Source organism: Bradyrhizobium sp. UFLA05-112 (assembly GCF_053572325.1).
This window is the reverse complement of record NZ_JBANBK010000038.1, coordinates 1-56,641: the sequence shown is the minus strand read 5'-3', so window position 1 is coordinate 56,641 and position 56,641 is coordinate 1. Positions and strand designations below refer to the sequence as shown.

Genomic DNA, 56,641 nt, shown 5'->3' with positions numbered 1-56,641 from the left:
CGTCGACCGGGTCGCCGTCCTCGTCATGGCCCAGGACGAACGGCCCAAGGCGGAACGTCACCAGGTCGCGTTCGGGCTGATCGTTCGCCTTGGTGACCTTCGCCACCTTGACCGGGCCATCGCCGCTGATCTGGATCATCACATCGACGTCACCCAGGTGCGCGTTCGATCCACGCGCACCGCGCGTTTGGTCCTTGCCGGTGTGGCCGACAAGTGCGATGTGGACGTCGAGTTTTTCCTGCACACTGCGCAGATTGGCGGCAACGATGTTCTGGTCCCTGGCCTTGTCCTCGTCGCCGCCGCCGATCGCGATGGCCTTGTTGTAGGTATCGATTACCACCATGCCGAACGGGCAATTGAATCTGCTTTCGGCCGCCCGCACGGTCGCGACGATGGTGTCGATACAATACGGACGCATCAGGTCGATCACCGTGCCGGCGACGGCGATGGGAAGGCCCTTCACACCGTCGCGTTGCCGGTATACGGCGAGACGCCGCTTGTGCAGATCGGCGCGCTCCAGCGCGATGATGAGAACACCGCCCATCTCCCTAGCGCGGTGCCCGAAGCAATCCTTGCCTTGCGCACAATGCACCGCAAGGTCATCGACCAGCGACGACTTGCCGCTGCCGGGTGGCCCGATCCAGGACGATATTTCGCCGCGCGCGATCAGACCTTTGAAAATAGAGCGCCTGGTCGCAACGACGTCGATGTCGTCGAATGTGGTGAAGGGGAGCGATTTGACCGCTTTAGACGATTGATAGGCCGCGTTGTTAGTCATGGCGCCGTAGACCCTTCCAATGAGCGAAGGGGCCGCGCACCGCGCGCAAAGCTAAGCGAACTTGAGAAGCGCCGAGAGAGTTGTTAAATTGCTGTTGCGCGATTGTTGATCGTCACTCGCTCAACATTCTCTCTGCGTTCTCGGCCGCCCGCGTTTGTCCCGCGTGGCGGCCGTCTAGTTGCCGGTCGGCATGCTTGCCGTCCTTTAGTTTGATCGGCGATCTCCTTTTGAGTTGCCGGAATTCCGGCAACTCGGTTGGTTTCCGTCACCGCGAAGTGCGATCCGCGATGTAGCCACGGAGAACGCGCACACGACAGAGTGGCTTGCCATCGATGTATTCCCATCGCAGCGGGTGATCGGGGTCCTGCCGCCAGAACCGCACCGTCGCGATCGACCGGCGCAACACCGACGCCACCTCCTCGGAGGTCAAGAACGCGCTGTCGGGCAGTGCGTCGAGATCGAACGCGGGCGGCGGCGGCGTGCCGGATTTTTGGATGCGCGGCTTCTTGTTCGGGACGCGCGGTTTGCGCGCGGCGCGCACAGCCGCCATCGTCGGATCGTGCATCGTTGATCCCTTTCACAAAGCGTTGGGGCGGGTAGGCTTTTGCAATCTGGATGATTTGCGCGCGCGAACCAATCGCGAATTTTTGACTGGTCCTGAGACGCCAGCGCATGTCATCGCATGGCAACGATCATGATGACAGGCGTGTCTAATCACGAATTCGCGCAAGAAATTTCCATTAATTTCTAGAGGCCTAACGGCAATGTGCGTCTCCACAAGCGACCGTTAGCAATCCGCGTCGCGCCGCAAGGGGCGGCGAAATCATCCTTCCGCATGCAGCGCCGCCAGCCGCGCCAACAGTTCGATCTTGCGTGCGTTCTGCGGATTGACGGCGCGCTGATGCTTCAAGACAGCCTCGGTGCTCTTGCCCTCGATCACGGCTGCGATGTAGGCGTGCGCGGCCTCAAAGGCCATCTTGCGGATCGCCCAGGCCTCATCCTTGTTGTAAACCTGATCGATACCGCGCGGCTTCTGCCCGATGCAAAGCCGCTGGATATCGTTGTCGTAACCGCATTTGGACATCACGGTTCTGAGCGTGCGACGGAGATCGTGCATCGTCCATTTGGCAGTACCTGACTCTTTGACGAGGCGATCGACCAACTTGGTGAAGCCGCTGATCGGCGTGCCGCGCTGACCGGGAAAAACCAAATCGGCCGTGGCGCGCTGAAAGCGCTTGGCATCGTCCAAGACCTGATCAACCAGCGCGGTGTGCGGAATGTCGTGATGCAGGCCCATCTTGGTCCAGTTCTCGTCGAAGGTCAGGCGATCGGCCATGACGTGCTTCTTCCATTCAACGAAGGTGGGCTCCGAGCGGCGCGGCCCGCCGAGCAGGCAGAGGCGGACCAAGAGACCGAACGCGCCGAGCCGGCCGGCGGCGTCCCAGACCTGCTTGATCTCGTCGTCGGGCAGAGCGCGCTGCTTGGACTTGCGGCCGAGCCGTTGCGCGCGGGTCTGTTTGGGCTGCCGGAAGCCCGCAAGCACGTTGTGATCGACATGGCCCTGCCCCTGTGCCCACACCAAGAACGTGTTGGCGTGCTTGCGGAGGTCGGCGGCTGCGCCCGGCTTGCCGGCATCGGTCAGCTTGCCCATCGCGCTCGTGATGTCGAGCCGCGTCAGTTCGCGCAGATCGGTCAATTTGTGGGCCGGCAGCAGATTGCGTCGAAGGGCGCTCAGGGCCGTTGCGGTGTTCACCACCCCACGCGCTTTCAGGCTGGCCTCATAGGCACCATCCCCTGCGATCAGCGCGCCCAAGGTCGCCGCATTGGCCTTGGCGGCGGCAGCTTGCTTTTCCTCGCGCCTCATCACAACCAGGTCGGTGCGCATCGCGTGCTTGCCCGCGAGAATTTTCGCCTGTCTCCTCGCCTCGGCCAGCGTGATTTTGCCAACTGCGATGATGGTTGTGCGGAACGTGCCCTTATGGCCGGGACGGGTGTGCTCCAGCACGTAGGTTTTGGCCCCGCTGGCGCGCACGCGCACCGCAAAGCCGCCCTGCTTAGAATCGCGGAGGTAGGCCTGCGCCTTGCCCTCCGGGCAGGTTGCCTTCTCGATGATGGCGTCGGTGAGTTCGACCCTCTCGGGCTTGCCGGTCACGTCCTTGTCCCGTTTGGCTAGGTTGGTGCCCAGAGGAAAAATGGTGCCTGGCACTGATCAGGCACCAACCACGGGCACTATCGACGGTCGTTGACCGTCATTGCCAATTTGGGCAAAAATTACTTGAAATACAAGGGCTTTTCTGGATTTTGACTCGCGACAGTCATTGATCGTCAAAAGCGTCAAACCTTCCTTCACACGGGAGAGGTCCAAGGTTCGATCCCTTGTGCGCCCACCATTAGCGAATTAATCCCCTAAACGTGTGCCCCCGGCCAATGGCCGCGTGCGAACTCTGCGGGCCATCATCTACATACATACCGTTATTCTTGTGACGTCTTTGTCAGAGCAAGTTGATTTTGGTCATTCGATCATCCGAGGAAGCATCGGTACCGCGGCAAGCAGCCGCTTCGTGTAATCATTCTGTGGCCTGGCATAAATGGCTTCCGCCGCGCCTTCCTCTACGATCCGCCCACGGTGCATGATCGCCACGCGATCGCAAAGATGCCGGACAATCGACAGATCGTGGCTGATGAAGATGAGGGACAGATCGAGCTCGGATCGCAGGCGGATGAGCAGATTGATGATCTGCGCCTGGATGGAGACATCGAGCGAGGCGACCGGTTCGTCGCAAACGACGATGTCTGGCTGCATCGCAAGCGCTCGCGCAATGGCGATGCGCTGCCGTTGACCGCCGGAAAACTGGTGAGGAAAGCGGTTGGCATAAGCCGGATCGAGGCCCACAGCCGCGAGCCATTGCCTGACGTAGTCTGCGGCCTCGCCGCGGCTGATCAGGCGGTGCGCCAGCGGTCCTTCGGACAGGGTTTCTCCGATACGCATGCGGCCATTCAGCGAGGCGAAAGGATCCTGAAAGATGGTCTGTACGCGCGTGGTGATCTTGCGTGGCATCGTGCCGGAGCTCATCACCGGCTGACCGGCGAGCCGCACGCTACCTGATGTCGGTGCCATGATGCCGGCTGCCATCCGCCCGAGCGTGGATTTTCCCGATCCCGATTCGCCCACAAGGCCGAGAACTTCCCCCCTGTTCAAGACGATGTCGACACCATCGACGGCATTAGGCGTCGATGGTGGATTCGAGCCGGCGAGCCGAAACTGCAGTCTTGCGAACAGGTTTGCCGGCTTTGCGAATGTCTTGATCGCATCGCTTATGACGAGATAGGGACTGCCGAGCGCGAGGACTTCGCCGGAGGCCACCTTTCGCGCCGGCGGCGCTGCATCGGGAACGCCGGCGCGGCGCGTCAGCAGCTGACCGGGGCTGGCCCTCGAGGGCAAAGCATTCAGCAGGGTCTTGGTATAGTCGTGCTGTGGCTTGGTCAGGACAGCAAGTGCGGGTCCGCTTTCGACGATATGGCCTGACCGCATCACCGCGACGCGATCAGCGATGGAGGCGACAGTTGCGAGATCATGGCTGATCCATATCAGCGCCGTGCCCAGATCGGAGACCTGCGCCTTCATCTCGCTCAGGATTTCAGCCTGAATCGAAACATCGAGTGCCGTCGTGGGTTCGTCGCAGATGACGAGCTTCGGCCGATGCAGAAGCGCGATCGCGATCGCGACCCGCTGCCGCATGCCGCCGGAAAACTGGTGGGGAAAGAAATCGACCTTTTGCTCGGGTTGCCTGATGCGCATCCGGGCCAAGGCGACGATCGCCCTTTCGCGGGCTTCCTTTGGGCCGATCCGTTCATGGGCTTCCAGCCCGAGCCTGATCTGCGTGCCGATGCTCAACACCGGATTGAGCGCCACCATGGGATCCTGGAAGACCATGGAAATGGTCTTGCCCCGGATTCTCCGCAGCTCTTCCTGCGGCAGGCCGATCAATTCGCGACCTTCGAGCTTGATCGACCCTTCCACGATGCGGCCAGGTTCATCGATCAGCCCAATGATCGAAAAGCCGGTCGCCGACTTGCCGGAACCGGATTCCCCGACAATGCCAAGCACTTCGCCCGGCGAGACCGAGAAGGACACGCCGTCCACCGCCCTCACCTCGCCCCGGTTACCCCGAAACCAGGTCTTCAGATTGCTGACGTCAAGCAGCGGGCGCCTCGTCTCGTCGAATGGCGGGGCGATCATCGGCGGAGCCTCGGATTGAGCTGGTCGCGGATCTGATCGCCGACCAGATTGAGCGACACGATGAACAGGATCAGCGCCAGACCGGGGTAGATCGAGATCCAGTAGCGTCCGGAAAGCAGATATTGGAAGCCGTTGGCGATCAACATGCCAAGCGACGGCTCCGACGGCGGAAGACCGACACCGAGGAAGGAGAGCGTTGCTTCGAGAGAGATGGCGCTGGCAATCTGCACTGTCGCCACGACGATCAGCGGCGGCAGCGAATTCGGCAATATATGTTTGAAAACGACGCGCCAAGGCGATAGCGGGATCGAAAGCGCAGCCTCGATATAGTCCTTCTGCCGTTCCGCGACGGCCGTGCCATGGGCGGTACGGGCGAAATAAGCATATTGCGCAAAGATCAGAGCCAGGATCAGTTGGTAGCGTCCCTGGCCGAGCAGCGCGGCGATCACGAAAGCGAGCAGGATTGCCGGAAAGGAAAGCTGCAAATCGACAAGCCGCATCACGACGCTCTCCACTCTCCCGCCGACATAGGCCGCCGTGCAGCCAACCAGCGCACCGAGCGCAAAGGCAACAGCGCCGGCGATCACACCCATTTGCAGCGAAATGCGAAGGCCGTAGATGATTGCCGACAGAAGATCGCGACCTTGCGAATCCGTACCGAGCCAATGCGTATAACCGGCGCTTCCGACATAGCCTGGCGCCCGCCGCGCATCGCGCAGCACCAGATGGGCGAGATCATAGGGATCCTGCGGTGTCACCAACGGGGCGACGACAGCCAGGACGACGATCAAGACGACGACGATTGCTGCGCCGGCGGCGAGCTTGTTTTTCCTGAAGTCGTCGAGAAAGCGGGAAAAAGGAGTGTTGCTCATCATGCCCGCCCTTTCCGAAGACGCGGATCGAGCAAGGCATAAGTGAGATCGACCACAAGATTGATGAAGATGAACAGCAGGGCAATCAACATGAGATAGGCAACCATGACAGGCCGGTCGAGCGAGGTGATGCTGTCGATGATGAGCTTACCGAGCCCGGGCCAAGAGAAGATCGTTTCGGTCACTACGGCGAAAGCGAGAGTGGAGCCGAGCTCTAGACCGAAGACCGTGACAAGTGGAATGGAGATCAGCCTCAGAACGTGGCGGCGCAGGATGATGAATTCCGAAATGCCGGCGGCACGCGCGAATTTCACCGTATCGCTCAGCATCAGTTCGCGCGTGCCCGCGCGGGCAAGACGGATCATCAGCGAGAACTTGACAAGTGCCAGATTGAGAGCAGGCAGGACAAGATGCGAAAGGCCGTCGGTGGTCAGGAAACTGAACTCTGCGCCAAACAGGCTGACGGTCTCGCCGCGGCCGCCGGCCGGCATGCAGCCACACTGGACCGCGAAGAGCATGATCAACATCAGGCCGAACCAGAATGTCGGAACGGAGAAGCCGAGGATCGACAAGGCCATGATCGCGCGCGAGACAAAACTATGCGGCCGATAGCCCGCATACATGCCGATCGGCACTCCGGCGAGGCTGGCAAACAGCACGGCGGCCAAGGTCAGTTCCAGGGTCGCAGGCAGACGCGAGAGGATGAGCTCGCTGACCGGCATGTTGTAAACGAAGGACCGGCCGAAATCGCTATGGGCCAGGCGGCCGAGAAAACGCAGATATTGCTGCCACAGCGGCTGATCGAGACCGTATTGGGCGATGACGGCGGCGCGGATGTCCTGCGTCGCATCAGGCGAGATCAACACATCCACCGGATTGCCCACGGCATAGACGCCGCAGAAAACCAGCGCCGACATGGCAACGACCACGATACAGGCCTGCTAGGCTCTTTGGAGGATGAAGCCAAACATATCTGTCCATTCTTCGGCTTTCGCCTACATCCGGCGATCCGGACGCTTCGTTCGCTCAGTGCCAATCGCTTTCCAACAAATCTCTCGTCTCGGCGACCGCAACCGACCAGATTGCATGCATGTCCTCATCCGCTCGCTGATAGAGGCCATGGAAATTGCCGTCGCCCAGCAATTCGCGCTTTTTCGCCGCGCCGACACGCGCAAGAGCGGCAAAATCGATCTGCGCCTTGGCCGATTGCGGCTGAGCGGGATCGTTGGTGCGCGTCCAGGGAAAGTTTTCCATCCAGGAGGCATGCGATGCCGCGGGATCGAGCTCCATCACCTTGGCCCAGGTGCGCGGCGCGCGCCACCAGTCATGGAATTTGACCGAAGCGTCGGGATGGAGGTTCAGCCATTCAGAAATGACCGTAGCGGCCGGCGCATTGCCGCCATGGCCGTTGACCACAAGGATGCGGCGAAAGCCCGACCGATAAAGACTGTCCAGGAGATCACGGATGACGCCGAGATAGGTCGAAAGCGAGAGGCTGAGCGTACCGGGAAAGGCTTCGAAGGAGGATGCCAGACCATAAGCCAGCACCGGAAAGACCGGAATGCCGAGACCGGCTGCTGCATCGACCGCGACTTTTTCGGCAAGAACCATGTCCGTGGCGAGACTGAGATAGGCATGTTGCTCGACGCTGCCGATCGGAAGGATGCAGCGATCGTCTTTTTTGACCTGCTGCTCGAGCTGCAGCCAATTCATGTCCTGAACCCTCAAACAGTCCTCCTGTTCTAAAGCTGCCTCAATCAGCGCAACGATTTTGCGCGATACCGTCGAGGCATAGCATTCTCATGCTCGGATCGACCGCTTCAACTTCTGAAAACGTTCCAAAAGGGACAAAAAAAAGGAGTTGACGGCTAAATAATCCATAGTCAAGTTCCATACGGGACTAATTGAATTATGCCGTGAAAGACCCTAGGCGAGACTTCGGTGTCGGATTTTGCTTTGGAAGAGCTATTGCGAGAAGGGGGAAAGCGCGCCGCGGGCGATCAGCCGGTGGAAGATCTGGTGGCGATCAAGCTATGGCAAAATCCGTGCTGGCTGTCGTTTCGCATCAACTTCCTGGCTCTCCAGTTCAATGAGCCGATCTACCGGCTCCTGGAGAGGGAGCATGGCGTGAGCCGGCCGGAAGTGGTGGTCATCTACGCGCTCGGCCTCTCTGACGGTCTGACGGCAAGCGCGATTTGCAGCTCCTCCGGCTTTCCCAAGAATACGATCAGCCGCGCGATCCAGCGCCTGATCGATAAGAACATCGTTCGCCGTGAAGTCGATCCGGCGGACTTAAGAAGCTTCGTCCTTTACATCACCGACGAAGGCAAAAGCATCGTCGATCAAGCCATGCAGCCTATGATCGAAAGGGAAAGAGTCATGATGTCGGGACTCACCCCGGCGGAACGGCTCATGCTTTCCGAGCTGCTGGCGAAGGTTGTCGTGGATTCCCCCAATTGGCCCCCAATCCTTACCGAGGAGCATGAAGAGTGAGGTTGTTTCAAAGTGCACGCATCGTTGCGCTTGCACCGATATTGCTGAGCACAGTTTCCGGTCTTGCCACGGCAGCCGACCTGACGATCGGTGTGCGCGCCGGGCCGCTGTCCATCGACCCCGACTTCACCTCGGCCGGCACCCATGCCGAGGCGATGAAACACATCTATGACACGCTGATAAAATCGGGCAACAAACTCGAACTGCAGCCGGGACTTGCGACGAACTGGACGCCGATCGACGATGCGACCTGGGAGTTCAAGCTGCGTGAGGGCGTCAAGTTTCACGATGGCTCCGATTTCACCGCAGACGACGTCAAGTTCTCGATCGAACGCATTCCGCATGTCGCGGGTCCCAATCCGACAACGATCTATGTCCGCCGTGTAAAGAGCGTCGAAGTCGTCGATGCCCATACGGTCCGCGTCAAGACTGAAGGCCCGGCACCGACCTTGCCCAATGATTTCGTTCGCCTGTTCATCGTCTCGCATGTCGCTGCCAAGGATTATTCCGACACGCCGGAAAAGGCGGCGGAGGGTTTTAATTCCGGCAAGGCGGCCATCGGCACCGGGCCTTACAAATTCGTATCTTGGACCCCCAAGGAGCAATTAGTGCTGCAGCGCTTCGACGGCTACTGGGGCGTAAAGGAACCTTGGGACAAGGTCGTTCGCAAGGAGATCCCCAACGATGCCGCTCGCGTCGCGCAGCTCAAGGCCGGCCAGGTCGATTTGATCGCCCGCATTCCGGCCTCCGACGTGCCGACACTGGAAACCGATTCGAAGCTGAGAATCGTACGGGAAAACAGCGTCTATTCCTTCAATGTCTCGTTCGACTTCCGCGACAAGCCGCCGCAGATCAAGGCAAAGGACGGCTCCGCCCTTGCGAAGAATCCCTTCCAGGATCCGCGCGTCCGCGAAGCCTTCGATCTGGCGATCGATCGCGAGACGATCGCCGACGTTGCGATGGAAGGCATGGGCACGCCGCAGTCTCAATTGGTGACGCCGAACATCTTCGGCTATAACACCAATCTCAAGACCACGGTCGCCGACCCGAAGCGGGCAAAGAAGCTTCTCGCCGAAGCCGGCTATCCCGATGGTTTCAAGGTCGTTCTCACCTTTACCAACGACCGCCTGCCGGGCGACAAGGAGGCAGGCACCGCCATCGCCCAGATGCTGACCGCCATCGGCATCGACGTGCAGGTGAATGCACAGCCGGGCGCGGTGTTCTTCCCGGCGAATACCCGCGGCGACTATTCGCTGACGATGTCGGGTTGGGGAACGCTGACAGGCGAATCCAACTATACTCTGTCCTCGCTCGTGCATTCGAATGCGCCGGACAAGAAGCTCGGCGCGTACAACGTCCGCAACTATGCCAATCCTCAGCTCGACGCACTGATTGAAAGCGCGAGCGTCGAAATGAACGGCGAAAAGCGCAGGAAAGATCTGGAAGATGCAAATGCGTTGGTCGCGAGCGATCGGCCGAACCTTGCCATAGCTTCGGTCGTTTCGGCTTGGGGCATGAAGAAGGGGTTGAACATCACGCCGCGCTCGGACGAAGATACGCTCGCCACGGATATTCGGCCTGCCGAATGAGCACTCAGAACAAAGGCTGGGTTCAGGCCCAGCTTTCCCGACACATGGCGACCATGCTGATCCGTGGCCGACATCGGCCTCTGGTTTAAGGCACCTTCATGCTTCCCCTCTCCAAAGCGGCGTAGTCGGCAGCCCCGAAGACCAACAGGTGTCGATCGATTGGGGGGCTCAAATGCAGGACGCCGAATAAATTATGATTATATGAGATAACAATGTTTGCTCTGACCTAATCAAGCGATTACGGTCCTCATCCCTTTTTTAGTAATGAGTTCGGGGCCTGCCCATGACTGGTTTCCAAGCCAAGCTGGAACGCTTTGAAAGCCTTGCTGACGAATGCGACTTGATTGCCAAGCGAGCGGATGGAGGCAAGCGCGAGCTATACATTCGGATGGGCGAGCACTATCGCGGCCTGGCAAATGATATGCGCGCCCTCATTGCGTCGTTCGACGTCGCCGCCTGATCGCCGCGCCCCGGGCACGACGGCGCGCCGTCACCCAATCCGCAGACTTTCCGCAGACATTTTGCCCGAGCGCCCAGCCTTCAGCTCGTAGCTGATGCGCGCGCCCTCGGCCAAGCCCGTATAGCCGGCTTTCTCGACGGCGCTGATGTGGACGAACACATCTGAGCTACCGTCATCAGGTTGAATGAAGCCATAGCCCTTGGTCGCGTTGAACCACTTCACTTTACCCATTGCCAATGTCGTATTCTCCGAATCACCAAAGTATCTCTCAAAGGCTAGCCTAACCGCGGACGCCTGACTGTTCGCTTCCCGACGCAGGAGCGGCACCGACGCTCGGCCGAGAGCGGCCTACCCACCACTCTGGCCGTAGGAACGTTCCGGCCCGCCGCGAGTCACCTACAGGCGCAATCGATCCTGTCTTGCCTTGCGGGTCGACCAATGGACAGAGCGGCCACTTACGCCATCTCGGCCCTCCTCTTGGGAGGCGGTATCTGGATCTTTGTCGCGGGCCTGTCCTCCACCTCACCCACCCTGTGGACTGTCGTCGCGCTAGACCATATCTTGATTGGTCTCATAAGCGCCGTCGGCCCCAGCTAAGGATTTTAGTGAGGCTCAAGGATGCTCGACAAAGCGCTGCAGCTTCAGCTCCCTCATTGGCTGATGATCGCCGGCATGTTCCTGGTGATCATCGGGACGCTCGGTATGCTCTTTGCGCGTCGACGGGAGCCGTCTGCCGAGCGGTCAGTCGATACCGATAACTAGCCTTCCCGGCATCCGGTTGCGCTCACCCTCATGACTGCTGGGGAAAATCTGCACTAGGTCAGCCTTTCTGCATTTTCCGAATCGGCAACCCGTGCTCGCTCTCTCCTCGTAGTTTCAAATTATGGGGTGCGCACGCGTGAGCCATTTCGTCTCGATGCTTCTGCTTGCCATCGCCCTCACCCTGACCTTGTGTTACGGGGTGGCAGCTTGGCGCCTTTCGGCCAGCAGGGATGCCGACATAACTGCAACGATCCCACATCAGGAATACGGCTGGAGGTTGAGGCCGAGCAACTGAACGCCCTTGCCTCGCCGGTTTCGCAAAAATACGGGCCGAGCCGTGCCTGTGGAGCGCTTCCACGCGCGCCGTTAGGCGATCGACAGAATCTCGACCTCCTGATTGCCTGCACCTACGACGTCTCCGACCGCCTTCCCGATCAGCGATTTCGCGACCGGAGCTACGAAGGAGATCGACCCAGCCTTCGGATCGGCTTCATCTTCACCTACGATGCGATAGGTCTGCACGCGACCGTCGGCCCGGCTGAACGTCACCGTGCTGCCAAAGGCGACCTTCTCGGTCGACGCCGGATTGGGGATCAGCTGGGCCGTGCGCAGCCTTTCGGCGAGATAGCGAACGTCACGCAACGGGACGGCCGACTGCCGGCGCTTCTCGTTGACATCCTCGATGCGCTGCGCGGCCTCGTAGGCCTCGCGCGCTTGCCGAAGCTGCAGTTCCAAGGCCTGCAATCCTGATTGGGTTACCAGGTTGGGATGCGGCGAAATCGGGCGATCCGGCAACAACGTCTCGGACGCGGTTTCGGCACTCTCTTCTTTGGTAAAGGCGACGCTCACTCCAGGACCTCGTCGATTGTTGAGAGGCAGCGCAACGTGGTCACATCGCGCCGCCCGCGACCACGCGCTACTTCTTATCGAACGGAATGTATTGCTGATACTGCTTCGGCACCGAGCTGCGATAGCGCGAGGGAACCGTGCCGCTGTCGATCGAATGGTCGATCTCCTGCTGCCGTGTCATCTGCTTCTTCTTGGCCGGCTTCTTCTCGGTGGTCTTCTTCGAATCCGTTGATGGGGTCGTGGCGGTCGCGGGCGTCGTTGTCGCCGGCGCGGTGATCTGGGTGGTCGCGGCCGGCTCTGTCGTGGTTGCAGCAGGCGCAGGGGTCGTGGCTTGAGGCGGCGGCGTGGTTGCCGCAGGCGGCGTGGTGGTGCCGTCGGTGCCCTGGGCCAGCGCCATCGGCGTCTGCAACATGAGCGCGAATGCGGCACTCGCGGCGAGCAAATATGACCTTTGCATCAGAACCTCCAAAGTTCCTGATCAGAACGACGAAAGCTAATCCCGCGCGATGGACCTGTGCAAGTCATCGAGCACGGGCCATAAGGCGGGCGCCGCATGTGGTCGAGGTTGACCGAGCCCGCGGCCCAATCGATTCAACTAAGACCAATCGACTTTAGTGCGGCACACCGAGCCCGGTCTCTTTCAACCGTTCCGTGAACCAGACGGTCTGCGTCCGGTCGAGCACGCCGCCGGCATAGATTTCCGCGGTCGTTACGTTCGCCCTGGCAAGCACGAGGAGAACGCCGATCTGGTAGGCGAACCAGATATGGGGATCGGTGAGCGCCTTCAGCTTCTGCTGGTCGTGCTCGATCGCGGTGTGATTGCTCGCATTGCGAATTTCGATGGCGAGCAGGTTGTTCGGGATCTCGCGTTGATGCACGACGACATCGGGATAGATCGATTTTCCCAAATGGTCGTCGGTCGAGATGATCGTGCCGCGCGGCAGGTGCAGCGTGCGCTCGCCGAGGCGGTCGTAGTTGCAATCGACCGCCCATCCGGAGAACTGCTTCTCCAGATAAACGGCGAAGCGGTGGGTGACCGCGCGCTCGCCGACATCCTTCTCGAATAGGAAGTCTTCGTGGGCGTAGAGATCGCGGATCGCCGCGATCACCTTGTTCAGCTCGGTCTTCATCGTGCCGCCCGCCCCTAAGCTCTCATCTCGCCGCGTTACAAGCCCTTCATGGTGAGGAGCGCCGAACGCCTGTTCCCGACGATGCTTCGCATTGCCGAGCGAACCATGAAGGTCCGGATCTCATCCGCGGCCATCCTTCGAGACGCCCGCTTATCGCGGGCTCCCCAGGATGAGGGGAGAGTACCGATGGTACAGCAGAAGCAATCGGAGCTACCTCACATCACGACTTCGATCAGTCGCGGCCCCGGCTCGGCGACGGCTTCCGCAAGCGCCTTGTTGAGTTCGTCGGCGTTGGTCACGGCACGGCCCGGCACGCCCATGCCCTTCGCCAGCGCCACGAAATCGAGGGTCGGGCGATCGAGCCTGAGCATGTCGGTCGCGCGCTGGCCTGGCTCGCCGGCGCCGACGCCGTCGAACTCGCCGCGCAGGATCTGGTAGATGCGGTTGGCGAACACGATGGTGACGATGTTGAGCCCTTCACGGGCCTGCGTCCACAGCGACTGAATCGTGTACATCGCGCTGCCGTCGCCGACCATGCACATGACCTTGCGATCAGGACACGCAATCGCAGCACCGATCGAAAGCGGCGTCGAGAAGCCGATCGAGCCGCCCATGTTCTGGATCCAGTCATGCGGTGCCGCCGCCGCGGTCGGCGGGAAGAAGCCGCGCCCCGTGGTCAGGGATTCATCGATCAGGATCGCATTCTCGGGGATCGCATAGGCGATCGCCTGGGCGATGGTGGTGAAATTGAGCGCACCGCTCGGCTTGACCAGTTCCTGGAGTTTTTGCGGCTTGACGTCGTGCGAGGAGGCATGCAGCGCGCCGGCCAGGGCTTCCAGCGCCGCGACCGAGTTCTCGCCCCACTCGGTCATGCGATGGACCTCGCAGCCCTCGGGCTTGAGCAGGCTCGGCTTGTTCGGGTAGGCAAAGAAGGCGACGGGATCGTTGGCCTCGACCAGGATGATGTGACGGAAATCCTTCAGCAGGGGCAGCGCCTGGTCGATCACATAGGGAATGCGGTCGATCGAGAAGCGGCCGCGGCCGCGCGCCATGCGCGGGCGGAAGGTCGGGCCCATCACCTGACACCCGGTCTTTCCGGCAATGCGCTGCGCCAGCGCCAGCCCCTGCTCGCTCAGCGCGCTGCCGACCATCAGCAGAAGCGTGCGGCTGCCGTCATTGCGGAGGATTTTCGCAGCAAGCTCGACGGCCTGCGGCGAATAGGACGGGCGCTGCTTCTCCGCCGGCACCTCGGCGATCCCATCGGCCTCGTTCCAGGCGGTGTCGGCGGGCAGGATCAGCGTCGCGATCTGCCCCGGTGCGCTCTTGGCGGCGGCGATTGCCGCAGCGCCATCGGCAGCGACCGACTTGGCATCCGGCGAGGTCCGCACCCAGGACGACATCGGCCGCGCCAGGCCCTCGATGTCGGAGGTGAGCGGCGCGTTGTAGCCGATATGGTAGCCGGCGTGCTGGCCGACGATGTTGACGATGCCGGAATGGGCCTTCTTGGCGTTGTGCAAGTTCGCAAGACCGTTGGCGAGGCCGGGGCCGAGATGCAGCAGCGTCGAGGCGGGCGTGCCCTTCATGCGGTAGTAGCCGTCGGCCGCACCCGTCACCACGCCCTCGAACAGGCCGAGCACGCAGCGCATGCCGGGAACACGATCGAGCGCCGCGACAAAGTGCATCTCGGACGTTCCGGGATTGGTAAAGCAGATGTCGACCCCGCCCTTGACCAGCGTCCGTACCAGACTTTCCGCACCGTTCATCGTTTCAGCTCCCGCGGCTTTCTTGCTTTGGATCCGTATCGATCAACCATTGTTCGCCGTTTTCGTCAAAGCAATAGCAGACATTGCTGCCCTGCCGGGCGCGACGACGGGGCTTCTTGGCTAATACGGCTTTGCGATCCTGCGAAGTTTCCGCATTTGGCAATCGTTAAGGATTGCACGTGCTCACGCTGCCGTGGCTTGCGAAACGCCGGCAAATATGGCCTGTGGTCGTCCATTGAATCGATTTTTACTGGGGGAACGAATGAACCGGTTTTTTGCCGCACCGATCGCCGCCATTGCGGTCCTGACCATCGGCGCCAGCGGCGCCTCTGCAGCGGGGATGTTCGACTTCACCGGCACCGCCTCCACCGGCTATCTCGGCGGCGGGGCGAGCCCGATCCCGCGCAGCACCGTCATGTATCCCACCAACTACGCCCCCGGCACGATCGTGATAAACACCGGCGAGCGGCGGCTCTACCTCGTGTTGTCGAACGGCCAGGCACTGCGCTACGGCATCGGCGTCGGCCGCGACGGCTTCCGCTGGGGCGGCGTGCATCGCATCTCCGCCAAGAAGGAGTGGCCGGACTGGACGCCGCCGGCACAGATGATCGCCCGCCGGCCGGACCTGCCGCGCCACATGCGTGGCGGTATCGAGAACCCGCTCGGCGCGCGTGCGATGTATTTGGGCTCGACGCTCTACCGCATCCACGGCTCCAACGAGCCGGAGACGATCGGACAGGCAGTCTCCTCCGGCTGCTTCCGCATGACCAATGACGACGTGACCGACCTCTATGGCCGCGTCTCGGTCGGTACCACCGTGGTGGTGCTAAACAACTAGGGTCACTTCAAGGGTGGGCAAAGGTGCGAAGCGCCGTGCCCACCACTTTCTGCAACCGCCATTACGGTTGCCAAAGCGGTGGGCACGCTTGCGCCTTCGCTCGACGAGCTACGGCGGACAAGTCGCTTTGCCCGCCCTCTGTGTGCCCGTCCTACGCAGTTGGAACCGGGAGCCGCGACCGCTGCGCTCTTGTGTGCGAGGTGCGAATGCGGCAGCGTTGCATGACGATGAACGCTTGTCGCCCCCCTTCAGCCTTCTGTCGCACCGCCCTTCTCGCGCTGGCGGTTTTGACCTGTGCCGGCGAGGTCTGCACCAATGCTACCGCCGGCGACCTGCCGGCGATCGCCTCGCGCCAGCGCAGCGAGAGGAAGAGCTTCACCGACGGCGAGATCGTCGACGGCTTCCTCAAGACCGCGTTCGGCGCCGAATATCACCTCGCTGGCCGCGTCGACCGCATCCGCAAATTCGACGCGCCGGTGCGCGTCTTCGCCGAGACTGACGGTCGCGCCGACCGCAAGGCGCAACTCGCCAAGGTCGTCGCCGATGTTGCGCGGCGCGTGCAGCATCTGGACATCGCCATGACCGACGATGCCGAAGCCGCCAATGTCCGCGTCAAATTGGTGCGCGACCGCGACCTCTATCGCACCATCTCGACGTTCTATGGTGCGGAGAAGGCGCGCGAGATCCGCTCCTCGCTCGATCCGCAATGCCTCTCCGGCTTCCGCAAGAACGAGAAGTTCGAGATCGAGCATTCCGACGTCATCCTGACGGTCGACAATGGCGACTTCGTCTTCCTCGACTGCGCCTATGAGGAGCTCTTGCAATCGCTCGGGCCGATCAACGACACCGCGAGCGTGCCCTGGACCATGTTCAACGACAATGTGTCGATGGGCTATTTCGACGTCTATGATCAGTACATCCTCAATCTGCTCTACGATCCACGCATCAAGGCAGGCATGACGGTGCTGGAGGTCCGCAGCGTTCTGCCCGAGGTGCTCGCCGACGTGCGGGCGTGGGTGAAGCAGGTCAATAATCTGGCGGAGTGAAGCGGCGTCGGCGCGCGATCCCCATCATCGGTCGGACCACGGTCTGATCGAGATGCAACGCCTCGATATTGACGAGAAAAGGATGTCGGATGAGTGAGAGCAGCTGGCAAGCGCACAACAAGCCGGCTTTGCGGGTGTCACACGCAGGGTTCTCGAACGCCTTGCATTGCCGGGTGATCAGCGGGAGCTCCTCGTGGTCGAGGTGACCTATCCGCCCGGCGGCGTCGCGCCGCTTCACCGGCATCCGGTCGGCGGCGTGGTCTTCATCGTCGAAGGCGTTGCCGAATCGGCCTATGGCGACGATGAGCCGCGACAATATCGAGCCGGCGAGACCTTGCAGGATCGCTCCGACAGTCCCCACACCCTGTTTCGCAATTGTGACCCGGAGCGCCCGCTCCGGTTTCTGACCATCTACGCTCTCGAACCCGGGCGCTCCTACACAACGGATCCCTGAGACCGTTGAAACCGCAGCTCACCAAGGCGCAGCGTCAGCCGCGCCATGCGGCCTTGATCGCAACGACATCGATCTTCTTTCATACCCGTTGTCGCTTCAAAAAGCGCTCTTGGTTTCGGCACCGCCGGCCGCCAGTGCCTCGGTCAGCATGCGCGGCGTGTTTAGCCAGGAGATGCCCGAGCTGAGCAGAACACAAGCCGCGCTCCTCGCGCGCTGTCCCTATTTTACCCGTGTCGCCCAAGCGTCACATGCGCGTCAGCCAATCCCGATACTCGGTGCCTCCTCCCGAAAAAACCCGCGCAGGTTGCGCAATGAGGATGGGGCGTTCACATGAAACTGAAGACCTTTCTCTTCTCGGTATCCGCGATGTCGCTCGCCGCATCGCTGGGCGTTGTGGCGCCGGCACGCGCCGGACAGGACAATGATCGCGATCACGATGGGAACCGTCATGGGCGCAAGTCGCCGCAGGTGGTGTTGATCTCGCTCGACGGCGCCAAGCCCGACTTCATCCAGAAATTCATCGAGGAGGGCGTGCTGCCGCGCGACGGCGGGCTGGCGCGGCTCAGCCGCCACGGCGCGGTGGCGATGCAGAACGTGACGGCCTCGCCGTCGCTCACCGCGGTGTCGCACATCGCGATCGCGACCGGCTCGACAGCCGTGCACAACGACATCCCGTCGAATACCTTCGAGGCGGTCGTCGCGCCGATCTCGTCGAGCCTGAGCGGCTTTGCGGCGCCGATCGGCGGCTATCAGGAGAGCCCGCTCGGGCCTTCGCCCCAGCCGACCGCATTGCCGCTGTGGGTGCAACTGCGCCAGCAGGGCAAGAAGGTCGCCACCGCGACGTGGCCGGGCGGCGACGGCGCCGACATCTCGATCAACAACACGGTGGTGCAGCCGGCGAGCCCCATCCGCGTCACCAACTACACCGTGCCGTTCGGGGCGTTCGGCGGCATCGGGGCCCAGGGCTTCTCGCTGTCCAAGGGCGATTTCGCGCCCGACCCGACCGTCGCCACCGCGCTTCAGGCGGCCGGCCAGTTCTCGTACAGCCCGGTGCTGGCGACGTCAGCGCCGATCGAGACTTTTTCGCGCGCTTCGGCGGCGACCGCGACCTGCACCAGCGCGGCGACGCTCGACGTCAAATATGCGATCCGGGCGGCCGCGATCGACACCAGCAATGACGGCAAGGTGAACTACGACACCCTGGTGTTCTTCGACGCAACGCGCGGCATCACGTCGGGACCGTTCCACGCACCGTCGACCGGACCGGCCTATGCCAAGCTCGGCGGCGAGAACGCGCCGTTCTTCTTCGAAGGCAGCGGAGCCAAGGTCGGCGCCGCCTACTTCGTCTCGCAGCTCGCGCCCGATCTCTCGATCGTGCGCTTCGCACGCTACGGCGCCAACTACATCCCGCGCAACACGCCGGTTCTGAACGACGTCGACGACATCAACAACAATATCGGCTTCTGGCGTCCGCAGGCCGACTTCCGCATTCCGGAGCGGCTGAGCCCTGGCTTTACCAACTTCCCCGACGTCGAGATCGAAGCGATGTTCGAGGACATGGTGAAGACCTTCGTTCGCTACCAGGCCGATATCGGCGAGCGTGCGATCCTGAACCATCCCGACGCCGATCTGGTGATGCTCTATATCGAGCAACCCGACGGCTCCGAGCATCAGTTCCTGCTCATCGACCCCCGCCAGGGCACCAACCCCAAGGACCCGAACTCGATCGGCGCCAACCAGGATCCGGCCAAGGTCGCGCGTTACGCCTCATATATTCGGTTCGCCTATCAGACGGCCGACAAGGCGGTGAAGAGAATCGCTGAGACGGCGGGCCGCGACAGCAACGTCATCGTGGTGTCGGACCACGGTTTCGCGCCGTTCCACACCTCGGTAAGCATGCTCAATATCCTGCGCAATGCCGGCATCGACACCAGCAAGGTGGGGATCCGCACCTCGGGCCCGGCGGCCAACATCTATGTCAACCTCCAGCAGCGCGAGTCGGGCGGCACCGTTGATCCCGCGACCTACAACGCGCTGGTCGCGCAGATCACCGATGCGGTGAAGAGCGCGGTCGATCCCAACCCGCGATTCAACTACTCGCTTGCGGACGGGCGGATCTTCACGGTGGTGGAGTCGCGGCCGCTGCAATGCGAGGCAGCGACCGGGCAGTGCACCAGCAAGACCATCGGCCAGGATTTCGGTGATGTGTTCGCGCTGATGGCCCCGGGCTACAACTTCGACGGCATCCAGAGCCCCGGCGTCGCGCGCCTCGGCGATGCGCCGTTCAATTCGGCCACGACCACGCTGTCGATGCCGAATTTCTACGGCGCCCATGGCCATGATCCCGAGCTGCCGGTGATGAGCGCAACCTTCATTGCCGCCGGCCCGCAGATCCGCAGCGAGCCAATCCGGCGCATGCACAATGTCGACGTGGCGCCGACCATCATGCAGATCCTGGGCGTGAAGCCGCATCACGTCGACGGCGAGGTGCTGCGCGAAATCCTGCGCTGACAAGCCGGCGCCATCCTTCAGAACAATTCCTGTGGGCGCCGACCGGCGCCCATGGGAGCGTTGTGGAGCTCGGCAATCGTAAGGCTCTCTCCCGCTGGTGCTCTCGCGCCGGCCTTTGATTCAAATCAAGAGCGGTTCGCGCGATCGGATTCTATGTCCTGAGACCCACGAGTCACGGGAGGTCGACCATGCGGTTTTCGGTCCTGGCACTGGTTGCACTGGGCTTGACGCCGGTTTCGGCTCTCGCGGCCGACTGCCGGGTCACCGGCTCGCCATCCAGCTTCGGCGGCGACATGACGGCCTACTTCGCCGTCAGGTCGGGCGAAACGTGCAAATTCCCGATCAGGATACCGGGTATGATGAAGAGCTCGGGCATTTCGCAGAAGCCTGAGCGCGGAGCGCTGAGGCAGCTCAACGTCACGACCTTCACTTACACGGCGCCGCGTGGTTACAAGGGCAGCGACACGTTTGCCATCTACGGTTCGGGAGAGGGTCCGTACGGCTCAGGGAGATCGATCATTACCGTGAACGCAACGATCCAGTAGGCAGGCCATGCTATCCCAGGAGCCCACCGTAATTTGAAAGTCGTCACATCATGCGCATGCTTCATTTGCTGATCCTGGCGGGCGCGACGATGCAGGCGGCCGCACCAGCCGCGGCGCAACGTTACGATCCGCGCTACCCGGTGTGCCTGCAGTCATGGCATGTGCGCGGCCTCACCATCATCGACTGCAGCTATGTTTCGATAGAGCAGTGCCGCGCGACGGCCTCGGGACTTGCGGCCATGTGCCTGGAGAATCCGTATTGACAGGGACTGCCGGTGAGTGGTTCGCGGCGGCAAGACCGTGGCCACTAACTAAAGCGCGATGAGGTTAGGATGAATCGTCATCGCGCTTTAGGTTGTTGTTTGAGCATGATCTTTTCGGAAAACCGCTCCACACTTTTCCGGATCATGCTGTAGGCCCCTATGACCGGCCCATACGAAGAGTAGCGCTACCGCGCTCCGCCCTCGCCGACGAGATGCTCGCGGAAAAACCGCACGACGCTGGGGTTGAACTCGCGGTGGAAGGCGGCCCTGTCGAAGTCCGCCGATGCGCGGGACGGCGGCTGCGAGCTCCGCCGAGCAGGGAGCGAGGAACGCGTAGTGGCCGGCGGGCACGACGTGGATTTCGGGCGAACCGGGAAGCTGGCTGGCGGTAAGCGCGGTGAACTTCGCGTCAACGCCGTTGCCGCCGAACTCCGAGCGCCAAATCTGCAGCGGAATCTGGATGCCGCTCAAAGCTGCACGGTTGAAAGCCCAATTCGATGCGGTGTCGGCGAGCAGGGCAGCCTTGATGCGCGGATCGTGGGGCGGACTCGGCGGCACATCGCCGCTGCGCGCGCTCGCAATTCTCGGTCCTGTCATCCTCCTTGCAGACGATGGTCAGCCTGCGGAAGTCCACGTTGCCTCCGACCAGCACGAGGCCGGTGAAGGCGCCGAGCGAAAAGCCGAAGAAGCCGACCCGTGCGGGATCGATGGCTACCTTGTCCTTCCAGTCGTGCAGCATGAAATCGACAAGATGGATCATATCGACCGGACGCGCCGCCCAGACGGAGATCTTGTCCCGCTGCGAGGAGTCGTTGGCGTTGTCGCCGGGATGATTGATGGCTGCGACGACGAAGCCGGCATCGGCCAGCGCCTCCGCCGTGTCATGATGTGCGCCGAACCACGCACCGCGCCCGTGGGAGAACACGACCAGCGGCAGCCCGGTCCCCGCGATCGGACAATCCTTCGCGCCCTTCAAGCCGAATTCGGCCGGCACCGAAAGTTTGCCGAGCGCCAAGACTTTGGGCTCGCTCGCGCAGGGGTACCAGATGCCGCCCTGCAGCGCCGGATCTGATTCGAGAAGCTGGATGCCTGCAGCGCTTGCAGGAGCGACGAGACCACACAGGATCAAGGCACAAGCGATCGACGTCTTGAGTCCCACGGAAGCCCCCTGTCATTTCCGCGGCGGAGCTGATCAGCGAACGGCGACGGAATTGTGTCGGGAGTGTCGCACACGCTATGCGATAGCTCCAACCGCGAGGCCGGGTACTAGCCCCAACGTCGTCCTGGCGAAGGCCAGGACCCATAGCCTCCAGCAGTAGGCGCGCTCACAAATCCGGATGTGGCAAAACTCACCCTTGCCCCGACGCACGCAACGGGTTGTAATTGCAGGGGCAAATACCGCAGCGCAGAATTCAAACAAGAACGCGCGCGGCTGCAAGGGAGAGCCGGTCATGCATGGGACCATCGAGAGCACAGTCACGCGCGAGAGCCTGCATGAGCGCGCCGCATCGCTGCCGCTGGAGCAGCTCGATCCCGGCCATCCCGAACTGTTCAGGACCGATGCGTTCTGGCCCTATTTCGATCGCCTGCGCCGCGAAGATCCCGTGCACTATTGCAGGGACTCGATGTTTGGCCCGTACTGGTCGGTGACGAGGTACAACGACATCATGGAGATCGAGACCAACCATTCGGTGTTCTCCTCGGCAGCTTCCCTCGGTGGCATCACCATCCGCGACATCGATCCCGATTTGCGCCGCGAGAGTTTCATTGCCATGGACCCGCCGCGTCATGCGGCCCAGCGCAAGACCGTGGCGCCGATGTTCACGCCGACGCATCTGGACGAGCTCGCGCTCAACATCCGCAAACGCTCGGCCGAATGCCTGGACAATCTCCCACGCGGAGAGGAATTCGACTGGGTCGACCGCGTCTCGATCGAGCTCACCACGCAGATGCTCGCGGTGCTGTTCGACTTCCCCTGGGAAGACCGCCGCAAGTTGACGCGCTGGTCGGATGTCGCGACCACCATTCCCGGCTCCGGCGGCCTCGTCGCCACCGAGGACCAGCGGCAGGCCGAGCTGTTGGATTGCGCGACCTACTTTTCGCGGCTGTGGAAGGAGCGCATCGCGCAGCCGCCCAGGAGCGACCTGCTCTCGATGCTGGCGCATGGCGCGGCGACGCGCGACATGGACGCGAGGAACTTTCTGGGCAACCTGATCCTGTTGATCGTCGGCGGCAACGACACCACCCGCAACACCATGTCCGGCTCGATCTACGCGCTCAGCCAGCATCCGGAGCAGTATCGGAAGCTGCGGGAGAATCCCGCGCTGCTCGACAGCTTCGTGCCCGAAGTCATCCGCTGGCAGACGCCGCTCGCCCATATGCGGCGCACCGCGCTCGCCGATTTCGAATTCCGCGGGAGAGAAATCAAGAAGGGTGACAAGGTCGTGATGTGGTACGTCTCGGGCAACCGCGACGAGGAGGCGATCGAAAAACCCTACGAATTCATCATTGACCGCGCCCGGCCGCGCACGCATCTCTCCTTCGGCTTCGGCATCCACCGCTGCGTGGGTCTCAGGCTTGCAGAGCTGCAATTGAAGATCATCTGGGAAGAGATTTTGAAGCGCTTCGATCATATCGACGTGGTCGGCGAACCCAAGCGGGTGTATTCGAGTTTCGTGAAGGGTTACGAGACGCTGCCGGTCAGGATTGCGGCGTGATTCGCGAGAACTGGAGCCACCAGCCATGAACGTCCAAACTCCGGTCAGGACCGACAGGGCCGAACGCATGCGCCGGGCGCGCGAGGAGGCCTATGCGACGCCATTGAAGGATTACCATCCGGGCGCGCCGCGGCTGTTCCAGGACGACACCTTATGGCCATGGTTCGAGCGGCTGCGCGAGCAAGAGCCGGTGCATTACTGCACCAACGCGCCGATCGAGCCGTACTGGTCGGTGGTCAAATACAACGACATCATGCATGTCGACACCAATCACGGCATCTTCTCCTCCGACTCGACGCTCGGCGGCATCTCGATCCGCGACGTGCCGACCGGTTATGACTGGCCAAGCTTCATCGCGATGGACCAGCCCACGCACTCGGCGCAGCGCAAGACGGTGTCGCCGATGTTCACGCCGACGCATCTGGACGAACTCGCCAAGCTGATCCGCCAGCGCTCGCAGTCCGTGCTGGACAATCTGCCGCGCAACGAGACCTTCAATTTCGTCGAGCGCGTCTCGATCGAGCTGACGACACAGATGTTGGCGACACTGTTCGACTTCCCCTGGGAGGAGCGGCGCAAGCTGACGCGCTGGTCGGACGTCTCCACCGCACTGCCCAAGAGCGGCATCGTCGCCTCCGCCGAAGAGCGGCGGAAGGAAATGGACGAGTGCTACGCCTACATGTCGAAGCTGTGGAACGAGCGCGTCAATTCCGCGCCGCGCAACGACCTGTTGTCGCTGATGGCGCATAACGACGCCACGCGCTACATGGACCCCGACAACCTCATGGGCAACATCATCCTGCTCATCGTTGGCGGCAACGATACCACCCGCAACACCATGACCGGCTCGGTGCTGGCGCTGAACGAGAACCCCGAGCAATACGACAAGCTCCGCGCCAATCCGGCGCTGATCGATTCAATGGTGCCGGAGGTGATCCGCTGGCAGACCCCGCTCGCGCACATGCGACGCACGGCGCTGCGGGATACCGAGATCGGCGGCAAGGAGATCAAGAAGGGCGACCGCGTCGTGATGTGGTACGTTTCCGGCAATCGCGACGAGGAGATGTTCGAGAAGCCGAACGACTTCATCATCGACCGGCCGCGGCCGCGCACACATCTGTCCTTCGGCTTCGGCATCCACCGCTGCGTCGGCATGCGGCTCGCGGAGCTTCAGCTCAGGATCGTCTGGGAGGAGATGCTGAAGCGTTTTGACCGTATCGAGGTGGTCGGCGAGCCCCGGCGGATCTATTCCAGCTTCATCAAGGGCTACGAGACGTTGCCGGTAAGGATTCCGGGGTAGCGTGCGCGGGGAATGGCAAGCCCTTACCTGAATCTTCGCTGTCATGCCCCGCGAAAGCGGGGATCCAGTAGGCCGCGGCTTCTCCGTATTCGTCACCGCCCCTGGAATACTGGATCGCACGCCTTCGCGGGCGATGACAGCGAAGGATGAGGCGACAAGCGAGTCGCCCCTAACGCGCGGCAGGCGCGCCGCTGCACCAGCTATAAAATTTCGGCATGACAGGTCGCGCCAGATGCGAAGGCAAGACGGCGCGCGGCTGTTCTAGGAAATGAGCGCATCTAACTCAATTTGATGTCCCAGACGCCGTCCTTGCGGCAGGCGGCCACTTCCTCGCGCAGGAGCGCGGTGACGGCAACGGTCGCCGTCGACACCGGCCGATCGATCGGAGAGGCAACAATGAGCTCGCGCGTCATTGGCTTGGAGACGGCGGCTGTTTCCAGCCGACCGTCGGCGACCTCACCGTATACCGACGAGGGCGGCAACAGGGCGAAGCCGAGGCCCTCCTCGACGAGGCTCGTGAGCACGCGGAACGAATCCGCTTCGAGCTGGACGTTGAGCTTGATCTTGCGCTGGGCCGCCGCATGCTCGATCAGCGCGCGGAGCCCGTGCGAATGACTGGGCAGCACCAGCCGCTGCCTGAGCAGCCAGCCGATCTCGACGCTCTTCTTGCGGGCGAGCCCGCAGCCGCGCGGGCCCACCGCGACGATGTTGTCGCGACCGAGGCTCTGCACGGTGAGGTGCAGATCGGCGGAACGACCGTAGAGGATCGCAAGATCCATCTCGCCGCGATGCAGCCATTCGACGAGATGGCCGCTATAGCTCTCGACGATGCGCAGTGTGACGCCCGGATAGGTTTCGACGCAGCGGCGGGCGAAGCGCGCCGACAAGACGCAGCTCACGGTGGGAACCAGGCCGAGCACCACATGACCGGATGGCGGACCCTGGGCCGACTGGATGTCGTCGCGGATCTGGTCGATCTGGCGGACGATGCCGGAGGTGCGCGCGAGCAGCAGACGGCCGGCTTCCGTCAGCACCATGCCGCGGCCGTTGCGTGTGAACAGCTCCGTGCGCAGCTCGTGCTCCAGCAGCTTGATCTGGCGGCTCAGCGCCGGCTGGGCGACCCGCAGCGTATCGGACGCCTTGGAGAGGCTGCCAAGTTCGGCCACGCAACTGAAGGTCCTGAGCTGACGGAAATCCATGCTTGCCAAGCTTTGAACGCTACTCCATACGCTATAGCAAATGAGCATAGGGGGTTGGCGTCGTTTTCACAACGCCGGACGCTTGGCTGGCGTTATCTTCTGCAACGCGATCGACTGGAAACGCCATGAGCCAACAAAAACACGACGACCACCACACCGAAGACTATGCCGACATCCGCGACGCGGTGGCGAAACTCTGCGCACAGTTTCCCGGCGAATACTGGCGCAAGCTCGATCGCGAGATGACTTATCCAAAGGCTTTTGTCGATGCGCTCACAGAGGCCGGCTATCTCTCGGTGCTGATCCCCGAGGAATATGGCGGCGCCGGGCTTAAGTTGTCGGCGGCGGCAGCGATCCTCGAAGAGATCCAGCGCGCCGGCTGCAACGGCGGCGGCTGCCACGCCCAGATGTACACCATGGGCACGGTGCTCCGGCATGGCAGCGACGCGCAGAAGGCAAAATATCTGCCGAAGGTCGCGACCGGCGAATTGCGCCTGCAAGCCTTTGGGGTCACCGAGCCGACCAGCGGCACCGACACGTCTTCACTCAAGACCTTTGCACGTCGCGAGGGCGATCATTACGTCGTCAACGGCCAGAAAATCTGGACCAGCCGCGCCGAGCATTCCGACCTGATGATCTTGCTGGCGCGCACCACGCCGAAGGAGAAAGCCAAGAAGCGCACAGACGGCCTCTCGGTCTTCATCGTCGACATGCGCGAGGCCAGGGGCAAGGGCCTGGAGATCCGCCCGATCCGCACCATGATGAACCACGCCACCACCGAAGTGTTCTTTACGGACATGAAGGTGCCGGCGGAAAACCTGATCGGCGAGGAAGGCAAGGGCTTTCGCTATATCCTTTCCGGCATGAATGCCGAGCGCATCCTGATCGCGGCGGAATGCGTCGGCGATGCGAAGTGGTTCATCGCAAAGGCCTCGAACTACGCCAAGGAGCGCACCGTGTTTGGACGGCCGATCGGCCAGAACCAGGGCATCCAGTTTCCGATTGCAAAAGCCTACGCTTCTATGCGCGCGGCGGAGCTGATGGTGAAGGAAGCGACCCGCAAATACGAGGCCGGGCTCGACTGCGGCGCGGAGGCCAACATGGCAAAAATGCTGGCGGCGGATGCGTCCTGGGAAGCGGCGAACGCCTGCATCCAGACCCATGGCGGCTTCGGCTTCGCCGAGGAGTACGACGTCGAGCGAAAATTCCGCGAGACGCGGCTCTACCAGGTCGCGCCGATCTCGACCAACCTGGTGTTGTCCTTCATCGCCGAGCACGTGCTCGGCATGCCCCGCTCGTACTGAGGTCGCGCCATGGGAGCACTTGACGGGATCAGGGTGATTGCGGTCGAGCAGGCGGTCGCCGCGCCCTTCTGCTCATCGCGCCTGGCGGACGCCGGCGCCGAAGTGATCAAGATCGAGCGTCCCGAAGGCGATTTCGCGCGTGGCTATGACGCGGCAGCCAAGGGCCAGAGCAGCTATTTCGTCTGGCTCAACCGCGGCAAGCAATCGGCGGTGGTTGATCTGTCGACCAAGGAAGGCCGCGCCGAGCTTGAAACGCTGATCGCGAGCGCGGACGTGCTTATTCAAAACCTCAAGCCCGGCTCGATGGACAAGCTCGGCTTTTCGCGCGAGCGATTGCTGCGCGACTATCCGAAGCTGATCTCCTGCACAATCACCGGCTACGGCGACGCGGGACCCTATGCGCATCGCAAGGCCTATGATCTCCTGATCCAGGCCGAAAGCGGGCTTGCTTCGATCACCGGCAATCCCGACGGCGCCTCGCGTGTCGGCATCTCGATCGTCGATGTCGCGACCGGCGCGACCGCGCATGCCGCGATCCTGGAAGCGCTGATCGCGCGGGGACGCACGGGCGTGGGCGCCGACATCCGCATCTCCATGTTCGACGTGATGGCGGACTGGCTGACCGTGCCGCTACTCAATTCGGAAGCCGGCAATCCGCCCAAGCGAATGGGCCTGCGCCATCCCTCGATCGCGCCCTATGGCGTGTTCACCTCCAAGGACGGCAAGGACATCCTGATTTCGATCCAGAGCGAGCGCGAATGGAAGACGCTGTGCGCGGAGGTGCTGGACCAGCCCGCGCTGCCGAGCGATCCGCGCGTCGCCAATATGGTCGAGCGCGTGCGCCACCGCGACTTCACCGACAAGACCGTGGCCGATAGCTTTGGCAGGATGACACGCGATGAGCTGCTCAAGCGGCTGTCGGATGCCGACATCGCCTTTGCAGAGGTCAACACCATGGCTGATCTCACCACCCATCCGCATCTGCGTCGCATCGAGGTGGATACGCCGAACGGCCGCGTCAGCTATCCCGCGCCAGCGCCGATCATCGTCGGCGAGACGCGCAGCTACGGCGCCGTGCCCGGCATCGGCGAGCGGCCCGGCCAGAAGAAGAAGTAGCGAGAGAGATGACATGACCGAGAAGCTCGACATCGATCATTTGCGGCAATGGATCGGCCGTACCCAGGAGGCGACCGACACCGTCACCGCGCAACTCGTCAAGGGCCTGCGCGCGACGCTGTTCCAGGAGATTGGCGAGCCCAAAAAGGGCGACGCGGCGCCGTTCACCGTGCATTGGTGCCTGGCGCAGCCGGTATCCCCGATGTCGATGCTCGGCCCCGACGGTCACCCCACCCGTGGCGGGTTCCTGCCGCCGGTGCCGCTGCCGCGACGGATGTGGGCTGGTGGCGAGATCGAATTCATCGATGCGCTTCGCGTTGGCGATGAATCGACTCGGATCTCGCGCATTGCCGACGTCGTGGTGAAGACCGGCTCGACCGGAACGCTGTGTTTCGTCGCGGTCGAGCACACCATCACCTCGCCGCGCGGCGTCGCCATTCGCGAGCGGCAGGACATCGTCTACCGCGAGACGACGAGCGGCCAACCCGCAACCGCAAAGGGCCCGCCTCCGCCGCCGAAGGCGCAGCATCGCGAGACACATGTCTCCGATGCCGTGCTGCTGTTCCGCTACTCTGCGTTGACCTTCAACGGCCATCGCATCCACTATGATCGCGACTACGTCACCAAGGTCGAGGGTTATCCGGGCCTGATCTTCCATGGGCCGCTCCAGGCGGCGCTGATTACCGAGATGGCGGCGAAGCTCCGCGGCGGCAAGGCGCCGAAGAAATTCAGCTACCGCGGCGTGCAGCCGCTGTTCGACGGCACGGAATTTTCGGTGAACGCAAATGAGACCGACGCCGGTCTGGAGCTGTGGACGGCGAACGCCGAGGGTCAGCCGACGATGAAGGGGACGGCGGCGTGGTGATACGCTTCTGCTGCATCTCCATTGCGGGCGCAGCAGCGATGTAGGAACCTAAACCCTCACCCCGAGGAGCGCGCCCTTCGCGCGCGTCTCGAGGGCGAGGCCGAGAGCCGGGCCTTCATCCTTCGAGACGCGCGTTCCGCGCTCCTCAGGATGAGGGACTAAGAAGGGACGGAAACAATGTCAAAGAACGGAAAAACCGGCAGCACATCCGTCTCCGTCAAGCAGGCGACGCTCGATCTCTTCCGTGGCTTCGGCATCAAGAAAGTGTTCGGCAATCCCGGCTCGACCGAGCTGCCGTTCCTGAGCGACTGGCCCGACGACATCGACTATGTGCTGGCGCTTCAGGAAGCTTCCGCCGTCGGCATGGCCGATGGTTATGCCCAGGCCACGCGCAACGCCGGCTTCGTCAATCTGCATTCCGCCGCCGGCGTCGGCAATGCGCTCGGCAACATCTACACCGCGCATCGCAACCAGACGCCGCTCGTCATCACCGCGGGCCAGCAGGCGCGCTCGATCCTGCCGTTGCAGGCGTTCCTGTACGCCGAGCGAGCGTCCGAATTCCCTCGGCCTTACGTGAAATACAGCGTCGAACCGGCGCGCGCGGAAGATGTGCCCGCCGCGATCGCGCGCGCCTATCACACCGCGATGCAGCCTCCTTGCGGTCCGACCTTCGTCTCGATCCCGATCGACGACTGGACCCACGCGACGACGCCGGTCGAGGCGCGCAAGGTCAGTCGCGAGCTCGGGCCCGAGCCTGAGGCGATGAAGGCCCTGGTCGCGGCGCTCAATGCGAGCAAGCATCCTGCCCTCGTCGTCGGCCCCGGCGTCGACCGCGCCGGCGCTGTTGACCTCGTGGTGCGCGTCGCCGAGAAGGCGAAGGCGACCGTCTGGGTCAGCCCGTTCTCGGCGCGCTGCTCCTTCCCGGAGCGCCATCCACAATTCGCGGGCTTCCTGCATGCCTCGCCCGGCCAGCTCTCGGATGCGCTGCGCACGCACGATCTCGTCGTCGTGATCGGCGCGCCCGTGTTCACCTTCCATGTCGAAGGGCACGCCTCGATCTTCGACGGGGGCACGACCATTTTCCAGATCACCGAGGATCCGGATGCCGCCGCGGTGACGCCGGTCGGCACCAGCATCGTCGCGACCATGAAGCCGGCGCTGAACGCGCTGCTCGACATGCTGCCGGAGAGCAAACGCGCGACGCCAAAGGGCCGCACGCTGCCGCCGGCCCCACAAGCCGCCGATCCGCTTCCGGTCGAGTTCCTGCTGCATTCGCTGTCCGAGGCGATGCCGGAGGGCACTTCGCTCGTGGAGGAAGTGCCCTCGCACCGGCCGGCGATGCAGAAGTTCATGCCGATGCGTGGCCAGGACAGTTTTTACACGATGTCGAGCGGCGGCCTCGGCTACTCACTGCCCGCCTCCGTCGGCATGGCTTTGGGCAAACCGAACAGCCGCACGGTGTGCCTGATCGGCGACGGCTCGGCGATGTATTCGATCCAGGCGCTATGGACCGCCGCGCAGCGCAAGTTGCCGCTCACCGTCGTCGTCATCAACAATTCCGGCTACGGCGCGATGCGCTCCTTCAGCCAGGTCATGCAGGTGCGCAACGTACCGGGGCTGGAATTGCCCGGCATCGATTTCGTCAAGCTCGCCGAAGGGATGGGCTGCGACGCGGTGCGGGTGACGAAGTCGGCCGAGCTCGGTGAAGCGCTGAAGCGGGGGATGAGCGCCGAGGGCGCGAGCCTCGTCGAGGTCGTCGTGGATTCCGCGGTGCCGCTGCTGTATGCGCAGAAGAATTAGCCAGGGACGGAGTCTCGCCCTGCACACTCCGCCGTCATCGCCCGGCTTGACCGGGCGATCCAGTACTCCGAGACAGTCGTGATTGAATCGAGAGGCTGCGGCGTACTGGATGCCCCGGTCCAGTCTATACATCAAGCCGGGGCATGACAGAGCGAATGTGGCGACCGCACCCCCTACTTCCCGAACTCCTCCCGCATCTTGGCCTGGATCTTCGCCATGCCGCCGATCCAGCGGTCGTAGTTCTCGGTCTTCTTGCGCATGTAGCCGAGCACCTGCGCGTGGGGCAGGATCAGGAACGTCTCCTGCGCGATGCCGGCGAGCGCGTCTTTCGCGACCTGCTCGGGCGAGAGGTCGCCGTCGCCACTTTGCGGGCCTTTTGGGATCGAGCGCAGCATGTTGGTGTCGACGCCCTGCGGACAGAGGATCGAGACGCGGATGTTATGCGCCTTGTGCGAGATCGCGAGGTTTTCGGCAAAGCCGACCGCGGCATGCTTCGTCGTCGAATAAGCCGGGCTCCCGACCTGCGAGAGCAGGCCCGCGGCCGAGATCGTGTTGAGGAAATAGCCGCCGCCGCGAGCTTTCATGCGCGGGACAAGGTGCCGCGCCGCGTAGACGTGGGCCATGACGTGGATCGCCCAGCTCCGCTGCCAGGGCTCATCTGACGATCCGCCGGCGTTCACTGACAAGGGATCGAAGCCGCCGCCGATGCCGGCATTGGAGCAGAACAGCTCGATCGGGCCGAACTGCCGCTCCGTTTCCTCGATGACGTGGGCGATGTCCTTTTCCTGGGCCACGTCGCATTTGAAGGCGGCGCCGTTCACGGTCGCCGCCACCGCTCGCGCGCCGGCGGCCTCCATATCCGCGACCACGACCTTGGCCGCGCCTGCCTGATGAAACACCTCGCACAGCGCCTTGCCGATGCCATTGGCGCCGCCGGTGACGACCACGATCTTGCCGGCCACCTGCATGCGACGTCTCCTCTTATGCCGCTTATACCGCTTCTGTTCGCGCTCAGCTCAGGACGAGATTGAGCACCGCGGTATAATGGCACGCCGCGCCGGCCAAGACAAAGCCGTGCCAGATCGCGTTTTGGAAACGCAGGCGCCGCCAGGCGTGGAAGATCACCCCGAAGGAATAGAGCGCGCCGCCCGCGACCACGAACCACAGCGCCACGGTCGGCAACGCCTTGACCACGGCGTCGTAGAGCATCAGGCCGCTCCAGCCCATGGCGAGGTAAATGCCGACAGCGACCCGGTCGAACCGGCCGGGCCAGCCGAGCTTGAGCACGATGCCGAGGATCGCCACGCACCAGACACCGACGAGCAGCGCCAGCGCGAACGTGCTGTCCTTCAGTTCCAGGATGAACGGCGTGTAGGTCGCGGCGATGAGGAGATAGATCGCGGAGTGGTCGAACCGTCGCAAGATCCATTTGGCTGGCGACACTGGCCAGAGATTATAGGTCGCCGACAGCACCAGCATCGAGAGCAGGCCGGCGACGTAGATCGAGACCCCGACGATGTCGACCGTGCTGGCATTGACCGCCGCCAGCACCACCAGAACGATCGCAGCGACGATGCCCGTCAGCACGCCGATGGCATGAATGACGCCGTCGGCGATCAGCTCGGCGCGGTCATAGTCCCAGCCGATGACATCGGCCGCAGCATGGACCGAGGTGGACGCAAGTTGTTTCAATCTGAAAACGGTCATGGCAGTCCGAAGGCGACGCTGTGGCACTTTTATGTGGGTCTTTCGTGGTCGGCGAGGCGTTCAAAGGCTGGTTCACCCGAAAACGCGGTGGAAGTATGAAGCTTGATTTTCCTCAAGCAGTTGCCACTTTTGTGACTAGTCCAATTTGCCTATTCCGCCGGCACGAGAGCCCTCGCCTCCCCCATGGCATTCAGCTTCCAGGATATGGTCGAAGAGGCGCGCCTGTCGGCCCGGGCGCTTCTCGACTATGGCGAGCATTTCTTCAACCCCACCGTCCGGCTCGGCGTCACCGGCCTGTCGCGGGCGGGTAAAACCGTGTTCATCACCGCGCTGATCCATGGGCTGACGAGCGGCGGCCGCTTTCCGGTGTTCGAGGCCTTTGCCTCCGGCCGCATCGCACGAGCAAAACTCGCGCCGCAGCCCGACGATGCCGTGCCGCGCTTCGACTACGAAAGCCATCTGCGCGCGCTGACCGAGGACCGGCGCTGGCCGAACTCCACCGTCGACATCTCAGAGCTCCGCCTCGTCATCGACTACCAGCGCCAGAACGGCGCGGACCGTAACCTGACGCTTGATATCGTCGACTATCCCGGCGAATGGCTGCTCGACCTGCCGCTGCTGCAAAAGAGCTACGAGCGATGGTCGGCGGAGAGCCTGGCACTGTCGCGCGCGGCCCCGCGGGCGCATCTGGCGGCCGACTGGCACGCGCATCTGGCTAGCCTCAAGCCCGAGGCGGCCGAGGACGAGCAGGCGACGCTGACCTCGGCAAGGCTGTTCACCGAATACTTGCGTGCCTGCCGCGACGAGCGCTTTGCCATGAGCCTGTTGCCGCCCGGCCGCTTCCTGATGCCGGGCAGTCTCGCGGGCTCGCCGGCACTGACCTTTGCGCCGCTCGATGTGCCCACCGAGGGACAAGCGCCGGAAGGATCACTCTGGGCGATGATGGTGCGCCGCTACGAGGCTTACAAGGACGTCGTGGTGCGCCCCTTCTTTCGCGACCACTTTGCCCGGCTCGACCGCCAGATCGTGCTGGCCGATGCACTTGCGGCGTTCAACTCCGGACCCGATGCGCTGCATGACCTCGAAGCGGCGCTGGCCGGCATTCTGGATTGCTTCCGGATCGGACGCAGTACCTTCATCTCCAGCCTGTTCCGCCCGCGCATCGACCGCATCCTATTTGCGGCGACCAAGGCCGATCATCTGCATCATTCCAGTCACGACCGCCTCGAGGCCGTGTTGCGGCGCGCGGTCGCGCGGGCAGTCGCGCGTGCCGAAAGCACCGGCGCCGAGATCGACGTGGTGGCGCTCGCCGCCGTACGCGCGACGCGCGAGGCGCAGGTCGCACGCGGCCGCGACAGATTGCCGTCCATCCTCGGCACGCCCGCTGCCGGCGAAAGCGCCGGCGGCGAGTTTTTTGACGGCGATACAGAGGTCGCGACCTTTCCGGGCGATCTGCCACTCGATCCGGAAGCTCTGTTCAACGGCGCCGAGTCCTTTCGTGGGCTTTCGACTGCCGCTGCCGAGACGAGCGACTTCCGCTTCCTGCGCTTCCGTCCGCGAAAGCTCGAGCGCGAAGGGGCTGAGGGGCCGGCGCTGCCTCACATCCGCCTTGACCGTGCCTTGCAGTTCCTGATCGGAGACAGGTTGGAATGAACGAGCGACACCAGCAACGGCGGCCCGCGACGTTCCGGCTGGATGACCCCGACGTCGTCGTGACTGAAGCCGATGAATCCGGAAGGCTCACGCGCGCTGCGATCCAGATCACGCCCGAGCCCGATCCTCTGGCGCTGCCCGTACCGGTCGAGACACCGGTCGTGGTGCGGCGCGGCTTCCCCTGGGGCACGCTGTTCTGGTCAGGCCTTGCCGGGCTGACGCTGCTCGGTGTCGGACTTGGCGTCGTTCATCTGATCGAGGACCTGTTTGCGCGCAGCGAGAGCCTCGGCATCGTCGGTCTCGCTCTCGCCTTCGTCACCACGCTCGCACTCGCGGTCGTGATCGGACGCGAGGCGTTTGGACTTGCCCGGCTCGCGACCATCGAAAAACTGCATCAGCGCGCGACAAGCGTACTCGCCAGCGACAACCGCGCCGAGAGCCGCGTCATCGTGCAGGATCTCCTGCGCATCGCGCATCAAAACCCGCAGCTCGCACGCGCCCGCGCGACGCTGCAAAACCACACTGGTGAGATCATCGACGGCGCCGACATGATCCGCCTCGCCGAGCGCGAGCTGATGACGCCGCTGGATGCGGAAGCGCGGCGGCTGGTGTCATCGGCCGCGCAGCGGGTTTCGATCGTCACCGCGGTGAGCCCCCGCGCGCTGATCGACGTGCTGTTCGTGTTCGTGGCTTCGCTCCGCCTGATCCGCCAACTGGCGCGGCTCTATGGCGGCCGCCCCGGCGCCCTCGGCATGATCCGGCTGCTTCGCCACGTCATCGCCCATCTCGCCATCACCGGCGGCATGGCCGCGAGCGACAGTCTGGTGCAACAGATGCTCGGCCACGGGATCGCGGCAAAGCTGTCGCAGCGACTCGGCGAAGGCGTGCTCAACGGATTATTGACGGCGCGGCTCGGCCTTGCCGCCATCGACGTCACACGCCCGCTGCCGTTCGCAGCGTTGCCGCAACCGAAGCTCTCGGATCTTGCAACCGATCTGCTGCGGAAGAAAGAAGACGAGGAGTAGCTATTCTCCCCTTCCGCGCGAGCGGAGAGAGGGAGAAAAGGGCCAGCACACGCCACTGGAACAGCGGCGCGTCCTTTGGTGGAGAGAGCTCAGGCGTCCAGCCGGTGAGCTTTTCCAGTGCGTAGGTATCCATCACGAGGCCGCGCCAGCGGCGGTCGACCTGTTCGAGCGGCTCGCGCGTGACGGGCAATGAATTCCATAGCGGCAGATGATTATCGGGCTCGCGTCCGACATAGAGGCCGGCCTGTCCGCGGATCCGGTCGATGCCGGGATCGGCGAAATCCTGGAAGCGGCCGCGCTCGTTGATCTCGATGACGGGCACGCGGCCGCGGAACAGCCAGCGCAGCATGGCGTAGGTGCGGTAGTCCGTCGTCGCGATCCAGGTCGCGCCGGTCTTGTCGAGTTGCGCCTGGGCGCGGGCCGCGACCTCGTCATAGCCGGCTTCGGCGCCGATCGGATCGATCTTGCCGAGGAAATTCCAGGGCGCGATCATGTAGTAGAGAAACACGGCGACGACGAAGGCGATGCCGGTCGTGATGGCTGCGTTGGCCCAGAAGGTCGCCGACCTCGTCATCCGCTCGGACCAGCCCTCGCGCGGCAACGTCACGAGGTTGATGGACACGGCGGCGAACCCGACCGGCCACATGAACATCGGCCAGGTGTCACCGACCCGCAAGGTGAGCGATTTCCAGAGGAAGTAGAGGAACGGCACCAGCACCGCGGTCGAAAGCAGAATCGCGACCGGCTCGCGCGTGCGGTAGCCGCGCCACGCCGTCAGCGTCAGGCCGGACAGCACCACCGGCAGCATGACGAAGCCGACGAGGCCGAATTGCAGGCCGATATAGTCGCCGATGGTGCGCCAGGAGACGCCGTAATTCGCGGTCGCGCGCACGCCCTGGAAGCGGAACGAGGCCCAGTCGTGCTGCGCGTTCCAGATCAGGACCGGCGAGAACACGGCGATCGCGATCAGCACGGCGAGATAGGGATAAGGGCTGCGCAGCCAGCGCCAGCGCCAGTCTGGCACCAGCACGAACGCGACCACTGCAGGCAGGAACATGATCGCGGTGAACTTGGATAGCAGCGAGAGGCCGGCGAAAAATCCGGCCGCGAGCCACCAGCGGCCATCGCCGGACTGTGTCAGCCGCACCAGCGACCAGAACATCGCGACCGCAACGGGGATCATCGCGACGTCGGGCGCGACCTTGGACATCAGCAGCCCGTAGTAGAGCGCCGCCTCCGGCATCAACAGCGCGAACACGATCGCGCGCGCGTCGCGGGTGACACGTCGCACGATATCGGCGAGCAGGCACTGCGTGACCAACATCGCCACGATGCCGCCGAAGCGGACGCCGAGCTGGGTGTCGCCGAAGATCGCGGTGCCGAAACGGATCAGCCAGGCAATGCCTGGAGGATGGTCGAGAAAGCTGAGCGCGCCCTCCTTCGACCAGGTCCAGTAGTAAGCCTCGTCGGTGCGCAGCTCGAGCATCGAGGCGTAAACGATACGCAAAGCCGTCATCGCCGCGACCACCAACGCGGCAATGATGAGGTGCCGGCGCGCGGCGTCGTCGGGCTTGGCTGTCATGTCGGGGGCGATCGTCACGGGCGCGCTTTTCCCCGACTTGGGAGGGGGAGTCAATGCGGGGGTGTTGCCGCGTATGTCCGTGTCATGCCCCGAGTTGTAGGGTAGGCAAAGCGAACGCGCCCACCATCAAGCACCGTGCCCGGGAGCGGTGGGCACGGCGCAAGAGCGCCTTTCCCCACCCTGCAATTCCGCCTCTGCGGGCTCCATGCCGCGCAAGTTGTCGGGCACGCTGTTTTCGGCTGGAATTAAACTCTACGATAGCTGATCTAGATGACGAGCTGATACAAACCGAATCATGGCAACCGCTCTCGCACGATTTTCCGAACAGTTCCGCGGCACCGGCGTTCGCCAGGTGCGGCTCGTCTGCGGCGTCATCCTGTTTTCCTATGTGGTCAGCCACTTCCTCAATCATGCGCTCGGCAATATCTCGGTCGAGGCCATGCAGGCGGGCGTCTACTACCACGTCCTGTTCTGGCAGTTCCTGCCGGTCGCGATCCTGTTCTACACCGCGGCACTGGTGCATGCCGGGCTCGGCGTCTTCGCGCTCTATCAGCGCCGGCAGTTCCGCTGGAAGACCGTCGAGCCGCTCCAGCTCGTGCTGGGCCTCAGCATCCCGGCGCTGGTGATGGCGCATCTGATCGGCGTGCGGCTTGGCCACACCGTCTACGGTCACGAGAAGCTCTATCCGCAGGAGCTCTACCTGTTCTTCGTCGCCTCCTCCGCCCGGCTGTGGCAGATGACGATCCTGCTCATCGTCGCCTGGATCCATGGCTGCATCGGGCTCTATTTCTGGCTGCGTATGAAGCCGTTCTTTCAGCGCGCCGCGCCCTGGCTGCTCTCGGCGGCCGTGCTGATCCCGACGCTGGCGATGCTCGGCATCTACCAGGGCGGACGCAGCGTCACCGCCGACAGCGACGATGCGGACTGGCGCGCGGCCAATCTGACCCAGCGCCAGGTCGGCACCGTCGCGCAGGCCAGCACGCTTGATCGCATCACCGGCGGGCTGACCATAAGCTATCTCGGCCTGCTCGGCATCGTGCTGCTCGCGCGCGGCGTGCGGGGCTTGCGCGAGCGCCGTGGTGGCATGATCGCGCTCTCCTACGGCAACGGCAAGACGGTGCGCGTGCCAAAGGGCCTGTCCGTGCTGGAGGCGAGCCTGCGCCACAACGTGCCGCATGCCAGCGTCTGCGGCGGCCGCGCGCGCTGCTCGACCTGCCGCATCCGCGTGATCGGCGATCATGGCATCCTCCCCGAGCCGTCGCAGCGCGAGGCCTTCGTGCTTGCGCGTGTCGGCACCACCGATCCATCCATTCGCCTCGCCTGCCAGCTGCGGCCCACCTGCGATCTCTCCTTCTTCCAATTGTTCACGCCGCACACCACGGCAAGCACGGAAGGTTCAGGGCCCGCGCGGATCGGCCAGGAGCGCTATCTCGTCAGCCTGTTCGTAGACATGCGAGGCTCGACCCAGCTCGCCGAGAAGCGGCTGCCGTTCGACACTGTCTTCATCGTCAACCGCTTCCTAGGAGCGGTTTCGCAGGCCGTGATCGAGAATGGCGGCCAGCCCAACCAGTTCGTCGGCGACGGCATGCTCGCGCTGTTTGGCCTGTCGGCCAATCCGCAAACCGCCTGCCGCCAGGCGCTGCGCGCGGCTGGCAGCATCGCCAGCCACGTCGACGAGCTCAATGAGCTCCTGAGCCATGACCTGCGCCAGCCGATCCGCTTCGGCATCGGCATTCATGGCGGCGAGGTGATCATCGGCGACATCGGCTATCGCGATCACATCGTGTTCACCGCGCTCGGTGACGCCGTCAATGTCGCGGCGCGCCTGCAGGACATGACCAAGACGCTCGCCTGCGAGGCCATCGCCTCCGATGAGGTCCGCCAAACCGCGGGTCTTGCCGAGGACGCGCTGCCGCAGCAGGAGGTCGCGATCCGCGGCCGCGACGAACCGATGGTTGTACGCGTCATCGCCGATGCACGGCAGCTCGCTGGCCTCGTCGACCGCGACGAGCGCGCCGCAGCGTAAGGCCCGAACCACACGGGAAGTGAGCTCCCTCTCCCGCTTGCGGGAGAGGGTTGGGGAGAGAATATCTCCGCATCGGGACAATCCCCAAGAGGAGAGAGCCCTCACCCGGCGCTTCGCGCCGACCTCTCCCGCAAGCGGGAGAGGTGGAGTGCACCGTCGCCGCGGCTACAACTCGATTCCATCTCGCCGCCGCGTAACACCGGCCTGCTGCGATGCAGCGTCCTGCTGACGCTGCGAAAGCACGAATTGACTTCGCACCCGCCGATGCGACAGATGATCGCGAGGTCAGCGGTGATGACCGTTGGCTCAACCGAAATGCTCCGGAGGGAGACGATGATCGACAGACGCGACCTGCTCAAGGGAGCGGGACTTGCCGCAATGGCGGCCACACTGAGCTCGACCAGGGCGCTGGCAGTGGACACTGTCACCCTGCCCTTCGCCAATGGCGAGCGATCGCTGGTAAAATATCCGCAGAAGCGGTCGATGATCGGCCTGACCAGCCGGCCTCCGCAACTCGAGACACCGTTCGCGATCTTCAACGACGGCCCGCTGACGCCGAACAACGCGTTCTTCGTCCGCTATCACCTGTCGGACCTGCCCTACAATGTCGACCCCGACAAGTTCACGCTCGAGGTCAGGGGCAAGGTCGACAAGCCGCTGAAACTGTCCCTAAGAGACATCCGCAAGATGAAGGCGACCGAGATCGTCGCGGTCAACCAATGCTCCGGCAACAGCCGCGGCTTCTCTGATCCGCGCGTCGCCGGCGGCCAACTCGGCAACGGTGCGATGGGCAATGCACGCTGGCGCGGCGTGCCGCTGAAGACTCTCCTCGACATGGCCGGCGTGCAGGCCGGAGGCAAACAAGTCACCTTTGGCGGCATGGACGGCCCGGTCAGCGACAAGACGCCTGATTTCGTCAAGGCGCTCGATCTCGATCACGCAACCGACGGCGAGGTGATGCTGGCCTATGGCATGAACGGCGAGGACCTGCCGTTCCTCAACGGCTTCCCGCTGCGCCTCATCGTGCCCGGCTATTACGGCACCTACTGGGTCAAGCACCTCAACGAGATCACCGTTATCGACAATGTCTACGACGGCTTCTGGATGAAGTCGGCCTATCGCATTCCGGACACGCCCAACAATGCGATCGAGCCTGGCACGGCACCGAAGGCGACGATCCCGATCAACCGGTTCACCATCCGCTCCTTCATCACCAGCGTCGCCGACGGCGCCAAGCTGAAGGCCGGCCGCACGACATTGCGCGGCATTGCCTTCGACGGCGGCAAGGGCATCAAGGAGGTGTCGGTCTCGATCGACGGCGGGAAGACCTGGACGCAGGCCAAGCTCGGCAAGGATCTCGGCAAATACTCCTTCCGCGAATGGAAGCTGCCGGTGAAGCTCGCGGCCGGCCCGGTCGAGCTGAAGGTGCGCGCGACCAGCAATGGCGGCGAAACCCAGCCGGACACGCCGCGCTGGAACCCGGCCGGCTATTTGCGCAACGTCGTCGAAACCGTCCGCGCCACGGTCGCCTGAAGGAGAATAACGATGAACCGCACCGTTCTCCTTACGCTCACTCTCGCGGCCGGCATTGGCGCTGTAACCGCCGCCCCCATCGGCTACCAGAATCCGGACGAGGTCGCCGCCTTCAAGCCCGGGCCCAATCTCGACGTGGTCAAGAACAACTGCACGGCCTGTCACTCGGCCGATTACGTCAACACCCAGCCACCAATGGAGGACAAGAAGGGCTTCTGGCAGGCCGAAGTAACCAAGATGATCAAGGTCTATGGCGCGCCAATCGACGATACCGATGTCGGCAAGATCGTCGACTATCTCGCCGCGACCTATTGACGGGCCGCCGGCCGCCGGCCAGCCAAATGACCGCGAAACGGGCAAAATCGGCAAAAACGCCGCGAAGTTGAGCGAATTTCCGCAGAATACCGGCATGGTTTGAGCTACCAAGCCCGTAAGATTCCGGTGTATCCTGCTTCGACCGAGCCGGCCGGTTTGCGGGGACTGGCGGCTCGTGCTTGTGGAGGAAAGTCCCGCGGAGAAGACGTGATGCCCAAAGGTACGGTCAAGTGGTTCAACCCGACAAAGGGTTATGGGTTCATCCAGCCTGCGTCGGGAGGCAAGGATGTGTTCGTGCATATCTCGGCAGTGCAGAAAGCCGGTCTGTCCACCCTGAACGAAGGTCAGACGGTGGAATATGAAGAGATCGCAAACCGGGGCAAGACGTCCGCAGAAAACCTCAAAGTATAAGCCCTCCGGCATTTCGCCGCCTCCCGGATCGCATCCGGGAGCACGGGCCAAAAAAATTTTAGAAGACGGTCAAGTGCATTCGACGACAGGCGTTGCGATTGCGCGAGGGTAGGCTTTTTTTGCGCCTAGAGACCCCTGATCGACACAACCTCGATGACAATCGCGACAGCAGGATTCAGCCGACAGGCAAGGGTGCGTCGCGCTTGATCTCCTCCATCACCGCATAGGTGCGCGTCTCGCGCACGCCCGGCATCGACAGCAAGGTCTCGCCGAGAAAGCGCCGATACGCGGCCATGTCGGGAAGGCGCGCCTTCACGAGATAATCGAATCCGCCGGCAACCATGTGACATTCGAGCACCTCGGGCGCGAGCTTCACCGCGCGCGCAAACCGCTCGAAATTGTCCGGCGTGGTCTTGTCAAGCAGCACCTCGACGAACACCAGGAGGCCGAGCCCCAGGCGGTGCGGATTGAGCCGGGCGCCATAGCCTTCGACGACCCCTTCGCGCTGGAGCCGCTTCAGCCGCTCGCCGATCGAGGTCGGCGACAGGCCGATGCGCTCGGCGAGCTCGACATTGGCTATACGCCCATCCTCCTGCAAAATTGAGAGGATTCTCCGGTCGATTTTATCGATATCCATACTTATCACGGAATTTTTGCCTAGTAGCTTTATTATCTAAGGCAAAATCGCTATCTTGTCTATCGAACTACGGCAGCGTGGGGATTAGCTTGGAGGCCAGACAGGACATGCCATGCCGAACATTTCCTCCCCCTTCAGCGCGCCCTTCGCGCCCGATGATGCCGAGATAGCCGCACCGCTGTTGCGCAACGCGCACCTCGCCCCTCCCCAGGAGGCGCGGATCGACCGCACCGCTACGCGGCTGATCGAGGCTGTCCGCAAGCGTGACGACCGGCTCGGCGGGGTCGAGGACATGCTGCGCGAGTTCGCGCTCTCGACCAAGGAGGGCTTGGCGCTGATGGTGCTGGCCGAGGCCCTGCTCCGCGTGCCGGACGCCCGCACCGCCGACCAATTCATCGAGGACAAGCTCGGCGAGGGCGATTTCGTCCACCACGAAACGAAATCCAGCGCGTTCCTGGTCAACGCCTCGGCCTGGGCGCTCGGCCTCTCGGCGCGGGTGATCCAGCCGGGCGAGACGCCGGACGGCACCATCGGCCGGCTCGTGAAGCGGCTGGGCGCTCCCGCCGTGCGCGCAGCGACCCGGCAGGCGATGCGGCTGATGGGCAACCATTTCGTGCTGGGCGAGACCATCGAGCAGGCGCTGGAGCGTGCCCGGCCCCGCTCCGGCGAGCAGCCGCGCTACTCCTTCGACATGCTCGGCGAAGGCGCGCGCACCGCCTCTGACGCCAAGCGCTATTTCGACGCCTATGCGAGTGCTATCGAGACCATCGGCAAGGCAGCGGGCGAACGTCCTCTGCCTGACCGTCCCGGCATTTCCGTCAAACTCTCGGCGCTGCATCCGCGCTTCGAGGCGATCAGCCACGATCGGGTGATGGCGGAGCTGGCCCCGCAGCTCCTGGATCTGGCCCGGCGCGCCAAGGCCCATGACCTCAACTTCACCGTCGATGCCGAGGAAGCCGACCGGCTGGAGCTCTCGCTCGACGTGATCGCGGCGACGCTGGCCGATCCCTCGCTCGCCGGCTGGGACGGCTTTGGCCTCGCCATCCAGGCCTATCAGAAGCGCGCGTCCACCGTGATCGACTATGTCGATGGCCTCGCCCGCGCGCATCATCGCAAGCTGATGGTGCGGCTGGTCAAGGGCGCCTATTGGGATACCGAGATCAAGCGCGCGCAGGAGCGCGGGCTCGACGGCTATCCGGTCTTCACCCGCAAGGCGATGACGGACCTCAACTACGTCGCCTGCGCCTCGAAGCTGCTCGCATTGCGGCCGCGCATCTTCCCGCAATTTGCGACCCACAACGCGTTGACCGTTGCGACCGTGCTGGAGCTTGCCGGCGATAGCGGGGAATACGAGTTCCAGCGCCTGCACGGCATGGGCGAGGCGCTCTACGAGCAGCTCGCACGGGATCACCCAAAACTCGCCTGCCGCACCTATGCGCCAGTCGGCAGCCATCGCGACCTGCTCGCTTATCTCGTGCGCCGGCTGCTGGAGAACGGCGCCAACTCCTCCTTCGTGGCGCTGGCCGCCGACTACCGCGTGGCGATGACCGCCCTGTTGCAACGCCCCGCTGACATCATCGCCAAGCCGCAAGCAGCCCATCACCCGAAGATCCCGCTTCCGCGCGAGCTGTTCGCGCCGGAGCGGCGCAATTCACGCGGCGTTGAGTTCGGCGAGCGGGCCGCACTCGATCGCCTGCTGGCCGACATCGCGGCCGAGCCAACCGATCTCAAGCCTATCGCCGACTCCACGTCCGAGCAGACCAACGCAGCTCTCGCAGCAGCGCGAGCGGGGTTTGCGGCCTGGAGCCGGACGTCCGCTGGCACCCGCGCAGCAGCGCTGGAGCAGGCCGCGCATCTCCTGGAGCAGCGGGCACCCTACTTCATCGCGCTGCTCCAGCGCGAGGGCGGCAAGACACTCGATGACGCGCTCTCCGAGCTGCGAGAAGCCGCCGACTTCTGCCGCTACTACGCCGCGCGGGGCCGAAAGCTATTCAGCGCCGGCGAAGCGATGCCAGGCCCCACGGGCGAGAGCAATGTGCTGGCCCTGCGTGGCCGCGGCGTGTTCGTCGCGATCTCGCCGTGGAATTTTCCACTCGCGATTTTTCTTGGCCAGGTGACGGCGGCGCTGATGGCCGGCAACAGCGTGGTGGCAAAGCCCGCCGAGCAGACGCCGCGGATCGCGCGCGAGGCGGTGCGGCTGCTGCACGAGTCGGGTGTTCCCGCACATGCGCTGCAGCTCGTCACCGGCGATGGCCGGATCGGCGCCGCACTGACCGCGCATCCCAATATCGCCGGCGTCGTGTTCACCGGCTCGACCGAGGTCGCAAGATCCATTAACCGGACGCTCGCCGCCAAGGATGGCCCCATCGTGCCGCTGATCGCGGAGACAGGCGGCATCAATGCCATGATCGCAGATGCGACCGCCCTTCCCGAACAGGTCGCCGACGACGTCGTCACCTCAGCATTTCGTTCTGCCGGCCAGCGCTGCTCGGCACTGCGGCTCCTGTTCGTGCAGGAGGACGTCGCTGACCGCATGATCGAGATGATCGCTGGCGCCGCGCGCGAGTTGAAGATCGGCAACCCCAGTGACGTTGCGACCCATATCGGACCGGTCATCGACCGCGATGCCAAGCAGCGGCTCGACGCACACATTGCCCGAATGAAGACCGAGGCGCGGCTGCATTTTGCAGGCAGCGTGCCCGAGGGCTGCTTCGTGGCGCCGCATATTTTCGAGCTCGCTGATAGCGGGCAGCTTACCGAGGAGGTGTTTGGCCCTGTCCTGCATGTCGTGCGCTACCGCGCTGAAAACCTCGAGCGCGTGCTGGCTGCGATCGAGCGCACCGGCTATGGGCTCACGCTTGGCGTCCACTCGCGCATCGACGACACAGTCGATGTTATCGTCGAACGGCTGTCGGTCGGCAATGTCTACGTCAACCGCAACATGATCGGCGCCGTGGTCGGCGTGCAGCCGTTCGGCGGCAACGGCCTTTCCGGAACCGGCCCCAAGGCCGGCGGCCCGCATTATCTGGCGCGCTTCGCCACCGAACAGACCGTCACCATCAACACCGCCGCTGCCGGCGGCAACGCTGCCCTGCTCGCGGGCGAGGAGTAGCTCCGAGCTAGCTCTGTCACCGTCACCCTGAGGCGGCCGCGAAGTGGCCCTCGAAGGGCGACGGCCCGGCTGCAGCCCGGCCGTTAATCCTTCGAGGCCTCCGCTACGCGCCTGCACCTCAGGATGACGGAACTAACAGCTGCGGCCAGCGCAGCTCTACGATGACCCGCATGCCGTTGCATCCCGCAAAAACATCAGTCAAATGATTGAATGGTTAGAACGCACGAATTCCAGCGTGCGGGAAATAAGAAGAGCGGGAGCGGCGGCACGATGCAGAAGGGCATTTTCGACGGCCTGAAGGTTTTGGATTGCGCGAGCTTCATCGCGGCGCCCGCTGCCGCGACCGTGCTGTCGGATTTCGGCGCCGACGTCATCAAGATCGAGCCGCCCGGCATGGGCGATCCTTACCGTAATCTGCCGAACCTGCCAGGCTATCCCGCAAGCGAGCACAATTTCGCCTGGCTCCTGGAGGCGCGCAACAAGAAGAGCCTCGCGCTCGACCTCACCAAGCCGGACGCGCAGGCCGTGCTCTACAAGCTGGTCGCCGAGAGCGACGTCTTCATCACCAACATGCCGCCGCAGGTGCGCTCAAGGCTCGGCATCACCTTTGACCATCTCGCGCACCTGAACGAGCGGCTGATCTACGCCTCCTTCACCGGTTACGGCGAGAAGGGCGAAGAGGCCAACAAGCCCGGCTTCGACAGCAACGCTTATTGGGCGCGCTCTGGGCTGATGGACCTCGTACGCGCCGACATTCATACCACGCCGGCCCGCTCGGTCGCCGGCATGGGCGACCACCCCTGCGCCATGGCGCTCTATAGCGCGATCGTCACCGCGCTCTACCAGCGTGAGAAGACCGGCAAGGGCGCGCATGTCGCCTCCAATCTGATGGCGAACGGCGTGTGGGCCGCGAGCGTTCTGGCGCAGGCAAAACTCTGCGGCGCCAGGTTCGGTGAGCGGCGGCCGCGCGAGCGCGCGCTGAACGCGGTGACCAATCACTACCAGTGCAAGGATGGCCGCTGGATCATCCTCTCGCTGCTGAGCGAGGATCGGCAGTGGCCGACGCTCGCCCGCTGCATGGGACGGGAGGATCTGATCGCCGACCCACGCTTTGCCACCAAGCCGGATCGCCATGCGCGCTCGGTGGAGCTGATCAGGATTTTCGACGAGGTATTCGCCACCAAAGATCTCGCCGAATGGCGTAAGATCCTCGACGGCAACGGGCTGGTGTTCGGTGTGGTCGGGATTCTCGATGACATCCCCAGTGACCAGCAGATGATCGACAACGAGGTGCTGGTGCCCTTCGAGAACGACACCATGTTGACGATCAACAGCCCGATCTGGATCGACGGTACGAGAAAGGTCCAGCCGCGCAAGCCGCCTGAAGTCGGCGAGCACAGCGACGCGATCTTGCGCCAGGCAGGATACGACGAGGCAACGATCAAGACGCTGCGCGCGTCGGGGGCGGTTGCGTAAGGGGCGACACGCCAGCGCAACGTTCACCGCTGTCGTCCCGGCGAAACCGGGACGATGTTGGCTGGGTAGTTCGCTTCCGTGGATGCATTGCTGGATTGCTTCGCTTCGCTCGCAATGACGACGCGGGACGATCTCGGTATAACGACAACCAAGCGAACCTGCGTTGCAGTGAGGTCCCATGCCCAGCTATCGCCTGCACTACTTCCCCGAATCCGGCAACAGCTACAAGCTGGCGCTGATGCTCACACTGTGCGGTGAGACCTTCGAGTCCGTTTGGACCGACTTTGCCGGCGGCGTCACACGCACTCAGGAGTGGCGACAAACGGTCAACGAGATGGGCGAGATTCCGGTGCTGGAGATCGACGGCGTGAAGATGACGCAGACTGCGCCGATCCTGCTGAAACTATCCGAGCAATATGACCGCTTCGGCGGTGCAACGGCCGAGGAGAAATTCGAGCTGCTGCGCTGGCTGTTCTGGGACAACCACAAGCTCACCGGCTACTTGGCAACCTATCGCTTCATGCGGACATTCACGCCGAATGGCGACCCGCAGGTGCTGAAACATTTCCGCCGGCGGCTCGACGACTTCCTCGGCATTCTCGATCAGCATCTCGCCCGCAGCGCGTTCGCGATCGGCGAGAAACCGACGGTCGCCGACATTTCAATGATGGCCTATCTGCATTATCCGAGCAACGAGCACGGCTACGATTTCGGAGAAAGCCATCCGGCCATCCACGCCTGGCTCGGCCGCATGGCCGCACTGCCCGCTTGGCAATCGGCATATGATCTGCTGCCCGGGAAACGGCTGACGCATTACGCGTCCTGACTGAGAGGAACTACGACCGCGCCGCGATCCAGATGAGTGCGAACACCACCGCGCCGATCACGATGGCGACCGCAACAGCCCAGGTGCTGACCCGGATGCTGCCAGTGATCTGCTTGGCTTCCTCGTTACGCGCGATTTCGCGATTGCGCTGCTTGTTGGCTTCGCTGCTGTCCGTCATCGGTCATCCAAATGTCGCTTCGATTAACGCGTCTTCACAAAGCACATGCCGATGCGGGTCGAAGTCGCAGCGGCCTGACAGGCCAGACCTTTACCACAGGTCCATGACGTAAAACTCTTGTCGGCGCCGGCCGATCCCGACGGTTGCAAATAACAATGGGCGCCCCAACCGTCCTGATATTCGGTTCCCGTAAGCTCGGCCCTGCCGCGAAGCTGCGGCCGGCTGGCGAAGCCGCGCGAGAAGTCGGGGCGCCGCCCCTCGGCGAATGCGGTCAGGATATCGCGGCGGCGAACCTGGTCGCCGAAGAAATGAGGCGAGGCCGGCACGATTGTGGACGGCTTGTCCGCGAGCCAGTCGACGCCCGGGAAATGGAAGCCGCCGATGCCGCGGGTCTGGTGGCAGCCGGCGCAGGTGATGTCGTTGAGCCGGCGCTGGAAGCCCGCAACCGAGCGGATATTCTGCAAGCCGATACCGCGCTCGGCGGCAGCCTTCAGCACGCCGACCACGTCGCTGTCGGTGACAACGCCATCGGCTTTGCCCTCGCCCTGCATCAGGCCGAATTCCGGCTGCAGCGCCGATGCATCGAGCCCCGCCGGCGTCGGCGCGATCGCGGCTCTCGCAAGGAATTTTTCCGGGATCAGCACCGTGCCGCGATCGAACTCGCTAAAATGCTCGGGGGCAAGCAGCCAGTCCCTGAAATCATGCCTGAGCGCGTCATCGCTGAGGATACGATCGCGGTCGATCTGGTTCTCCAGCGTAGACTCCTCGAAGACCTTGGTGTCCGCATTATACTTGAAAACCTTCAGGAGATAGTCGGTTCGGAATTCGTGGCGCGCCGATTTCGGCATGAATGCAATCTGGGTGTTGGTCTCGATGCGGTCGAGCATTGCATCGTCCGGAAACGAACGTTGCTCGACGAGATCCAGCGGCTTGTCGTTGGCGAGCCAGCGGCGGGCGATATCCGAGCAGGTCGTGGGCTTGCCGTTGGGGCCAACCTGCCCGTCATGCCTGGCCTTGAGGATGAAGTTGAGCGTCATCGGCAGGCGCGTAGCCGCCTTGTCGCCCTCCTGCTTTGGTTCGAAGCGCGCCAGCCGGTAGATCAGCCGGATTTCGCCGCAGGAACCCTCCGAGACATAGGCGCGGTCCATCCGGTTGACGATGCCCGCCAGCACGAAGCGCGTATCGCGGGAGTTGAGATTGGAGCGGTCGAACAGTTGAACGTCGAAGTCGTCGCCGACGCCGATGGTCTCGTCAGGCGCCTTCGCCTTGTGCCGTGCGATGTAACGCTCGAACTCGGCGTCGATGGCGGGGCGTATCTGTGCAAGCTGCGGCAACGATGAGAACAGCATGTCTGACGTGAGCGGGAAATTCGCGTTCCGCTCCGGCCACAACAGCCGTGAGATCGTCAGCACATCGTGCTGATCGAGCATGCCGAGTTGCTGCGGATCGGTGATCGCGGTGCCGCGCTCGAGGCCTGCGTTCTCCAAGGCAGGCAGCGGCAGCGCGCCGCCGCACAGCGCGACGAGGGCAACGAGAATGCGCAAAACGCGATGGCTCATGTCTCCACTAACACCGCCGCGCTCGGCCTATTCAAGCAAAAAGGCGCTTCACATCGCGGTGAAGCGCCTTTCCTCGAGTTCGGAAGCACTCGGCTTAGCGCGCGACGATCAGACCTTTGCTGGTGACGACGACCCAGCGGCCATCCTGGCGGCGGATCGCATCGATCCGGCCGAGACCCGCCACGGGGTCGCCGGCATAGACCTCATAGAGGCCCGAGCGGCCCTCGATCAGCGCGCCGCCATTGGCAACGTCGCGCAGGTGCCAACCCTCGACCGTCGGCAGCCGGCCGACCTCGGGCTTCGGCGGCGCTGCGGCCAGCGCGGCGGCCTGTGCCGAGAGGGTTTGTGGCGGCGTGGCCGGCACTGGTGCGGGCGTCGCGGCGGCGACCTGAGCCGGGGCGATCGAGCCCGTGATCTCCTTCGCAGCAGTCGTCTGCGCGGGCGCGGGAGCCTGTGCCGAGCGCAGCTTGTCTACGGCCTCGGACAGTTTTGCGAGCCTGGCAGCAGGTTCGGCCTGCGCTTTCTCGAGCTTGTCGAGGCGATCGCTGGTCTTGTTGAACTGGCCGGTCGCGGACTTCGAGGTGTGATCAAGGCCGGCCTTCAGCGCGACGACATCGGCATCGATCCGCGCGACGGAGGCTTCCAGCGCGCTGGTGTCGGCAACCGGTGCCGCTGCTTGCGTCTGATTAGGCGCAAAGTGCATGACGCCGGCGGTCGCGAGCGCGCCGCTGATCGCGCCGACAAGGGCCGCAAGCGCGACGACGGCGGCCATCGCCGAGAACCGGCGCTTGTCGCCCGTGTCCCTCGCCTCCGGCTTGACCTCCGACTGCGCGCGATCCCAGGCGTGGTCTGAGGGCGCCATGACAATCAGCTTGCCGGGCTTCAGCTCAGCCTTGGATTCGTGGAGTTTGGATTCTTGGAGCTTGGGCTCTGCGTCCGGCTTGGGCTCTTCCGGCTTGGGCTCCTCCGGATTGGACGCGTCGAGCTTGGGCACCACCAGCCTGGGTGGTTCAACCTTCGGCGCCTCGGCCTTGGGGGCATCCGGCATCGGGGCATCCGGCTTGGGCGCCTCATGGTCGGGCGCAATTGACGGGGCGTCGGCGCGCGTCTCCAAGCCGGCCTCCGACGAAAGGCCAGCCTCCGACGAAACCTCGGCGGGCTGCAGTTCAGCAGCCGGTTCGGGCATTGCTTCGCTCACGGCTCAAATACTCCAGTCAAGGTTGACCTTTTGGTAACTTTCATTGCTTGCGAAATCCTTACCCTCGGACCCGCTTACCGAAATTTTAGGAACTCATCCGGGGCCGAATTGGGCCGGGATCATGGAACCGGCGTGGCAGGCCAAGCGCAAAATTGCGTTCGGGACGAACGGACCAACCCTCGATACCCGGCCAAGGTGATGTTTGCCTGGCAGAATTCCCCGGTTAACGTGGCCTTAACTGTCCCGTCAGGCGCCAAGGACGTCCGTTTGCGATGGCAAAGCACCTTGCGGACCTGGCTTTCGCCACGACGACGTTGGAGAGAGCCCGCCGCGCTCGTCCAACTCCATCACATCACCACCGGCTCGTCCGGCAGCTCGTTGGGATGCGGGCCTTGCGGCGGGAAATGCTTGGCCAGTTCACGCGACACCGCTTCGATGCCCTTGATCACGCCATGCTCGAAACGGCCGTTGCTGAAGTCAGCCTCCATGTCGCGGCAGATGTTTTCCCAACCCGCAGCGCCGACCTTTGCATCGATGCCGCGGTCGGCGACGATCTCGACGTCGCGGTCGGCGAGCAGGAGGTAGATCAGGACGCCGTTGTTGTGCGCGGTGTCCCAGATCCTCAGATGGGAAAAGACGTCGAGCGCGCGCTCGCGCGCCGGCTGGTTGCGGAACAGCGGCCTGCCGTCAAGCGCCCCTTCGACGACGAAGCGGACCTGGCCAGAGTGCGTGGTCTCGCTTGTCTTGATCGCCTGCTCGATCCGGTCGAGCACTTGCGGCGTGAACACCTGTTTGGCACGCCAATGGTGCTGCAGGAGATGCTTGGTGATGCGCTTGATGCTCATGACCTACCAGCTCCCCGACGCACCGCCGCCACCAAAACTGCCACCGCCGCCGCTGAAACTGCCGCTGTCGCTCGATGAGCCACTGCTCCAGCCGCCCCCCGAGGAACCGCCCGACCAGGAGCCGCCGCGCGAATAGCGTCTCCCCGGACCGGACGTCGGAGCGAGATCAGCGATGAACGCCAGGATGAAGGCGATGGCGCCGACGCCGATCGCGAGGGCCACCGAGCCGATCATGAACCAGGCCACTGCGGCAAGCACCCCGCCGGTCGCAACCGAGCCAAGCAGTCGGCCGAAGATCGTGCGCAGGATGCCGCCGACGAACAGTGAGGCAAACAGGGCGAAGGGAGCGACGGGCCCGAGATCGTTCAAGTCGCTGGCAAAGCTCGTGCTGCGCTGAGGCGCCGGCAACGGCTCACCGTCGATCACGCGCATCATGCGATCGACGCCATCGGAGATGCCACCGGCGAAGTCGCCGCTTCTGAATTTTGGCGTGATGACCTCGTCAATGATCCGTCGCGAGGTCACGTCAGTGAGCGCGCCTTCGAGCCCATAGCCAACCTCGATGCGCAGGTGGCGGTCGTTCTTGGCGACGAGCAGGATTGCGCCGTCGTCGATCTTCTTGCGGCCGATCTTCCAGGCGTCTGCGACGCGGATCGAGTACTGCTCGATCGTCTCCGGCTGCGTGGTCGGCACGATCAGGACGGCGATCTGGCTGCCCTTGCGGTTCTCGTAGTCTCGCAAGCGCGAGGTCAACGTTGCGACATCGCCGCTCGACAGCGTCCCGGTTTGGTCGACGACGCGCCCCGTAAGCTGCGGCACAGCGACGTCGGCTACGGCCGCGAAGGCCCAACTGAACAGCAACGCAAGCAGGAAGGCACCGCGCGGTGCGACGGCAGAACAGGCGCGCAACAAGCTCGCTGTCATCGCCCGGCTTGACCGGGCGATCCAGTAGCCCGGAGACGCCGGCGAGATGCGGAGAGCTCGCGGCGTACTGGATTCCCCGCTTTCGCGGGGAATGACGGCGGTGGGTGTGGCGCGCATTGGTGGCCCAACGCGCTATTTCGACGGCGCAGGCGCCGGGTTGAAATCGACCTTCGGCGCGGTCGAGATCTCCTTCTCGTTCTCCACGCTGAAATTCGGCTTCTCCTTGTAGCTGAACATCATCGCAGTGAGGTTGGTCGGGAAGGAGCGGATGGTGACGTTGTAATCCTGCACCGCCTTGATGTAGCGGTTGCGCGCCACCGTGATGCGATTCTCGGTGCCCTCGAGCTGGGACATCAGGTCCTTGAACAGCGCATCCGATTTGAGCTGCGGATAGTTCTCGGTGACGACGAGCAGACGCGACAGCGCGCTGGAAAGCTCGCCCTGGGCGGCCTGGAATTTCTGGAACGCGGCGGGATCGTTGAGCACCTCGGGCGTTGCCTGGATGCTGCCGACCTTGGCGCGCGCATTGGTGACCCCAAGCAGAACATCCTTCTCCTGCTGGGCAAAGCCCTTCACCGAATTGACGAGATTGGGCACGAGATCGGCGCGGCGCTGATACTGATTTACCACCTCCGACCAGTTGGCCTTGATCTGCTCGTCCTGGCCCTGGATCGCGTTGTAGCCGCAATTGGTCAGGCTGAGGCAGGCGAACGCCGCCAGCACTGTCAGGATCTTGCGCATGAAATTTCTCCCGGTGGAATCGAGAGCCTAGATATCAGATTGCGCTCGCGGAGGACATGCTGATGGAGCTGGCGGCGGGAGGTGTCGAGCCGCAGCCCGGATGGAGCACAGCGCAATCAGGGAAAAGCAATCACGGACGGACCCGGATTTCGCTTCGCTCCATCCGGGCTACTGCTGGTGCCACATATTCGCGCGACGAGCGCGAGCGCTCCAGCGGGGGTCCCGGGCTCGCGCTTCGCGCGCCCCGGGAGGAGTTGGGGCTGTGGCGACAGCCGAGGTAAAATGTGACGTTGCGCCTACGCTCCCGCCTTCGCGTCCCGGATCGCCTGCCAGATCTTTTGCGGGGTCAACGGCGTGTTGAGCTGGGTGATACCGAGCTCGGCGAGCGCATCCATCACGCCGTTGGTGACGCAGGGCGGGCCGCCGATGGCGCCGGATTCGCCGCAGCCCTTGGCGCCGAGCGGGTTGGTGCGGCAGGGCGCGGAGTCGTCGAGCGTCACCTCGATCGGCGGCACGTCGTCGGCGCGCGGGATGCAATAGTCCTGGTAGCTTGCGGTCAGGAGCTGGCCTTCGGCATCATAGGCCACGCCCTCATAGAGCGCCTGGCCTATGCCTTGCGCGACACCGCCATGGATCTGGCCGGTGACCAGCATCGGGTTCACCGCGACGCCGACGTCGTCGACCGTGGTGTAACGCACGACGCGGGACACGCCGGTTTCCGGATCGATCTCGACCTCGCAGACATGCGTGCCGTTCGGCCAACTCGGACCGTCGACCTCGCCTTCGGAATCGACGCTGAGCTTCGCGCCGCTCTCCTTCTCCGCGATCTCGAACAGGCTGATGCGGCGGTCGGTGCCGACAACGGCGAGCATGCCGCCCTGATACTCGATGTCCTCGACCGAGGTCTCCAGTACGTTCGACGCCTTCTCGCGCGCCTTCTGGATCAGGTCGCTCGAGGAGACCGCCACCGCCGTGCCGCCGACAAACAGCGAGCGCGAGCCAACGCTGCCGAAGCCGGTCGCGAGATCGGTATCGCCCTGCACCACGTCGATCTTGTCGAGGGGAATGCCGAGCGTGTCGGAGATCATCTGGGTGTAGGTGGTCTGCAATCCCTGCCCCATCGCCATGGTGCCGGAATGCAGGATGATGCGGCCCTGCGAGGTCGCGTGCAGGCTGACCTTCTCGGTGTGCGCGCGTCCACCGGTCCATTCGATGTAGGAGGTCAGCCCCCGGCCATAGAGCAGGCCCTTCTTCTTCGCGGCGCGCTTGCGCGCGGCAAAACCATCCCAATCGGCAAGCTTAGCAGCACGGTCGAGCATGTGTGCAAAGGCGCCGGAATCGTAGACCTGGCCCGCAGCGTTGGTGTAGGGAAGCTGCGCCGGCTTGATGAAGTTCGCTTTGCGGATCGCGCGGGGATCCATGCCGATTTTTCGCGCCGCAGCGTCGAACAGACGCTCGACGATGAATACCGCCTCCGGCCGGCCCGCTCCGCGATAGGCGCCGACCGGTGCGGTGTGTGTCATCACCGTCTTGATCTCGAAATGCACAAGCGGCAGATCATAGACGCCAGTCTGCACGAAAGGCCCAAGCACCAGCGGGATGATGTTGGCGGCTCCTGAGGAGTAGGCGCCGGTGCAGCCGATCGACTTGACGCGATAGGCGAGCACCTTGCCCTTCTCGTCGAGCGCAAAAGAGGCGGTCGAGGTGAGATCGCGGCCATGGGTGCCGCCGACGAACTCGTCGGTGCGGTCGCCGCGCCAGCGGATCTTTTTGTTCAGCTTGGTCGCGGCATAGGCAACGATGCCGTCCTCCGGATAGAGGTTGGTCTTCTGGCCAAAGCCGCCGCCGATGTCGCCGACCAGCACGCGCACGCTCTCGATCGGCCGCTTCAGCACCGCGCCCGCGAGCACGTCGCGGGTCGAGGCTGGCGTCTGCGACTGCACGTGCAGGAGAAGCCGGCCGGACTTCTTCTCGATTTCGGCAATGGTCGAGCGCGGCTCCATCGCAGACGGCACGAGCCGCTGGCTGACGAGATCGAGATCGACCACATGCGCGGCCTTGGCGAAGGCCTCATCCACCTTGACGGCGTCGCCGTAGGCCATCGCCCCGACAATGTTATCGGGCGCCTCCAGCCACACCACAGGCGCACCTGGCTTGACCGCCTCGACGGGATCGACGACCGCAGGCTGCACGTCGTAGTCGACGACGATCGCTTCGGCCGCGCTCTGCGCCAGAACGCGCGAAGTGGCGACCACGGCCGCAACGGCCTCGCCAGCATAGCGCACGATCTCATGAGCGAGCAGGCGCCGCGGCGGCACCGTCATCGGCTTGCCGTCGGGGCGCTTGAAGATGTTGAGCGTGGGGATCTCGCCAATGTTGTCCTTGATCAGATCGGCGCCGGTGTAGATCGCGGTCACACCAGGCATCGCCGTAGCCGCGCTGGTGTCGATCGACGCGATCTTCGCGTGGGCATGCGGCGAGCGCAGCACATGCAGCCACAGCGCGCCGTCCTCCGGCTTGTCGTCGATGAACTGTCCCTTCCCGGTGAGTAGCCTCTGATCTTCCAAACGCTTGACGGGCTTGCCCGCCCCGAAACGCAAATTACCGGGAAGAAAGTTCATTCCGCTTGTCCTCTAGGCCTCAAAGTGCGGCCGCCTTTTAGCGGATCGAGGCAAACGAGGCCAGCCGACGTTTTGTGCGGGCAGGACCCGCAAATTCGTCATGCCACGAGCTTGGCAACCGCGGATGGAAGTTAGCCGACCTCTCGCAACGCCGCCTCGACGGCCTTGCGCTGCTCGGGCGAAAGAGCCGCTTGTGGCGGAATGGGGTCGCCGACGTCGTAGCCCTGGATCGTCAGCCCTGCCTTGATGCAGGCGGCGAGGTTGAAGCGAGCAAAAGCCTCGTTGATGCGCCATAGCTTGCGCTGAAGCGCCATGGCTGCATCCCAGCGTCCCTCCTTGCAGAGATCGTAGAGCGCGACGCTCTGGCGCGGGATGATGCAGGCCGGACCCGCCATCCAGCCGAGGCCGCCGATCAGCATCACCGCGGCTGGAATATGTGCGGAAGCCGAGAACACGCGGATCTTGTCGCCGCAGCGATTCATGATCGACAGCAGCCGGCCGGTGTTGGTCGAGGCGTCCTTGATGTAACCGATGCGCGGGTGCTCGGCGAGACGCGCGATGACGTCGAGCGTCAGGTCGGAGCGCTGGAATTGCGGGTTGGTGTAGATGACGACGGGAATGTCCACGGCATCCGCAATGCTGCGGAAATAGGATTCGACCTGTGCGTCGGCGAGCGGGAAGTACGCCTCCAGAATTGCCAGAATGCCGTCGGCGCCGAGCTTCTGGTACGCCTTCGCCTGCACGACCGCATCGGCGGTCGAGGTCGAGGCGACACCGGCCACCACGGGCACACGGCCCTTCGCGGTCTCGATCGTGGTCTGCACGATACTCGCGCGCTGTGCGGCGTCGAGATAGGCGAACTCGCCGGTCGAGCCGAGCGGCGTCAGCCCATGCACGCCGGCACCGATCAGATCGTCGCAGAGCCGGGCGAGCACGCCGGTGCGCACGGTGCCGTCCGCGTCGACCGGCGAAACGAGATAGGGGAAGACACCGTGAAAATCGGGCATGTCGGGCAACCGTGCGGCAGGTCGGGCGTTGCGGGGCCGCCCGTATGGTTTCGCGGGTGCTAACATGCCCCCGTGAGGCCGACAAGCAAGCCGGCGAGTGAACGCACTTGCCGCGTGATCGTGATGAGGCGGTTCGATTCCGCGGAGATTGACCAGACCGTGAGCGAGATCGCGGCCTACGGCACCGCACTCGATGTAGAGGACGCGATCTTCAGGAAACGCGAGGGGCTGCCAGCTTTCGGCTGGCACGTTGCGCACTGACGAGTGCGGCAATCAGCAAACGCTGCGGCCTAATCTTACTGAGTCAGAAATCCACGGACCAAGCTGGGTGAGAATCGCATATTGAAGGAGATTCAACGCGAGATCGAGGA

Annotated in this window: 52 protein-coding genes (1 of these 52 cut by a window edge); 26 read left to right on the top strand and 26 right to left on the bottom strand. The window is 63.6% G+C overall.

What is annotated here, in order from left to right:
* The 7 genes from SO180_RS22215 to SO180_RS22185 form a co-directional block, all read right to left on the bottom strand.
* Positions 1-778, bottom strand: partial view of an AAA family ATPase gene (locus tag SO180_RS22215; protein ID WP_449380964.1) — the 5' portion only. 458 nt of this gene lie to the left of the window's left edge; 778 of the gene's 1,236 nt are visible here — the first part of the coding sequence; its start codon is at positions 776-778; its stop codon lies beyond the left edge, outside the window.
* Between the two features lie 265 nt (positions 779-1,043).
* Positions 1,044-1,343 carry a hypothetical protein gene (locus SO180_RS22210; RefSeq protein WP_449380963.1) on the bottom strand — a complete coding sequence of 100 codons (300 nt, stop codon included), beginning with the start codon at positions 1,341-1,343 and terminating at the stop codon, positions 1,044-1,046.
* A gap of 258 nt (positions 1,344-1,601) precedes the next feature.
* Complete coding sequence (locus SO180_RS22205; protein WP_449380962.1) at positions 1,602-2,930, bottom strand: tyrosine-type recombinase/integrase; 1,329 nt, start codon at positions 2,928-2,930, stop codon at positions 1,602-1,604.
* A gap of 360 nt (positions 2,931-3,290) precedes the next feature.
* Positions 3,291-5,018, bottom strand: a complete 1,728-nt coding sequence (locus SO180_RS22200) for a dipeptide ABC transporter ATP-binding protein (RefSeq protein ID WP_449380961.1) — start codon at positions 5,016-5,018, stop codon at positions 3,291-3,293.
* A complete protein-coding gene (locus SO180_RS22195) occupies positions 5,015-5,890 on the bottom strand; it encodes an ABC transporter permease (protein WP_449380993.1) in 876 nt (291 codons plus the stop codon). The genes SO180_RS22200 and SO180_RS22195 overlap by 4 nt, the downstream gene beginning before the upstream one ends.
* On the bottom strand, positions 5,890-6,822 hold the full coding sequence (locus SO180_RS22190; RefSeq protein ID WP_449380992.1) for an ABC transporter permease: 933 nt from the start codon (positions 6,820-6,822) through the stop codon (positions 5,890-5,892). The genes SO180_RS22195 and SO180_RS22190 overlap by 1 nt, the downstream gene beginning before the upstream one ends.
* A gap of 94 nt (positions 6,823-6,916) precedes the next feature.
* Positions 6,917-7,603, bottom strand: coding sequence for a creatininase family protein (locus tag SO180_RS22185; RefSeq protein WP_449380960.1), 687 nt, complete (start codon positions 7,601-7,603; stop codon positions 6,917-6,919).
* Between the two features lie 228 nt (positions 7,604-7,831).
* Here SO180_RS22185 and SO180_RS22180 point away from each other — a divergent pair, with 228 nt between their 5' ends.
* The 3 genes from SO180_RS22180 to SO180_RS22170 all read left to right on the top strand — a co-directional run bounded on the left by SO180_RS22180 (position 7,832) and on the right by SO180_RS22170 (position 10,432).
* Positions 7,832-8,383 carry a MarR family winged helix-turn-helix transcriptional regulator gene (locus tag SO180_RS22180; protein ID WP_449380959.1) on the top strand — a complete coding sequence of 184 codons (552 nt, stop codon included), beginning with the start codon at positions 7,832-7,834 and terminating at the stop codon, positions 8,381-8,383.
* Positions 8,380-9,972: an ABC transporter substrate-binding protein gene (locus SO180_RS22175; RefSeq protein ID WP_449380958.1), complete on the top strand. Its 1,593-nt coding sequence runs from the start codon at positions 8,380-8,382 to the stop codon at positions 9,970-9,972. Before SO180_RS22180 ends, SO180_RS22175 begins: the two co-directional genes overlap by 4 nt.
* Before the next feature lie 283 nt (positions 9,973-10,255).
* Positions 10,256-10,432: a hypothetical protein gene (locus SO180_RS22170; protein ID WP_449380957.1), complete on the top strand. Its 177-nt coding sequence runs from the start codon at positions 10,256-10,258 to the stop codon at positions 10,430-10,432.
* A gap of 30 nt (positions 10,433-10,462) precedes the next feature.
* Here the strand turns inward: SO180_RS22170 and SO180_RS22165 are convergent, their stop codons facing one another.
* Positions 10,463-10,669, bottom strand: coding sequence for a cold-shock protein (locus tag SO180_RS22165; RefSeq protein WP_449380956.1), 207 nt, complete (start codon positions 10,667-10,669; stop codon positions 10,463-10,465).
* Between the two features lie 381 nt (positions 10,670-11,050).
* Here SO180_RS22165 and SO180_RS22160 point away from each other — a divergent pair, with 381 nt between their 5' ends.
* The gene (locus tag SO180_RS22160) at positions 11,051-11,194 is read left to right on the top strand and encodes an LPXTG cell wall anchor domain-containing protein (RefSeq protein WP_449380955.1); all 144 of its coding nucleotides are present in this window, start codon (positions 11,051-11,053) and stop codon (positions 11,192-11,194) included.
* A gap of 366 nt (positions 11,195-11,560) precedes the next feature.
* Here SO180_RS22160 and greA read toward each other — a convergent pair whose 3' ends face one another.
* The 4 genes from greA to SO180_RS22140 all read right to left on the bottom strand — a co-directional run bounded on the left by greA (position 11,561) and on the right by SO180_RS22140 (position 14,936).
* Entirely contained in the window at positions 11,561-12,043 is a 483-nt protein-coding gene (gene greA, locus SO180_RS22155; protein WP_449380954.1) for a transcription elongation factor GreA, read from the bottom strand.
* 67 nt (positions 12,044-12,110) lie between these two features.
* Positions 12,111-12,500: a hypothetical protein gene (locus SO180_RS22150; protein ID WP_449380953.1), complete on the bottom strand. Its 390-nt coding sequence runs from the start codon at positions 12,498-12,500 to the stop codon at positions 12,111-12,113.
* 154 nt (positions 12,501-12,654) lie between these two features.
* Complete coding sequence (locus SO180_RS22145; protein ID WP_449380952.1) at positions 12,655-13,173, bottom strand: hypothetical protein; 519 nt, start codon at positions 13,171-13,173, stop codon at positions 12,655-12,657.
* A gap of 215 nt (positions 13,174-13,388) precedes the next feature.
* On the bottom strand, positions 13,389-14,936 hold the full coding sequence (locus SO180_RS22140; RefSeq protein WP_449380951.1) for an acetolactate synthase large subunit: 1,548 nt from the start codon (positions 14,934-14,936) through the stop codon (positions 13,389-13,391).
* A 262-nt stretch (positions 14,937-15,198) separates the two neighbouring features.
* Here SO180_RS22140 and SO180_RS22135 point away from each other — a divergent pair, with 262 nt between their 5' ends.
* The 6 genes from SO180_RS22135 to SO180_RS22110 all read left to right on the top strand — a co-directional run bounded on the left by SO180_RS22135 (position 15,199) and on the right by SO180_RS22110 (position 20,593).
* A complete protein-coding gene (locus SO180_RS22135) occupies positions 15,199-15,774 on the top strand; it encodes a L,D-transpeptidase (RefSeq protein ID WP_449380950.1) in 576 nt (191 codons plus the stop codon).
* Positions 15,775-16,001: 227 nt separating this feature from the next.
* A complete protein-coding gene (locus tag SO180_RS22130) occupies positions 16,002-16,820 on the top strand; it encodes a DUF2927 domain-containing protein (protein ID WP_449380991.1) in 819 nt (272 codons plus the stop codon).
* Between the two features lie 193 nt (positions 16,821-17,013).
* Positions 17,014-17,274, top strand: a complete 261-nt coding sequence (locus tag SO180_RS22125) for a cupin domain-containing protein (RefSeq protein ID WP_449380949.1) — start codon at positions 17,014-17,016, stop codon at positions 17,272-17,274.
* Between the two features lie 330 nt (positions 17,275-17,604).
* Positions 17,605-19,785: an alkaline phosphatase family protein gene (locus SO180_RS22120; RefSeq protein ID WP_449380948.1), complete on the top strand. Its 2,181-nt coding sequence runs from the start codon at positions 17,605-17,607 to the stop codon at positions 19,783-19,785.
* A gap of 188 nt (positions 19,786-19,973) precedes the next feature.
* Complete coding sequence (locus SO180_RS22115) at positions 19,974-20,330, top strand: hypothetical protein (RefSeq protein WP_449380947.1); 357 nt, start codon at positions 19,974-19,976, stop codon at positions 20,328-20,330.
* A 50-nt stretch (positions 20,331-20,380) separates the two neighbouring features.
* Positions 20,381-20,593: a DUF3551 domain-containing protein gene (locus tag SO180_RS22110; protein ID WP_449380946.1), complete on the top strand. Its 213-nt coding sequence runs from the start codon at positions 20,381-20,383 to the stop codon at positions 20,591-20,593.
* A gap of 409 nt (positions 20,594-21,002) precedes the next feature.
* Here SO180_RS22110 and SO180_RS22105 read toward each other — a convergent pair whose 3' ends face one another.
* Entirely contained in the window at positions 21,003-21,752 is a 750-nt protein-coding gene (locus SO180_RS22105; RefSeq protein WP_449380945.1) for an alpha/beta hydrolase family protein, read from the bottom strand.
* 292 nt (positions 21,753-22,044) lie between these two features.
* Between SO180_RS22105 and SO180_RS22100 the strand changes: the two genes are divergently transcribed.
* Together SO180_RS22100 and SO180_RS22095 are read left to right on the top strand one after the other, a co-directional pair.
* Positions 22,045-23,310 (top strand): cytochrome P450, encoded by a 1,266-nt coding sequence (locus tag SO180_RS22100; protein WP_449380944.1) that lies wholly within the window; start codon positions 22,045-22,047, stop codon positions 23,308-23,310.
* A 25-nt stretch (positions 23,311-23,335) separates the two neighbouring features.
* Positions 23,336-24,610: a cytochrome P450 gene (locus SO180_RS22095; RefSeq protein WP_449380943.1), complete on the top strand. Its 1,275-nt coding sequence runs from the start codon at positions 23,336-23,338 to the stop codon at positions 24,608-24,610.
* 278 nt (positions 24,611-24,888) lie between these two features.
* Here SO180_RS22095 and SO180_RS22090 read toward each other — a convergent pair whose 3' ends face one another.
* Positions 24,889-25,809, bottom strand: coding sequence for a LysR substrate-binding domain-containing protein (locus SO180_RS22090; RefSeq protein WP_449380942.1), 921 nt, complete (start codon positions 25,807-25,809; stop codon positions 24,889-24,891).
* Positions 25,810-25,934: 125 nt separating this feature from the next.
* Between SO180_RS22090 and SO180_RS22085 the strand changes: the two genes are divergently transcribed.
* From SO180_RS22085 to mdlC, 4 genes are all read left to right on the top strand, one after another.
* Positions 25,935-27,113 carry an acyl-CoA dehydrogenase family protein gene (locus SO180_RS22085; RefSeq protein WP_449380941.1) on the top strand — a complete coding sequence of 393 codons (1,179 nt, stop codon included), beginning with the start codon at positions 25,935-25,937 and terminating at the stop codon, positions 27,111-27,113.
* Positions 27,114-27,122: 9 nt separating this feature from the next.
* A complete protein-coding gene (locus SO180_RS22080; RefSeq protein WP_449380940.1) occupies positions 27,123-28,229 on the top strand; it encodes a CaiB/BaiF CoA transferase family protein in 1,107 nt (368 codons plus the stop codon).
* 13 nt (positions 28,230-28,242) lie between these two features.
* Positions 28,243-29,094, top strand: coding sequence for an HTD2 family dehydratase (locus SO180_RS22075; RefSeq protein ID WP_449380939.1), 852 nt, complete (start codon positions 28,243-28,245; stop codon positions 29,092-29,094).
* Between the two features lie 177 nt (positions 29,095-29,271).
* On the top strand, positions 29,272-30,894 hold the full coding sequence (gene mdlC / locus SO180_RS22070) for a benzoylformate decarboxylase (RefSeq protein ID WP_449380938.1): 1,623 nt from the start codon (positions 29,272-29,274) through the stop codon (positions 30,892-30,894).
* Positions 30,895-31,067: 173 nt separating this feature from the next.
* On the opposite strand, the gene SO180_RS22065 is transcribed toward mdlC, so the two are convergent.
* Both SO180_RS22065 and trhA read right to left on the bottom strand, forming a co-directional pair.
* Positions 31,068-31,862 (bottom strand): SDR family oxidoreductase, encoded by a 795-nt coding sequence (locus SO180_RS22065; protein WP_449380937.1) that lies wholly within the window; start codon positions 31,860-31,862, stop codon positions 31,068-31,070.
* 43 nt (positions 31,863-31,905) lie between these two features.
* Positions 31,906-32,601, bottom strand: a complete 696-nt coding sequence (trhA, locus tag SO180_RS22060; protein WP_449380936.1) for a PAQR family membrane homeostasis protein TrhA — start codon at positions 32,599-32,601, stop codon at positions 31,906-31,908.
* Between the two features lie 183 nt (positions 32,602-32,784).
* Between trhA and SO180_RS22055 the strand changes: the two genes are divergently transcribed.
* Together SO180_RS22055 and SO180_RS22050 are read left to right on the top strand one after the other, a co-directional pair.
* A complete protein-coding gene (locus tag SO180_RS22055; protein ID WP_449380935.1) occupies positions 32,785-34,254 on the top strand; it encodes a YcjX family GTP-binding protein in 1,470 nt (489 codons plus the stop codon).
* The gene (locus SO180_RS22050; RefSeq protein ID WP_449380934.1) at positions 34,251-35,279 is read left to right on the top strand and encodes a YcjF family protein; all 1,029 of its coding nucleotides are present in this window, start codon (positions 34,251-34,253) and stop codon (positions 35,277-35,279) included. Before SO180_RS22055 ends, SO180_RS22050 begins: the two co-directional genes overlap by 4 nt.
* Here the strand turns inward: SO180_RS22050 and SO180_RS22045 are convergent.
* Positions 35,188-36,861, bottom strand: a complete 1,674-nt coding sequence (locus SO180_RS22045; RefSeq protein WP_449380990.1) for a glycosyltransferase family 39 protein — start codon at positions 36,859-36,861, stop codon at positions 35,188-35,190. The two genes, SO180_RS22050 and SO180_RS22045, sit on opposite strands and share 92 nt — an antisense overlap.
* A 295-nt stretch (positions 36,862-37,156) precedes the next feature.
* Between SO180_RS22045 and SO180_RS22040 the strand changes: the two genes are divergently transcribed.
* The 4 genes from SO180_RS22040 to SO180_RS22025 all read left to right on the top strand — a co-directional run bounded on the left by SO180_RS22040 (position 37,157) and on the right by SO180_RS22025 (position 41,146).
* Positions 37,157-38,887 carry an adenylate/guanylate cyclase domain-containing protein gene (locus SO180_RS22040; RefSeq protein ID WP_449380933.1) on the top strand — a complete coding sequence of 577 codons (1,731 nt, stop codon included), beginning with the start codon at positions 37,157-37,159 and terminating at the stop codon, positions 38,885-38,887.
* A gap of 333 nt (positions 38,888-39,220) precedes the next feature.
* Complete coding sequence (sorA, locus tag SO180_RS22035; protein ID WP_449380932.1) at positions 39,221-40,420, top strand: SorA family sulfite dehydrogenase catalytic subunit; 1,200 nt, start codon at positions 39,221-39,223, stop codon at positions 40,418-40,420.
* Positions 40,421-40,432: 12 nt separating this feature from the next.
* Positions 40,433-40,735 carry a SorB family sulfite dehydrogenase c-type cytochrome subunit gene (gene sorB / locus SO180_RS22030; protein WP_449380931.1) on the top strand — a complete coding sequence of 101 codons (303 nt, stop codon included), beginning with the start codon at positions 40,433-40,435 and terminating at the stop codon, positions 40,733-40,735.
* Between the two features lie 210 nt (positions 40,736-40,945).
* A complete protein-coding gene (locus SO180_RS22025) occupies positions 40,946-41,146 on the top strand; it encodes a cold-shock protein (protein WP_027527932.1) in 201 nt (66 codons plus the stop codon).
* Between the two features lie 175 nt (positions 41,147-41,321).
* On the opposite strand, the gene SO180_RS22020 is transcribed toward SO180_RS22025, so the two are convergent.
* Complete coding sequence (locus tag SO180_RS22020) at positions 41,322-41,783, bottom strand: Lrp/AsnC ligand binding domain-containing protein (RefSeq protein WP_449380930.1); 462 nt, start codon at positions 41,781-41,783, stop codon at positions 41,322-41,324.
* 112 nt (positions 41,784-41,895) lie between these two features.
* Between SO180_RS22020 and putA the strand changes: the two genes are divergently transcribed.
* From putA to SO180_RS22005, 3 genes are all read left to right on the top strand, one after another.
* Complete coding sequence (putA, locus tag SO180_RS22015) at positions 41,896-44,895, top strand: bifunctional proline dehydrogenase/L-glutamate gamma-semialdehyde dehydrogenase PutA (protein WP_449380929.1); 3,000 nt, start codon at positions 41,896-41,898, stop codon at positions 44,893-44,895.
* Between the two features lie 270 nt (positions 44,896-45,165).
* Entirely contained in the window at positions 45,166-46,371 is a 1,206-nt protein-coding gene (locus SO180_RS22010) for a CaiB/BaiF CoA transferase family protein (RefSeq protein ID WP_449380928.1), read from the top strand.
* Between the two features lie 178 nt (positions 46,372-46,549).
* Positions 46,550-47,197: a glutathione S-transferase family protein gene (locus tag SO180_RS22005; protein ID WP_449380927.1), complete on the top strand. Its 648-nt coding sequence runs from the start codon at positions 46,550-46,552 to the stop codon at positions 47,195-47,197.
* A 10-nt stretch (positions 47,198-47,207) separates the two neighbouring features.
* On the opposite strand, the gene SO180_RS22000 is transcribed toward SO180_RS22005, so the two are convergent.
* The 8 genes from SO180_RS22000 to SO180_RS21965 form a co-directional block, all read right to left on the bottom strand.
* Entirely contained in the window at positions 47,208-47,375 is a 168-nt protein-coding gene (locus SO180_RS22000; RefSeq protein ID WP_449380926.1) for a hypothetical protein, read from the bottom strand.
* Positions 47,376-47,398: 23 nt separating this feature from the next.
* On the bottom strand, positions 47,399-48,934 hold the full coding sequence (locus SO180_RS21995) for a hypothetical protein (protein ID WP_449380925.1): 1,536 nt from the start codon (positions 48,932-48,934) through the stop codon (positions 47,399-47,401).
* 94 nt (positions 48,935-49,028) lie between these two features.
* Positions 49,029-50,120 (bottom strand): hypothetical protein, encoded by a 1,092-nt coding sequence (locus SO180_RS21990; protein WP_449380989.1) that lies wholly within the window; start codon positions 50,118-50,120, stop codon positions 49,029-49,031.
* 359 nt (positions 50,121-50,479) lie between these two features.
* The gene (locus SO180_RS21985; RefSeq protein ID WP_449380924.1) at positions 50,480-50,977 is read right to left on the bottom strand and encodes a TPM domain-containing protein; all 498 of its coding nucleotides are present in this window, start codon (positions 50,975-50,977) and stop codon (positions 50,480-50,482) included.
* A 3-nt stretch (positions 50,978-50,980) separates the two neighbouring features.
* Positions 50,981-51,901 carry a TPM domain-containing protein gene (locus SO180_RS21980; RefSeq protein WP_449380923.1) on the bottom strand — a complete coding sequence of 307 codons (921 nt, stop codon included), beginning with the start codon at positions 51,899-51,901 and terminating at the stop codon, positions 50,981-50,983.
* A 132-nt stretch (positions 51,902-52,033) separates the two neighbouring features.
* The gene (locus SO180_RS21975; protein ID WP_449380922.1) at positions 52,034-52,642 is read right to left on the bottom strand and encodes a LemA family protein; all 609 of its coding nucleotides are present in this window, start codon (positions 52,640-52,642) and stop codon (positions 52,034-52,036) included.
* A 296-nt stretch (positions 52,643-52,938) separates the two neighbouring features.
* Positions 52,939-55,263 carry a xanthine dehydrogenase family protein molybdopterin-binding subunit gene (locus tag SO180_RS21970; RefSeq protein ID WP_449380921.1) on the bottom strand — a complete coding sequence of 775 codons (2,325 nt, stop codon included), beginning with the start codon at positions 55,261-55,263 and terminating at the stop codon, positions 52,939-52,941.
* Positions 55,264-55,394: 131 nt separating this feature from the next.
* Positions 55,395-56,270 carry a dihydrodipicolinate synthase family protein gene (locus SO180_RS21965; protein ID WP_449380920.1) on the bottom strand — a complete coding sequence of 292 codons (876 nt, stop codon included), beginning with the start codon at positions 56,268-56,270 and terminating at the stop codon, positions 55,395-55,397.
* A 123-nt stretch (positions 56,271-56,393) separates the two neighbouring features.
* On the opposite strand from SO180_RS21965, the gene SO180_RS21960 reads away from it, so the two are divergent.
* Positions 56,394-56,531 (top strand): YbjQ family protein, encoded by a 138-nt coding sequence (locus SO180_RS21960; protein WP_449380919.1) that lies wholly within the window; start codon positions 56,394-56,396, stop codon positions 56,529-56,531.
* Positions 56,532-56,641 lie beyond the last annotated feature (110 nt).

What these genes read in the sequence shown, in the direction of transcription:
- SO180_RS22210 (WP_449380963.1), bottom strand. Translation starts at nt 1,343, where the DNA reads ATGCACGATCCGACGATGGCGGCTGTGCGCGCCGCGCGCAAACCGCGC.
- SO180_RS22200 (WP_449380961.1), bottom strand. Translation starts at nt 5,018, where the DNA reads ATGATCGCCCCGCCATTCGACGAGACGAGGCGCCCGCTGCTTGACGTC.
- SO180_RS22195 (WP_449380993.1), bottom strand. Translation starts at nt 5,890, where the DNA reads ATGAGCAACACTCCTTTTTCCCGCTTTCTCGACGACTTCAGGAAAAAC.
- SO180_RS22185 (WP_449380960.1), bottom strand. Translation starts at nt 7,603, where the DNA reads ATGAATTGGCTGCAGCTCGAGCAGCAGGTCAAAAAAGACGATCGCTGC.
- SO180_RS22170 (WP_449380957.1), top strand. Translation starts at nt 10,256, where the DNA reads ATGACTGGTTTCCAAGCCAAGCTGGAACGCTTTGAAAGCCTTGCTGAC.
- SO180_RS22160 (WP_449380955.1), top strand. Translation starts at nt 11,051, where the DNA reads ATGCTCGACAAAGCGCTGCAGCTTCAGCTCCCTCATTGGCTGATGATC.
- SO180_RS22150 (WP_449380953.1), bottom strand. Translation starts at nt 12,500, where the DNA reads ATGCAAAGGTCATATTTGCTCGCCGCGAGTGCCGCATTCGCGCTCATG.
- SO180_RS22145 (WP_449380952.1), bottom strand. Translation starts at nt 13,173, where the DNA reads ATGAAGACCGAGCTGAACAAGGTGATCGCGGCGATCCGCGATCTCTAC.
- SO180_RS22140 (WP_449380951.1), bottom strand. Translation starts at nt 14,936, where the DNA reads ATGAACGGTGCGGAAAGTCTGGTACGGACGCTGGTCAAGGGCGGGGTC.
- SO180_RS22135 (WP_449380950.1), top strand. Translation starts at nt 15,199, where the DNA reads ATGAACCGGTTTTTTGCCGCACCGATCGCCGCCATTGCGGTCCTGACC.
- SO180_RS22130 (WP_449380991.1), top strand. Translation starts at nt 16,002, where the DNA reads ATGAACGCTTGTCGCCCCCCTTCAGCCTTCTGTCGCACCGCCCTTCTC.
- SO180_RS22120 (WP_449380948.1), top strand. Translation starts at nt 17,605, where the DNA reads ATGAAACTGAAGACCTTTCTCTTCTCGGTATCCGCGATGTCGCTCGCC.
- SO180_RS22115 (WP_449380947.1), top strand. Translation starts at nt 19,974, where the DNA reads ATGCGGTTTTCGGTCCTGGCACTGGTTGCACTGGGCTTGACGCCGGTT.
- SO180_RS22110 (WP_449380946.1), top strand. Translation starts at nt 20,381, where the DNA reads ATGCGCATGCTTCATTTGCTGATCCTGGCGGGCGCGACGATGCAGGCG.
- SO180_RS22100 (WP_449380944.1), top strand. Translation starts at nt 22,045, where the DNA reads ATGCATGGGACCATCGAGAGCACAGTCACGCGCGAGAGCCTGCATGAG.
- SO180_RS22095 (WP_449380943.1), top strand. Translation starts at nt 23,336, where the DNA reads ATGAACGTCCAAACTCCGGTCAGGACCGACAGGGCCGAACGCATGCGC.
- SO180_RS22090 (WP_449380942.1), bottom strand. Translation starts at nt 25,809, where the DNA reads ATGGATTTCCGTCAGCTCAGGACCTTCAGTTGCGTGGCCGAACTTGGC.
- SO180_RS22085 (WP_449380941.1), top strand. Translation starts at nt 25,935, where the DNA reads ATGAGCCAACAAAAACACGACGACCACCACACCGAAGACTATGCCGAC.
- SO180_RS22080 (WP_449380940.1), top strand. Translation starts at nt 27,123, where the DNA reads ATGGGAGCACTTGACGGGATCAGGGTGATTGCGGTCGAGCAGGCGGTC.
- SO180_RS22075 (WP_449380939.1), top strand. Translation starts at nt 28,243, where the DNA reads ATGACCGAGAAGCTCGACATCGATCATTTGCGGCAATGGATCGGCCGT.
- mdlC (WP_449380938.1), top strand. Translation starts at nt 29,272, where the DNA reads ATGTCAAAGAACGGAAAAACCGGCAGCACATCCGTCTCCGTCAAGCAG.
- SO180_RS22065 (WP_449380937.1), bottom strand. Translation starts at nt 31,862, where the DNA reads ATGCAGGTGGCCGGCAAGATCGTGGTCGTCACCGGCGGCGCCAATGGC.
- trhA (WP_449380936.1), bottom strand. Translation starts at nt 32,601, where the DNA reads ATGACCGTTTTCAGATTGAAACAACTTGCGTCCACCTCGGTCCATGCT.
- SO180_RS22055 (WP_449380935.1), top strand. Translation starts at nt 32,785, where the DNA reads ATGGCATTCAGCTTCCAGGATATGGTCGAAGAGGCGCGCCTGTCGGCC.
- SO180_RS22050 (WP_449380934.1), top strand. Translation starts at nt 34,251, where the DNA reads ATGAACGAGCGACACCAGCAACGGCGGCCCGCGACGTTCCGGCTGGAT.
- SO180_RS22045 (WP_449380990.1), bottom strand. Translation starts at nt 36,861, where the DNA reads ATGACAGCCAAGCCCGACGACGCCGCGCGCCGGCACCTCATCATTGCC.
- SO180_RS22040 (WP_449380933.1), top strand. Translation starts at nt 37,157, where the DNA reads ATGGCAACCGCTCTCGCACGATTTTCCGAACAGTTCCGCGGCACCGGC.
- sorA (WP_449380932.1), top strand. Translation starts at nt 39,221, where the DNA reads ATGATCGACAGACGCGACCTGCTCAAGGGAGCGGGACTTGCCGCAATG.
- sorB (WP_449380931.1), top strand. Translation starts at nt 40,433, where the DNA reads ATGAACCGCACCGTTCTCCTTACGCTCACTCTCGCGGCCGGCATTGGC.
- SO180_RS22025 (WP_027527932.1), top strand. Translation starts at nt 40,946, where the DNA reads ATGCCCAAAGGTACGGTCAAGTGGTTCAACCCGACAAAGGGTTATGGG.
- SO180_RS22020 (WP_449380930.1), bottom strand. Translation starts at nt 41,783, where the DNA reads ATGGATATCGATAAAATCGACCGGAGAATCCTCTCAATTTTGCAGGAG.
- putA (WP_449380929.1), top strand. Translation starts at nt 41,896, where the DNA reads ATGCCGAACATTTCCTCCCCCTTCAGCGCGCCCTTCGCGCCCGATGAT.
- SO180_RS22010 (WP_449380928.1), top strand. Translation starts at nt 45,166, where the DNA reads ATGCAGAAGGGCATTTTCGACGGCCTGAAGGTTTTGGATTGCGCGAGC.
- SO180_RS22005 (WP_449380927.1), top strand. Translation starts at nt 46,550, where the DNA reads ATGCCCAGCTATCGCCTGCACTACTTCCCCGAATCCGGCAACAGCTAC.
- SO180_RS22000 (WP_449380926.1), bottom strand. Translation starts at nt 47,375, where the DNA reads ATGACGGACAGCAGCGAAGCCAACAAGCAGCGCAATCGCGAAATCGCG.
- SO180_RS21995 (WP_449380925.1), bottom strand. Translation starts at nt 48,934, where the DNA reads ATGAGCCATCGCGTTTTGCGCATTCTCGTTGCCCTCGTCGCGCTGTGC.
- SO180_RS21990 (WP_449380989.1), bottom strand. Translation starts at nt 50,120, where the DNA reads ATGCCCGAACCGGCTGCTGAACTGCAGCCCGCCGAGGTTTCGTCGGAG.
- SO180_RS21985 (WP_449380924.1), bottom strand. Translation starts at nt 50,977, where the DNA reads ATGAGCATCAAGCGCATCACCAAGCATCTCCTGCAGCACCATTGGCGT.
- SO180_RS21980 (WP_449380923.1), bottom strand. Translation starts at nt 51,901, where the DNA reads ATGACAGCGAGCTTGTTGCGCGCCTGTTCTGCCGTCGCACCGCGCGGT.
- SO180_RS21975 (WP_449380922.1), bottom strand. Translation starts at nt 52,642, where the DNA reads ATGCGCAAGATCCTGACAGTGCTGGCGGCGTTCGCCTGCCTCAGCCTG.
- SO180_RS21970 (WP_449380921.1), bottom strand. Translation starts at nt 55,263, where the DNA reads ATGAACTTTCTTCCCGGTAATTTGCGTTTCGGGGCGGGCAAGCCCGTC.
- SO180_RS21965 (WP_449380920.1), bottom strand. Translation starts at nt 56,270, where the DNA reads ATGCCCGATTTTCACGGTGTCTTCCCCTATCTCGTTTCGCCGGTCGAC.
- SO180_RS21960 (WP_449380919.1), top strand. Translation starts at nt 56,394, where the DNA reads ATGAGGCGGTTCGATTCCGCGGAGATTGACCAGACCGTGAGCGAGATC.